39 protein-coding genes, 1 pseudogene and 2 riboswitches (1 of these 42 only partly in view) are annotated in these 41305 nt (G+C 60.2%); of the genes and pseudogenes, 21 read left to right on the top strand and 19 right to left on the bottom strand.

Annotated features, from left to right (window positions below):
- Positions 1-127, top strand: a pseudogene (locus IB248_RS16500) (IS481 family transposase); the annotation flags it as partial.
- Here the strand turns inward: IB248_RS16500 and IB248_RS16495 are convergent.
- From IB248_RS16495 to IB248_RS16485, 3 genes are all read right to left on the bottom strand, one after another.
- Positions 124-1113, bottom strand: a complete 990-nt coding sequence (locus IB248_RS16495; RefSeq protein WP_192241238.1) for an Ldh family oxidoreductase — start codon at positions 1111-1113, stop codon at positions 124-126. The pseudogene IB248_RS16500 and the gene IB248_RS16495 overlap by 4 nt on opposite strands.
- A gap of 71 nt (positions 1114-1184) precedes the next feature.
- Positions 1185-2723, bottom strand: coding sequence for an aldehyde dehydrogenase family protein (locus IB248_RS16490; RefSeq protein ID WP_192241237.1), 1539 nt, complete (start codon positions 2721-2723; stop codon positions 1185-1187).
- A 17-nt stretch (positions 2724-2740) separates the two neighbouring features.
- Positions 2741-4024, bottom strand: coding sequence for an FAD-binding oxidoreductase (locus tag IB248_RS16485; protein WP_062374004.1), 1284 nt, complete (start codon positions 4022-4024; stop codon positions 2741-2743).
- 218 nt (positions 4025-4242) lie between these two features.
- Between IB248_RS16485 and IB248_RS16480 the strand changes: the two genes are divergently transcribed.
- Together IB248_RS16480 and IB248_RS16475 are read left to right on the top strand one after the other, a co-directional pair.
- The gene (locus IB248_RS16480) at positions 4243-5133 is read left to right on the top strand and encodes a LysR family transcriptional regulator (protein ID WP_018855872.1); all 891 of its coding nucleotides are present in this window, start codon (positions 4243-4245) and stop codon (positions 5131-5133) included.
- A 67-nt stretch (positions 5134-5200) separates the two neighbouring features.
- Complete coding sequence (locus IB248_RS16475; protein ID WP_007794587.1) at positions 5201-5437, top strand: Lrp/AsnC ligand binding domain-containing protein; 237 nt, start codon at positions 5201-5203, stop codon at positions 5435-5437.
- A 42-nt stretch (positions 5438-5479) separates the two neighbouring features.
- Here IB248_RS16475 and IB248_RS16470 read toward each other — a convergent pair whose 3' ends face one another.
- The 7 genes from IB248_RS16470 to epmA form a co-directional block, all read right to left on the bottom strand.
- Positions 5480-7954 (bottom strand): glycoside hydrolase family 2 protein, encoded by a 2475-nt coding sequence (locus IB248_RS16470; RefSeq protein ID WP_192241236.1) that lies wholly within the window; start codon positions 7952-7954, stop codon positions 5480-5482.
- A gap of 16 nt (positions 7955-7970) precedes the next feature.
- Positions 7971-8933 carry a DUF1839 family protein gene (locus IB248_RS16465; protein WP_192241235.1) on the bottom strand — a complete coding sequence of 321 codons (963 nt, stop codon included), beginning with the start codon at positions 8931-8933 and terminating at the stop codon, positions 7971-7973.
- Between the two features lie 8 nt (positions 8934-8941).
- The gene (locus IB248_RS16460) at positions 8942-9850 is read right to left on the bottom strand and encodes an amino acid--[acyl-carrier-protein] ligase (RefSeq protein ID WP_192241234.1); all 909 of its coding nucleotides are present in this window, start codon (positions 9848-9850) and stop codon (positions 8942-8944) included.
- Between the two features lie 4 nt (positions 9851-9854).
- Positions 9855-11036, bottom strand: coding sequence for an acyl-CoA dehydrogenase family protein (locus IB248_RS16455; protein ID WP_169683183.1), 1182 nt, complete (start codon positions 11034-11036; stop codon positions 9855-9857).
- Complete coding sequence (locus IB248_RS16450) at positions 11037-11288, bottom strand: acyl carrier protein (protein ID WP_018855877.1); 252 nt, start codon at positions 11286-11288, stop codon at positions 11037-11039. It abuts the gene before it with no gap.
- Between the two features lie 261 nt (positions 11289-11549).
- The gene (locus IB248_RS16445) at positions 11550-12602 is read right to left on the bottom strand and encodes a lysine-2,3-aminomutase-like protein (protein WP_169683185.1); all 1053 of its coding nucleotides are present in this window, start codon (positions 12600-12602) and stop codon (positions 11550-11552) included.
- Positions 12599-13666, bottom strand: coding sequence for an EF-P lysine aminoacylase EpmA (epmA, locus tag IB248_RS16440; protein ID WP_192241233.1), 1068 nt, complete (start codon positions 13664-13666; stop codon positions 12599-12601). Before epmA ends, IB248_RS16445 begins: the two co-directional genes overlap by 4 nt.
- A 150-nt stretch (positions 13667-13816) precedes the next feature.
- On the opposite strand from epmA, the gene efp reads away from it, so the two are divergent.
- Entirely contained in the window at positions 13817-14386 is a 570-nt protein-coding gene (gene efp / locus IB248_RS16435) for an elongation factor P (protein WP_018855880.1), read from the top strand.
- A gap of 150 nt (positions 14387-14536) precedes the next feature.
- On the opposite strand, the gene IB248_RS16430 is transcribed toward efp, so the two are convergent.
- Both IB248_RS16430 and IB248_RS16425 read right to left on the bottom strand, forming a co-directional pair.
- Positions 14537-14800: a YMGG-like glycine zipper-containing protein gene (locus IB248_RS16430; protein WP_018855881.1), complete on the bottom strand. Its 264-nt coding sequence runs from the start codon at positions 14798-14800 to the stop codon at positions 14537-14539.
- A gap of 26 nt (positions 14801-14826) precedes the next feature.
- The gene (locus IB248_RS16425) at positions 14827-14982 is read right to left on the bottom strand and encodes a DUF3309 family protein (RefSeq protein ID WP_018855882.1); all 156 of its coding nucleotides are present in this window, start codon (positions 14980-14982) and stop codon (positions 14827-14829) included.
- Between the two features lie 512 nt (positions 14983-15494).
- Between IB248_RS16425 and IB248_RS16420 the strand changes: the two genes are divergently transcribed.
- The 5 genes from IB248_RS16420 (at position 15495) to IB248_RS16400 (ending at position 21686) form a co-directional block, all read left to right on the top strand.
- Complete coding sequence (locus IB248_RS16420; protein WP_113469703.1) at positions 15495-18533, top strand: helicase-related protein; 3039 nt, start codon at positions 15495-15497, stop codon at positions 18531-18533.
- Between the two features lie 4 nt (positions 18534-18537).
- Complete coding sequence (locus IB248_RS16415) at positions 18538-18942, top strand: RNA-binding S4 domain-containing protein (RefSeq protein WP_018855884.1); 405 nt, start codon at positions 18538-18540, stop codon at positions 18940-18942.
- Positions 18943-19136: 194 nt separating this feature from the next.
- Positions 19137-19475: a ferredoxin FdxA gene (fdxA, locus tag IB248_RS16410; RefSeq protein ID WP_025658085.1), complete on the top strand. Its 339-nt coding sequence runs from the start codon at positions 19137-19139 to the stop codon at positions 19473-19475.
- Between the two features lie 397 nt (positions 19476-19872).
- Entirely contained in the window at positions 19873-20445 is a 573-nt protein-coding gene (locus IB248_RS16405) for a CarD family transcriptional regulator (RefSeq protein WP_007528356.1), read from the top strand.
- Positions 20446-20822: 377 nt separating this feature from the next.
- Positions 20823-21686 carry an RNA polymerase factor sigma-32 gene (locus IB248_RS16400; RefSeq protein WP_018855886.1) on the top strand — a complete coding sequence of 288 codons (864 nt, stop codon included), beginning with the start codon at positions 20823-20825 and terminating at the stop codon, positions 21684-21686.
- Between the two features lie 53 nt (positions 21687-21739).
- On the opposite strand, the gene IB248_RS16395 is transcribed toward IB248_RS16400, so the two are convergent.
- The 5 genes from IB248_RS16395 to IB248_RS16375 form a co-directional block, all read right to left on the bottom strand.
- A complete protein-coding gene (locus tag IB248_RS16395; RefSeq protein WP_026371606.1) occupies positions 21740-23284 on the bottom strand; it encodes a M48 family metalloprotease in 1545 nt (514 codons plus the stop codon).
- 246 nt (positions 23285-23530) lie between these two features.
- Positions 23531-24247, bottom strand: a complete 717-nt coding sequence (locus tag IB248_RS16390) for an ATP-binding cassette domain-containing protein (RefSeq protein ID WP_018855888.1) — start codon at positions 24245-24247, stop codon at positions 23531-23533.
- Positions 24240-25874, bottom strand: a complete 1635-nt coding sequence (gene thiP / locus IB248_RS16385) for a thiamine/thiamine pyrophosphate ABC transporter permease ThiP (RefSeq protein ID WP_192241240.1) — start codon at positions 25872-25874, stop codon at positions 24240-24242. The genes IB248_RS16390 and thiP overlap by 8 nt, the downstream gene beginning before the upstream one ends.
- Positions 25874-26902: a thiamine ABC transporter substrate binding subunit gene (thiB, locus tag IB248_RS16380; RefSeq protein ID WP_113469699.1), complete on the bottom strand. Its 1029-nt coding sequence runs from the start codon at positions 26900-26902 to the stop codon at positions 25874-25876. The genes thiP and thiB overlap by 1 nt, the downstream gene beginning before the upstream one ends.
- A gap of 44 nt (positions 26903-26946) precedes the next feature.
- Positions 26947-27057, bottom strand: a riboswitch (TPP riboswitch).
- 59 nt (positions 27058-27116) lie between these two features.
- On the bottom strand, positions 27117-28649 hold the full coding sequence (locus IB248_RS16375; RefSeq protein WP_192241232.1) for an MDR family MFS transporter: 1533 nt from the start codon (positions 28647-28649) through the stop codon (positions 27117-27119).
- A gap of 118 nt (positions 28650-28767) precedes the next feature.
- Between IB248_RS16375 and IB248_RS16370 the strand changes: the two genes are divergently transcribed.
- From IB248_RS16370 to IB248_RS16355, 4 genes are all read left to right on the top strand, one after another.
- Positions 28768-29298: a MarR family transcriptional regulator gene (locus tag IB248_RS16370; RefSeq protein WP_018855892.1), complete on the top strand. Its 531-nt coding sequence runs from the start codon at positions 28768-28770 to the stop codon at positions 29296-29298.
- 48 nt (positions 29299-29346) lie between these two features.
- Entirely contained in the window at positions 29347-29997 is a 651-nt protein-coding gene (locus tag IB248_RS16365) for a thiamine diphosphokinase (protein WP_113469696.1), read from the top strand.
- Positions 29998-30000: 3 nt separating this feature from the next.
- Positions 30001-31827 carry an ABC-F family ATP-binding cassette domain-containing protein gene (locus IB248_RS16360; RefSeq protein WP_192241231.1) on the top strand — a complete coding sequence of 609 codons (1827 nt, stop codon included), beginning with the start codon at positions 30001-30003 and terminating at the stop codon, positions 31825-31827.
- Between the two features lie 194 nt (positions 31828-32021).
- Positions 32022-32582, top strand: coding sequence for a DUF5666 domain-containing protein (locus tag IB248_RS16355; protein ID WP_245267918.1), 561 nt, complete (start codon positions 32022-32024; stop codon positions 32580-32582).
- 4 nt (positions 32583-32586) lie between these two features.
- Here the strand turns inward: IB248_RS16355 and IB248_RS16350 are convergent, their stop codons facing one another.
- On the bottom strand, positions 32587-34413 hold the full coding sequence (locus IB248_RS16350; protein WP_026371607.1) for an ABC transporter ATP-binding protein/permease: 1827 nt from the start codon (positions 34411-34413) through the stop codon (positions 32587-32589).
- A 150-nt stretch (positions 34414-34563) separates the two neighbouring features.
- Positions 34564-34641: riboswitch (SAM riboswitch) on the top strand.
- Positions 34642-34676: 35 nt separating this feature from the next.
- Here IB248_RS16350 and metA point away from each other — a divergent pair.
- The 8 genes from metA to IB248_RS16310 all read left to right on the top strand — a co-directional run bounded on the left by metA (position 34677) and on the right by IB248_RS16310 (position 41085).
- Positions 34677-35600: a homoserine O-succinyltransferase gene (gene metA / locus IB248_RS16345; RefSeq protein ID WP_018855897.1), complete on the top strand. Its 924-nt coding sequence runs from the start codon at positions 34677-34679 to the stop codon at positions 35598-35600.
- 125 nt (positions 35601-35725) lie between these two features.
- Complete coding sequence (locus IB248_RS16340) at positions 35726-36748, top strand: aldose epimerase family protein (protein ID WP_018855898.1); 1023 nt, start codon at positions 35726-35728, stop codon at positions 36746-36748.
- 112 nt (positions 36749-36860) lie between these two features.
- On the top strand, positions 36861-37634 hold the full coding sequence (locus tag IB248_RS16335; protein WP_018855899.1) for a GntR family transcriptional regulator: 774 nt from the start codon (positions 36861-36863) through the stop codon (positions 37632-37634).
- On the top strand, positions 37631-38662 hold the full coding sequence (locus IB248_RS16330) for an SIS domain-containing protein (RefSeq protein WP_026371608.1): 1032 nt from the start codon (positions 37631-37633) through the stop codon (positions 38660-38662). Before IB248_RS16335 ends, IB248_RS16330 begins: the two co-directional genes overlap by 4 nt.
- Positions 38662-39813: an N-acetylglucosamine-6-phosphate deacetylase gene (gene nagA / locus IB248_RS16325; RefSeq protein WP_113469693.1), complete on the top strand. Its 1152-nt coding sequence runs from the start codon at positions 38662-38664 to the stop codon at positions 39811-39813. Before IB248_RS16330 ends, nagA begins: the two co-directional genes overlap by 1 nt.
- Before the next feature lie 14 nt (positions 39814-39827).
- Positions 39828-40556: an SIS domain-containing protein gene (locus tag IB248_RS16320; RefSeq protein WP_018855902.1), complete on the top strand. Its 729-nt coding sequence runs from the start codon at positions 39828-39830 to the stop codon at positions 40554-40556.
- A 141-nt stretch (positions 40557-40697) separates the two neighbouring features.
- A complete protein-coding gene (locus IB248_RS16315) occupies positions 40698-40844 on the top strand; it encodes a hypothetical protein (RefSeq protein ID WP_018855903.1) in 147 nt (48 codons plus the stop codon).
- 88 nt (positions 40845-40932) lie between these two features.
- Positions 40933-41085, top strand: coding sequence for a hypothetical protein (locus IB248_RS16310; RefSeq protein WP_167354919.1), 153 nt, complete (start codon positions 40933-40935; stop codon positions 41083-41085).
- Here IB248_RS16310 and IB248_RS16305 read toward each other — a convergent pair.
- A protein-coding gene (locus IB248_RS16305) for a beta-ketoacyl-ACP reductase (RefSeq protein ID WP_018855905.1) crosses the window boundary here: on the bottom strand, positions 41082-41305 show its 3' portion. 502 nt of this gene lie beyond the right edge of the window; the window shows 224 of its 726 coding nt (coding positions 503-726); the start codon falls outside the window, past its right edge; its stop codon occupies positions 41082-41084. The two genes, IB248_RS16310 and IB248_RS16305, sit on opposite strands and share 4 nt — an antisense overlap.

Here is a 41305-nt window from a genome sequence, read left to right as displayed (position 1 = left end):
CCTCGCCAAACACCTCAAGGCGCTCCGATGGCGAACGCCCTATCAAGCAATCTGCAACGCCTGGACAAGGGACCCGTCAATCTTCAAAATCAATCCGCACCATCTCATTCCGGGACCACACACCTAGAGCTCGCAGATCGTCGCAATCACTTCGTCCTCGACATCGATGCCATGCTCCAGCGCCTGGCGTCGGGCAGTCTGGCCGCGACGCCCCGGAAGCCGCACTCCGGGGTCGGATGAAATCTCGTCCACCAGCCTGGCCAGCCGTTCCGCCACGCCCTTTCCACCGCTGGCGACAGGGTCGATCACGACAAGCATCTGCCCGAGGCCGGGCGCCGAACCCTTGTCGTCAAAAAGCGAGGACGACTCGAAAGAGAAATTGGCCCCGGTCAGTGCGCCGGCGAGGAATTCGACGATCATCGCCAGCGCTGCCCCCTTGGCTTCGCCGGATGGGGCCATCGTCCCCTCGAGTGCCGCAACCGCATCCGTCGTCGGCTGGCCATTGCGGTCAAAGGCCCAATCCGCAGGGATAGCGACGCCTTTCTGGCGCGCAGCCATCACCTTGCCGCGGGCGACGCGCGAAAGCGCCAGGTCAATAACGAGCGGGTCGGCTGCCGGGATCGGCGCGGCGAACGCGATCGGATTCGTTCCAAAGACGGGTTTGCGCCCGCCCCAGGCGGCCATGGACGCCGTGGCGTTGGCAACCATCAGAGCGACAAACCCCATGTCCGCAAAGCGCTCGACGGTCAAGGCAAGCACGCCGGCGTGGTGCGAACGATGAACCGCTGCCAAGGCGATACCCTGCTCCCTGACGATCTCCGGAAGCGCCGCAGCGGCAAGATCAAAGGCTGGATAGGCGTAGCCATGGCAGGCATCGATGCGCACGACGGCGGGAAACTGCCGTTCGAGTTGCGGCCTGGCAAATCCGTCGACCTTGCCTGCCTTCGCCTGCTTTGCGTAGGCCTCGACCCGGCGCAGGCCATGACCGCCTTGTCCGGCAGCTTCGGCGGCAACGAGTGCCCTGGCGACCGAGCGCGCATTGGCCTCGTCCACACGATTGCGCGTCAAGGCATCGACAACGAGCGTTTCCGCCGCAGCTAGGGTGAAATGCATGGCAACCTGCAAAACGAAATAGGGTGATGACGTGTTATGTCATCACCCTTTCGGCTGCAATGCAGCAATGATTATTCGACGTCGAACTTGACGCCCTGGGCAAGCGGCAGCGTCTTGCCGTAGTTGACCGTGTTCGTCGCCCTGCGCATGTAGGCTTTCCAGGCATCCGAACCAGATTCGCGACCGCCGCCAGTTTCCTTTTCACCGCCGAAGGCACCACCAATTTCGGCCCCGGACGGACCGAGGTTGACGTTGGCAATACCGCAGTCCGAACCGCGAGCAGAAACGAAGGTCTCGGCCTCCCGCATATCGTTCGTGAAGATCGAAGAAGACAATCCCTGCGGCACCGCGTTATGGAGTTCCAGAGCCTCATCGAAATCCGTGTACTTCATCACGTAGAGGATCGGCGCAAATGTCTCATGCTCGACGGGGCCGGCCTGAACAGGCATTTCAACGAGCGCCGGCCGGACGTAGAAGGCGTCTCCCGCACCGTTCTCGACGCGCTCGCCACCGGTAACCTTGCCACCGGCAGCCTTCGCTTGCTCAAGAGCCCACTGCATGTTCGTAAAGGCCTGCCTGTCGATCAGAGGCCCGACAAGCGTCCCCGTTTCCAGTGGGTTGCCGATCGACACCGAGCCATAGGCCTTCTGCAGGCGTGGAACGAGCTTGTCATAGACGCTCTCGTGCACGAACAGGCGACGCAGCGTCGTGCAGCGTTGACCGGCCGTGCCCATGGCCGAAAAGGCAACGCCACGCAGCGTCAGGTCAAGATCGGCCGTTGGGCAGATGATCGCTGCATTGTTGCCGCCGAGTTCGAGGATCGATCGCGCAAAGCGCTGTGACAGGCGGGGACCGACAACGCGGCCCATGGCCGTCGAACCGGTCGCCGAGACGAGCGGCACCTTGGGATGGTCGACGAGCACTTCCCCGACATCGCGGCCACCAATGAGCAACGTCGACAGGTTCGAAGGTGCTACGCCCCCTTCGGCAACGAACCGCTTCAATGCCTTCTCAAACAGTGCCTGAACGGCAAGCGCTGTCAGCGGCGTCTTCTCAGAAGGCTTCCAGACTGTCGAGTTACCGCAAACCAACGCCAGGGCAGCATTCCAGGACCAGACGGCGACCGGGAAATTGAAGGCCGAGATGATGCCGACCACGCCCAAGGGGTGCCAGCTTTCCATCATCCGATGCTCTGAGCGTTCGGTGGCAATGGTCAGACCGTAGAGCTGACGCGACAAGCCGACGGCAAAGTCGCAGATGTCGATCATTTCCTGGACTTCGCCGAGCCCCTCGGAGGCGATCTTGCCAACCTCGATCGAGACCAGGCGGCCGAGTGCGGTTTTTGCCGCGCGGAGTTCTTCGCCGAGCAGGCGGACGAGTTCGCCGCGCTTCGGAGCCGGGACAGCCCGCCATTCGAGGAATGCCTTGTGTGCCGCCTCTATGGCGTCCTTTGCTTCCGAGGCAGAATGCTCCTTCAGCGCACCGATCTCCTTGCCGGTTACCGGCGAGGTAACGCGAAGGGTGCCGCCGGTATAGCGGTCGGCGCGGACGCCCAGTTCCGTGAGCAGTTTTTTCGTCTCAGTGGCGAGATCAAGTGCAGAGATGGTCATGGGGTCAACCTCGGTTCTCAAAATCGGGCGTCTGCGAAATGGGCCACTTGGGCGCCGGCTTCGTACCACATTTCCTTCACCGCGCGGAAGCTAGGTTCGGACGGTGCTGTAAGGGGCAGTGGCAAGTCCGCTTCCGTCGTCTGCCCCAGGATGAGCTGGGCGAGCGTGCGGCCAAACACTGTGCCGGGCGCGATCCCGCGACCGTTGTAGCCGGAGAAGCCCACAACATTCGGCGCAAACCTGTGGAAGCGGGGCAGCGCATTGTCGGTCATCCCGATCTTGCCGTACCACTCGCATTCGAACTCGACATCGCCAAGCTGCGGAAAGAGCTTTTTCAAGGACCGTTTGGCCCAGGCCGTGTGGATTTGAAGCCCGGTGTTGCGCAGCGCACCGACGCTGCCGAAGACCAAGCGTCCCGCCTGGTCCATGCGGTAGGAGGAGAGGATTTCCTTCGTATCCCAAACGCCTTCGCGCCCGGCAAGGATCGAGCGGCGCAAATTGTCGCTGAGCGGCCGGGTTGCAAGATTGAAATAGGGCAGATGGACCTGCTCGTTGCGTACCGCTTCCCAAGGGCCGGTGCTGTAGGCGTCCGTCGCCACGATGATCCAGTCGGCCGTAACCTCTCCCTTTGCGGTCCTCACGGTCCAGCGATTGCCCTTCCGCTCAGTTCCGATGACCGGGCTCGACGTGTGGATTGAAACGCCAGCCTTGACGGCCGCATGCGCAAGCCCGCGGGCGTAGGCGAGCGGCTGCAGCGTGCCTGCGCGCATGTCGAGCAACGACCCGGTATAGGCGCTGCTGCCGACACGCTTGGCCGTCTCCGCCGCGTCCAGCAGCGTCACCGGAGCGCCGCGTGCCGCCCATTGCCGCGCGCGATCCTCGATTTCCTTCAAGCCACTTTCGCCAACGGCGACGTGAAGCGTGCCGTTTCGTTCAAGCTCGCATGCGATGCCGTGCTTGTCTATCAACTCCATCACGAGCCGCGGCGCGTTGCCCAACAGGTCTAACAACCGCTCGCCATAGACCGGGCCGAGAACACCGGGAAGGTCATCAGGCATGACCCACATGCCGGCATTGATGAGGCCGACATTGCGGCCCGCACCGCCGAAGCCGATTTCCTTGGCTTCCAGCAACACGACCTTCGAGCCCGCTTCCGCCAGATGGAGACTTGAGGAAAGGCCTGTATAGCCTCCGCCCACGACTACGACGTCGGCGTTCACAGCGCCTGCGAGCGCCGGTGTCACGGGCGGCTGAGGAGCGGTTTTTTCCCAGAGGCCGTGGGAGCGGGGATCGTTCAGCATCGATCAAAATCCATCCATTAAGCAGGCGGCATTCTAGCGCCGTGCGATTGCTTGTTAAACCGCTGATCAGGTTGCCGATCGTAGCCAGGAGTGCGTAACAGGCAGTTCGATCGTATTTTCAGTTCATTCCGATTCTGTCAGATGGATGACTTTACAAAGCCGAATAAGGCGTAAATATCGACATTTAGGAAATAGCTTATTCTGAAATGGAATGATTGATGCTGCCATCACGACGTTTTCTTCCGTCGACATCCCTGCTTATCGCCTTCGAGGCTGTATCCCGCACCGGCAGCGTGACGGCCGCCGCGCGCGAACTCGACCTTACTCAGAGCGCTGTCAGCCGCCAGATCAAGGCATTGGAAGAGCAGCTCGGGGTCGAACTCTTCGTGCGCGAGCGCCAAACCGTGCGGTTGACGCTGGCCGGCGACGGCTATGCCCGCGAGATACGCGAGGCGCTGCGGCGCATTTCGAGCGCATCACTCAATCTTCGTGCCAATCCGCATGGTGGTACGCTCAACCTGGCGATTCTTCCCACCTTCGGGACGCGCTGGCTGGCACCCCGGCTGGGAGGTTTCCTTGCCGCCAATCCGGGAGTGACGATCAATCTTGTCACCCGGCTGTCACCCTTCGACTTCCGGCTCGATTCGATCGACGCGGCCATTCACTTCGGCCACGCTCATTGGCCGGGCGCGGAGCTGACATTTCTAATGTCGGAGAAGACCATTCCGGCCTGCAGCCCCGAATTCCGCAGCCGACATGCGATCAACGCGGCACAGGATTTACTCGAAGCCCCGCTGCTGCACCTGACAACGCGCCCGGATGCATGGGAGCGCTGGTTTGCGGACAACGGCGTGAGCTTTCAAACCGTGCACGGCATGCTCTTCGATCAGTTCGCGACGGCAGCCCAAGCAGCGATGGCCGGTCTCGGCGTTGCGCTGCTGCCGACGTTCCTGATTCAAGATGAATTGAAACGCGGCGACCTTGTTGCAGCCGTTGATCGCGAAACGGAAAGCAGCGAGCACTACTATCTTGCCTATCCGCCAGAACGGGCCGACTACGCGCCGCTGGATGCATTTCGCGACTGGATCGTTCGAGAAGCCGCGATCTGAAGCCTTGCGCCGACATGGCGCTTTCGATCATTATGCGCCGAACCAGAATATGATGCAGGAAACTCCGATGAAGCCAATTTTCGTTCAGCTCCAGTGCGCGCCAGGCAAGACCTACGAAGTCGCCGATGCCATCTACCAGACCGAGCGCGCTTCGGAGCTCTATTCGACGAGCGGCGACTATGATCTCCTGCTCAAGGTCTACATCGAAGAGGGGCAGGACATTGGCAAGTTCATCAACGATAACATCGCCAACATCCCCGGCATCGTGCGTTCCCTGACGACACTGACCTTCAAGGCCTTCTGAACTGCCGTTCCAGTCCGCTCAACAAGGAGCAGGCTGGAGGTGTCAAAAGGAAAGCGCCCGCGTGCCGCCAAGGCTTGTGACCTCACCCGAGGGTGCCTCTCCGTCTGTCCTTCCAGCCGTCGGAAGCAGACTGACGCGTTTGCTAGCGCCAGGCGCAAGATGAAACCAATCATCCTCCGGCCGATAGCCATCGACGTTGAGGTGGACCGACTGGGCGAACCTGTCGGCTGCGAGATCGACGACCCACCCTTCGTCCTGTGGCGCCACCGACACTTGGATTTCGGCGTCGTGGAGGGCCTTGGAGCGCCCCAACGGAAAATGAAAGGCATCGGCGACCACAGGACCTCCGTCCGGCAGACGCAAGCGCGCGACGGTGACGTCGTGAGACGGCGGGCCGAAGCGGAAGGCGTAAGTCGTGTCAAAAAAGGCGCCAAAGAGATCAGTGGCGGCAAAGGTCTCACAGCTTCTCGGCGCCAAGGTCAGAATGCGGCCGCCGCTGACGGCGTGCTGCCTGCCATGCCGCAAGCAAACCAGCTCGAGATCAAGCTGGAGAGCATGCTCGGTCTCATTCAGGACGTGAACGTCGAGGCCATTTGTGCCCTCGTCGGTCACGACGACCTGCACAGGCCGGAAAGCGCGGCGCAGGGCATACCACACCGGCTTGGGCTCGCCGGTTGAATCGATCACACCCCAACCAGCTCCGGGCATTAGATCCTGCAGGGTCCAGACCAGCGCGCCGTTGCAGCTCGACCCCTTCCGGCGCCATTCGGCAAACGTCGCTTCCGCAACTTCACCGGTGACGACGCGGGAGAGATCGAGGTATCGATCACGATCCTCACGACGGAGACGCGCCGGATCCTCGCCATAGAGTTCCGCCAGATAGAAATCCCTGACGTCCTCGAAATCCCACGATGCGCCGCGATCGCGGGGGACACGTGATTTCCATAGCGGACTATGGACCGGCGGTACATCCAGATGGCGTTGCAGCGTTCGCTGCTGTGGAACATGGGCGAAAGCCAGGCTCTCGGCCGCGAAGCGAACGTTGGCACGGCGCGCGTCGTCAAGCGGGCGCATATAAGCGCCGACCCCGTAATAGTGGGTGACTCCCGCATTCGGAGAAAACGGCATCGCGCCGCCCGAAGGCGAATTCGGCACATAGGGGACGTCGGGGCGCATACGCCCGGCGATCGCCGGAATAATCTCCTCCGTGATCGGACCCGACCAATAGTCCTGCGGCAATCCCAGCATCGCGGCCTGCTGATAGATCTCGCTGCCGCCGCAAACCACCGCCAACGACGGGCACCCCTGAACGGCATGCAACAATTCCTCGACTTCCGCGTGGACTTGCGCAGTGAGAGCCTTGTCGTTCTTCGGATAGTCGAAATTGGCAAACATGAAGTCCTGCCAGACGAGCAGACCAAGCTCGTCGCAGAGCTCAAAGAACTCCCGCGTTTCGTAGGCCATCGTGCCGCCAATGCGGAGCATGTTCATGCCTGCCTGCGCGGCAAGGCGCAGGAACGGCTCATAGTCGGCCTTGCCACCCGGCAGCCGGACGATATCCGCCGTGGTCCAGACCGCACCGCGGCAAAAGATGCGCTCGCCGTTGATCAACAACGCAAAACCCTCTCCGTCTTTTCCGCGGTCGACGTCGATGCGCCGAAAGCCGATTCGGCTGGCGTGATGCTCAACGCCGTCGACGAGGATCGAGAAATCATAGAGGCACTGTGCGCCGTGAGTATGGGGCCACCAGAGATCGACGTTCTCCAGCCTGACGATTGCCGAATAGTGATTCTCGCCGATCTTCTCGAATGTCTGCTGAACGCCTCCGCACCGGAGCACTAGATCCGGATTGTTGACATTTGCATGAAGCGAAACGCTCAGTCGCCCGGTGTTATCCGCCTCGAGCACGGCGCGGACAGAGACGTTGTCAATCGAAACGACATCGCGCCGGACAAGCGTGATGGGGCGCCACGGACCGACAGCATGAACTTCCGGACACCAACCCGGCATGCGCCCGAGCAGCGTTGTTCGAATATTCTTCAAGCCTTGCGGCGTGATCATCTGCGGCCGCCAACGAGCGCGCGGGCCGGGCTCGGCAAGCCGCGGTGCCAGCGCCCGGAAGCAAAGCGCCAGTTCGTCGCCACCGGAAAGCGTCACCGGTATCTCGTGCATGGTGAACATGCTTCCCGATGACAGGATCTCCTGCCCATTGAGGAAAACATGACACAGCGTCGCCAAGCCCTCGAAGCGAAGAAGCGCGTCGCCGGGTTGTACGTCAAAAAGTCGGCAAAGATACCACGCATCGCGCGTGTCGAGCGGCTCCGGGTTTTCACGATCGAAGTGCCCGGCCTTCTCCAATGCCGCGGCAACGGTCCCCGGCACCTCGGCGGCGATAAACTGCGCGGACAACGGAATGTCATGCGGCGTCGCACAAGCGCCCGGTTCCGTCAGAACCAGATTCCAACCTTCGGCGAGCAGAGTTTCCTCCGCACCGACACTCGCCAACCGTCCCCGCATGCTTAGACTCCCGGCTTCACAAGCGCTCCTTGAGAGAAGCTATCATGGAATCCCACGCATCGGCTGCCGGATCAAGCGCCGTGCGTAATGGCTCGTATTTCTTCCGGGTGACCGCCCGGGCGAGCTGAAACTGCACGGACTTCGCGACTTCGGAAATTCGGCACGCGTCTTCAATTGCGGACGCGAATTCGCTCGCAGAAAGCCAAGCCAGGTGATCTCCGGCAAGCTCGAAATTGGCACCGAACTGGCGCAGCGTATTGAATGCGTACTTGTGAAAGAAGCCAAACGGCCGCTCTGCGACTGCTTCCACCTGCTGCGGAAACACTTCGGCAAAGGCGCGAATCGGATTCGAGACTGGGCGGCGACCGAAGTGAGTTCCTAGTAGCCTGCGTGCCATAGTGCTGACATGCGCCGTATCCGGCATGCGAACCGGAAATTTCGCGAACTCGGTGTAGGGAAGGAACGACGGATCGTCCGCCGTCAGTTGCAGCTGGAACAGCCCCTCGAAGTCTTCACCCTCAAGCTGGAAATAGCCGCCATTGTGGAAATACTCCACGCGCTTGCCGGTGAGATCGAGCCTGTTGATCGCCACGGTGGTCTTGCCATGCTCGGTCCGATAGGCGGTACCCTGAGTATCGGGCATATAGAACGAGTCCATCTCGATCAGGCAAAGGCGCCCGCGTGCGATCTGCACCTCGATATGCCGTTCGACGCGGTCGAAAATGGCAAGCTCAGTGACGCGGATGTCATAGAGTGACTCGAGATCCTCGAGCGGCACCTTGAAGAAGGTGAACTGATCGCCCTCGAAGTCCTGCGTAAGCGTAAAGCCAAGCATCGCCTCCGGTACTGCACCGCAGCCGCTCAGCACTTCGATCCAGAGGTCGACATAGCAATTGGTTTCAGGCCACATGCGCTCGCCGGAATGGAGCGGATGCGGTTGATAGCCGTCCGGGCGGACCCGCGGAAAGACGGCTCTCATCGTTTCATTCAGCCCCACAGCGCTTGACGCACCTTGGAAGGCCAATGCTTGACCTCGAGCCCGTGGTGATGAAACAGCGCGAGCGCGATGCGCTCAAGCCCGAAGCCGACGCAAGCGGTGTGCGCAACGCTCTCGTCTTCGAGGTACAGGCCCCATTTCGCACCAAATGCGTCCTGGTGGTAGTTGAAGCTCATGCAGGCCGTCGGCTTGGCAACCGAGGTGATCGGGATAAGCAGCTCGAACTTCAGGTTCTGATCGCGCTGATTATTGGCCAGCATCTTGCCGGCACGGCCGAAGAACGGGTCGTTCGCGACATCAATGGTCATGCCCAGACCGACCGCCTGCATCATTTCGACGCCGCGATCCATCCAGCGTTGACGGAAATCCGTGACGTGCTGCTCGGTCCCCATGCAAATATATTCGCGCATGCGGAAAAGCTGCTGCCTCGCAGGATCCTGCGAAGGCTCGTGGCGGAAGCAATAGGATTGCAGATCGAAGAGGCCGCCGCTCATCGGCAATTTGCCGCGCCGAGCGACAGTCGGATAAAGCGGATAGCAGGCCGCAGGCGTCAACACGATGTCGGTTGCCTGTTGATCCTTGGTCCAATCATCGCCCACTTCCATGCATTGAAGGAGGCTGATGTGGTCGAGTTCGCTGCCGCAGAAACTGTGAACGGTGCCGGCAAGCTGCGGGAAGCTCTTCATGTAACCGCTCTTCTCGAAGAAGGCGCGGTTCATCCCGGGCGGAAAGCGCATCGCTTCCGCACCATCGGCGCCGCCGAACCTGTCGATCAGGCGCTCGAAGGCGGCGATCACGTCTTCGAATTGTCCGCTGCGCCCGTAAAGACCGTCAACGCCCGTATCGATCAAGAGACCCGATTCGAAGAGCCTGTCCAGAAACGTTGTCTGCACGTCCATATCGTCACCCCAGTAAGCTAGTGTCCTGCTTGTGAACAAGAAGCATGCTCGACGTATTGCCGAGGATGCGGTCGTTCGAGATCATGAGTTGCGCCGAGTGGGCATCGCGCAGATGGCGGCCGACGCTGAATGGCGTGCCGTTCTTGTAGCCCATGATCCCGCAAATCAGCATCACGTGATTGACGATCTCGAGGATCGTCTCAGATGAGGCAATCTTTACGTTGTTCATCGTGACGGCGAAGCCCATGGAAGAAAGCTTGTCGGCGTCGCTCCTGACGTCCTCGTAGGCCTTCAGACCGGCGACAACGTTCGATCGAACCATCTGCAGCAAGTTTGACACCTCGGCGAGCCTCAAGGCTCCGGGCGGTGGCGTACCCGGCGACTTGCGCGCTGCGGCGCGCACGAACGCCTGTGCACGGCCAACCGCGTCGACCGCGATGCCATACCACACGCTGCTCCAAAGAAGGTGCGACGATGCCAGCATCGATTGCGCCGCGATCTCTGCGAAAGGCTTCGGCAGGATCTGTTCGGCCGCAGCCTCGCCCTTGAAGAGGAAACCATCCGAGCAGGTACCGCGCATGCCGAGCGTGTCCCACGTATGCGTTTTTTCCAACGTGTACTGCTCCTTCAAAAAGACGGTCAGCACCTGATCGGAAGAGGCGGCAGTTGCGTGGGCACGCGAGGTAACCATGATCGCATCGGCGTGGGAGCCGTAGGATATGACGGTCGCATCTTTCTCCAGACGGCAAATGTCACGATCCACCTCGATCGCGCAGATGCTATTCCTGAGATTGCCGCCGATCCCGCCTTCCGTCGTTGCCGACGCGACCAGCAATTGCTCGGCAGCAACACGTAGCATGAAGGCCCGATGCCACTCGCTCTCGCCGCCGTGCTCAACAAGGCTGCAAAGCTTGATGTGATGCATGGCGAAGACCATGGCAGCCGCAGCACAAGCCTGACCAAGCATCGAGCATAACTCGGCGATCTGTGCGATCGTCGCGCCTTCGCCACCGAAATGGCGTGGGATCTGAACGCCTAGCAAGCGCTCGGCCCTCATTGCCTCCACGGCTTCGTGCGGGAACCTCCCTTCAAAATCGACGGAGTCTGCATGCTTTGCCGCAATCGCTGACACGCGCGCGGCTCTGGCGGCAAGATCCTCTTGCGCGATTTTGACCGGAAAGTTCATTCAGGCGACCTTCCGGCTATCTTTGATCTGGTCAACGGTCCTTGCGATCGCCGCGATGCTGGCGAAAGACTTGCGATTCAAGAGATTGTCGGGAAACTCGATATCAAAGGCTTCTTCGATGCCAAGCATAAGCTGCACGGAAGCGAAAGACGTTAGGCCGACCGCATAGAGGTCGGCATCATCGGCGACCTGGTCGACAGAGACAGGGAGCTTTCCAAATTTGACCAGGAGCTCACGGATCGTAGTATTCATTATGACTTCTCCAAGATGATCATATCTCGAGTGGCGAAACCGCCTTGTTCTCGGAGTACGCGTAGTCTGGAAAAGACAAAATTGTCCTAAATGACGTAGTTAAAGTCAGCTAAGCTTCTCAGCTAAATTCCTACGAAAGAAACGGGGAAGAGGGGGGCTTGTGTTAGATTTCAACATCTTGCTCGAGAGCTGTATTTTTGGGTGACCAACGGATCTTGTGACACATTGTCCAATAACAACACTTCTTTCGCCCATTTTTGACTAGGCGACCGGCGGATACAGGTGCTCGCCGCCGCGATAATCCGAAACCGAATAGCAGCCTTCGCCCATCTCACTGATCGACTGAGGAGCGATCACTGCTTTGCCATGGCCACCGGGTATGTCGAGTATGTAGGTGGGCTGGCAAAGACCTGAAATCCGGCCACGCAATGCGGCGACGATCTTCTGCCCCTCTTCGATCGTCAGCCGAAAATGGCTCGTGCCGGGCGCCAGATCGGGATGATGCAAATAGTACGGCTTCACACGCGTCTCGACGAAGGCCTTCATCAACTCCGTCAGCACCGCCGGATCATCATTGACGCCCTTCAGAAGCACCGATTGGCTGACCAACACCATGCCGGCATCGATCAGGCGAGCGCATGCTGCGCGCGCCTCGGCGGTCAGTTCGCGAGGATGATTGGCGTGCAGCGCCACGTAGACGGTCTTGCCACTCGCTCTCAGGGCCGCAATCAGGGCCGCATCCACCCTCGATGGATCAACCACGGGAACCCGGGTATGGAACCGCACGATCTTGACGTGGTCGATCGATGCCAGTTCGCGAAGAATTTCTTCCAGCCGTCGCGGCGACAACACGAGCGGATCGCCGCCCGTCAGGATCACTTCCCAGATTTCCTTATGGTCACGGATATAGGCAAAGGCCGCAGACATTGCCTTGGGGTCAAGCGTGCCCAAGCCTTGCGGACCAACCATCTCGCGGCGAAAGCAGAAGCGACAGTAGACGGGGCAGACATGCACGGCCTTCAACAGCACCCGGTCGGGATAGCGATGAACGATCCCCTGCACGGGACTATGGGCTTCGTCGCCGATGGGGTCGGCGCGCTCTTCGGGCGCAACGATCAGCTCGGCTGCGTCAGGCACGAATTGCCGGGCAATCGGGTCCGAGCCATCGGCGCGGTCGATCAAACCTGCAACGGTCGGAGTCAATGCAACGGCGTAGCGTGCGGCGACATCAGCCAGCGCGTCCCGGTCTCTCTGACCCAGCAGCCCTGCGCGTTCCAGCCCTTCGACGGTCTTGATAGGCCCGATACTGTTCATCTGCCGTACTCCGCGACCGGCGCCCACATTACCTGATCGATCCGCGACGCACCGGTTGCCAGCATCACCAACCGATCGAAGCCGAGAGCGATGCCACTTGCCTCGGGCATGATGGCAAGCGCTTCCAGAAAATCCTCGTCCAGGGGATAGCTCTCGCCGTAGATGCGAGCTTTTTCAGACATCTCGATCTCGAAGCGACGGCGCTGTTCCGCCGGATTGGTGAGCTCGCCGAAGCCGTTTGCAAGCTCGACGCCGCAGGCATAGACCTCGAAACGTTCCGCAACACGGGGATCAAGCGCCGATGGGCGCGCCAGTGCCGCTTCCGACACCGGATATTCGTCAAGAATGGTCACACGGTCGAAACCCAGATGAGGCTCGACCTTTTCGACAAGCACGCGGCTGAACAAATCCGCCCAGCCATCGTCGTCTGCAACGCGCATGCCGATCCGCTTCACTTGGTCAGCGAGATGCGCCCGGTCCGTCGCACCATCGGCGGAAACGGATGCCAACAAATCAATGCCGGCATAGCGCTCGAAAGCCGCGGCGACACTGATCCGGTCCGGTCCGGCAAACGGATCGCAATCCCGGCCCTTATAGGTGAGCCGCGTCGTCTTCATGGTTTCCGCAGCAAGCGCCAGGATCCGAACGCAGTCCATCATCAGGCTCTCATAGCTTTCGCCCACGCGATACCACTCGAGCATGGTGAATTCCGGGTGGTGCAAGGGGCCGCGCTCGCGGTTGCGATAGACGTGGGCGAAACAGGTGATGCGCTGTTCGCCGGCCGAAAGCAGCTTCTTGCAGGCGAACTCAGGCGAGGTATGCAGGTAAAGCGGCGCCGCCGTCTGGCCATCCGTCGTCAAGGCTTCGGTGGCAAATGCATGGAGATGCGCCTCGTTGCCGGGCGAAACCTGCAGCGTCGCGGTGTCGACCTCCAGAAAATCCTCATTCAGGAAGTAGCCGCGCAGCGCGGACTGGATCGCATTGCGCCCGATCAGGACCGGACGGCGGTCCAAATGCACGCTCGGCGTCCACCACGGCGATACTTTGGCGATCGAGGGATTCATTGGCATCGTCCTGACCGGCCTTCCAACGCTAGGGCTGGCTATTTGCCGGATTTTAGGTTAGTTGCGCCCCCAAAGAACAATCAATCGCGTCTTCGGGGCAGTATCGACAGTCCTCTACGACGCCAAAAGCCGAGTTACAAGGAAGTCTTAATGGTCAAGGTCATCGCCTCTTCCGTCCGCAAGGGCAACGTTCTCGACGTGGACGGCAAGCTCTACGTCGTTCTGACGGCCCAGAACTTTCATCCGGGCAAGGGCACGCCGGTTACGCAGGTCGACATGCGTCGTATCGTCGATGGCGTCAAGGTCTCCGAGCGCTGGCGTACGACCGAACAGGTCGAGCGCGCCTTCGTCGAAGACGTGAACTTCCAGTATCTCTACGAAGATGGCGAAGGCTTCCACTTCATGAACCCGGCGACCTACGACCAGGTGGTCGTGAACGATGAAACGATGGGCGATCAGAAGGCCTATCTGCAGGAAGGCATGACCTGCATCCTGTCGATCCATGAAGGCGTTCCGCTGGCTCTCGAGCTGCCGCGCCACGTGACCCTCGAAATCACGGAAACCGAACCGGTCGTTAAGGGCCAGACGGCTTCGTCCTCTTACAAGCCGGCAATGCTGTCGAACGGCGTGCGCACTATGGTGCCGCCGCACATCAACGCCGGCACGCGCGTCGTGATCGCCACGGAAGACAATTCCTACGTCGAGCGCGCGAAGGACTGATCGTCCACCGCATGCACTGAGAAAATTATGCCGCTTCGGAAACGAGGCGGCTTTTTTGTTGTCGGCAGTTACGCTGATCCGGCGGGTGTTCAAACAAAAAGCGCCGGTCGGGCCGGCGCTTTCGATCTCAAAAATAGTAATCCTATCGCCTTAGTAGCGCGGGCAACGTGCCTCGTAGCGGCGGCCGTAGCGGTCTCTGTAGACACAGTAGCCGCGACGTTCAACGGACTGGCCGATCAGTGCGCCAGCGAGACCGCCGGCAACAGCACCGATTGCAGCACCGCCCCAGCTATGGCTGACGGCACCGCCGATAATAGCGCCGGAACCCGCGCCGATTGCGGTTCCCTGTTCCGTCGCCGTGCAGGAAGCAAGTGCGCCGACGAGGGCGCCAATGAGCACAATCTTCTTCATCATGACATAACTCCCAGTTTTTTCGTCGCTTAGATGCGACCCATTAGCACAAGAATAACAATAATCAGGAGAACTAGCCCTAAACCGCCGGAAGGTCCATAGCCCCATCCGCGGCTATAGCCCCAATTTGGTAAGGCGCCGATCAAAAGCAGAATAAGGATAATGAGCAGTATGGTGCCAAGCATGGTTCAAGTCCTCGAGGTCATTACACCTGGAATGGACGAGAAACACACCTCACCGATTTTTGTTCCATCTGTATCAAATGTTTGGATTTAAGGGCAAAACGATCTCATCGTGCGCCGTTTTCCGTCCCGCCGCGTAATATTAACCCATGACAAAAGATACGGCAGATGTCGCTCGTCTTTTTCGGGCAAAACGACATTGACAGCCTGGACATAGATCGCGTTGCACGTATGCCGCGAATTTCGCGATTCAGCATCTTGTGGGAAAAAGTGATTCAAAATCAATACTTAGCCGTGAACAAACACTGAATCATGCGGAGTCTGCGATTCGTCTCCGATTCGTTCTCAAGCTGTTCCGAATCGCAAAACGAGCAATCTGCAAGCTATTCGCGCAACAGAAAACTGCAGAGTAAATTCAAATCGGCCCTTGCGTTTGAGACAACGGCTGTCCATGTGTGTGCTGCTCGGAGAGGAGCTGACTTGACCTGGGGCACCCTCGCCTCATCTGCAGGACCATGACACTGACATCGCAGCCGATGATACTGAGTGGGCGCGGAGTAACCGCGGTGCTCGGACCAACCAATACCGGCAAGACGCATTATGCCATTGAGCGCATGGTTGCCCATGGCACCGGCGTGATCGGGCTGCCGCTGCGGCTGCTGGCGCGCGAGGTCTATACACGCGTCGCCGAAAAGGTCGGAATTCAAAACGTTGCGCTGGTAACGGGCGAAGAGAAAATATCGCCTCCCAACGCCCGCTTTTCGGTCTGCACCGTCGAGGCAATGCCACGCGAGACGAAGGCGGCGTTCGTCGCCATTGACGAGGTTCAACTCGCCGGCGACCTCGAGCGAGGGCACATCTTTACGGACCGGATCCTTCATCTGCGCGGCCGCGACGAGACGCTGTTGCTCGGCGCCGGTACAATGCGTCCGATCCTGCAGCAACTGCTCCCTGGAATTACCATCGTCGAGCGTCCCCGGCTTTCCCACCTGTTCTATGCCGGACAGAAGAAGATTACCCGCCTCCCGCAGCGCTCGGCGATCGTCGCCTTCTCTGCCGACGAAGTCTATGCGATTGCCGAGTTGATCCGCAGGCAGCGCGGCGGGGCCGCCGTCGTTCTCGGGGCCCTCAGTCCGCGCACCCGCAATGCGCAGGTGGCACTCTACCAAGCCGGCGATGTGGAATATCTGGTCGCCACGGATGCGATCGGCATGGGCCTCAATCTCGACGTCGACCACGTCGCCTTCGCGCAGGATCGCAAATTCGACGGCTATCAGTTTCGTAACCTCAACCCCGCCGAACTTGGGCAGATTGCCGGCCGTGCCGGTCGACATGTTCGCGACGGGACGTTTGGCGTCACCGGTCAGGTCGATCCCTTTGATGAGGAATTGGTTGAACGCATCGAAGGCCACGAGTTCGACAATGTGAAAGTGCTGCAGTGGCGCACGAAGAACCTCGACTTCAGCTCCCTGCATGCGCTCCGCGTGAGCCTTGAGACCGGCCCTACGGTTTCTGGCCTGACACGCGCGCTCCCCGCCGTCGACCAGCAAGCGCTGGAACAGCTGTCGCGCTACCCCGAGATCATCGACCTTGCGAACAATCCGGCGCGCGTCGAGAAACTGTGGGAAGCCTGCGCGCTTCCTGACTATCGCCGCATTACACCGGCCCAACACGCCGATCTGATCTCCACCCTCTTTTCCGATCTCGTCCGCTATGGCACGGTAAACGAGGACTTCCTTGCCGAGCAGGTATATCGCGCGGATCGAACAGACGGTGAGATTGACACGCTTTCGGCGCGAATCGCGCAGATAAGGACTTGGACCTATGTATCGAATCGGCCCAATTGGCTTGCCGATCCGACACACTGGCAGGAAAAGACGCGGGAAATCGAAGATCGATTGTCCGATGCGTTACATGAAAGGTTGACGAAACGCTTTGTTGATCGCAGGACATCTGTGCTCATGAAGCGCCTGAGAGAGAATGCGATGCTGGAAGCTGAAATCAGTGTAAATGGCGATGTCTTCGTAGAAGGACATCATGTGGGGCAACTGTCGGGATTCCGGTTCACGCCCATTTCGGGAGCGGAGGGACCGGACGCTAAGGCTGTCCAGTCTGCTTCGCAGAAGGCGCTCGCTCTGGAATTCGAGGCACGTGCGGCTCGCCTCCATGCGGCCGGCAATGGCGATCTCGCGATCAGCTCCGACGGTTCGATCCGTTGGTTGGGCGACCCGGTGGCGCGCCTGGCAGGCAGCGATCATGTCATGCGCCCGCGTGTCATCATTCTCGCCGACGAGCAGTTGACCGGCAATGCCCGCGACCACGTGGCCGCTCGGATCGAGCGCTTCGTAAATCATCACATCAGCACCGTTCTGAAGCCGCTTGACGATCTGTCCCGCGCAGAGGACCTGCAGGGCCTTGCAAAGGGCCTGGCATTCCAGCTTGTCGAGAACCTCGGCGTACTGTTCCGGCGCGACGTGACCGAAGAAGTGAAGTCGCTGGATCAGGATGCGCGGGCCTCAATGCGCCGCTACGGTGTCCGCTTCGGCGCCTACCACATCTTCGTTCCGGCACTTCTCAAGCCCGCCCCGGCAGAGCTCATCACGCTCCTCTGGGCGTTGAAGAATGATGGCCTCGACAAGCCAGGTTATGGCGATCTCATTCCCGTGCTGGCGGCAGGCCGTACCTCGGTCGTTACCGATCCGGGCTTCGAGCGCACCTTCTACAAGCTGGCCGGCTTCCGGTTCCTTGGCAAACGCGCGGTCCGTATCGACATTCTGGAGCGCCTGGCCGACATTATTCGCCCGCTCCTTCAGTGGAAGCCGGGCCAGGCCAATCGTCCCGAAGGCGCTTATGACGGTCGCCGTTTCACGACGACAACCGCCATGCTTTCGATCCTCGGCGCAACGCTGGAGGACATGGAAGAGATCCTGAAGGGGCTCGGCTATCGCGCCGATGCCGTCAAGGCGGAAGAGGCAGCTGCCCATCTGTCGGCTCAGGACGCTGCCGCAGCGCCGGCGACCGAGACGGCGGTTGAGGATAATGCAGAGAAGGCAGATCACGACGATGCCGACAGCGCATCGGAGGAAGCCCCTTCCGAAGCCCCAGCTGCTGTTGAAGCAGTGGCAGCCGAACAGCCGGTCATCGCAAATTCCGAAGAAGCCGAGGAGCCGAAGCCGGTCCTTCTCTGGCGCCTTGGTGGCCGTACGGACAACCAGCGTCAGGCTCGCAGCCCGGGCGAACGCCGTGGCGGCAACAATCGCGGCCAGGACCGGGGGTCCGAACATCGCCGCCAGGGTGCTGCGAATGGCGAGGGCCGCGACGGCAACCGCCAGCATCGCGGCAAGGATGGCGGCAAGCCACAGCAGGGACGCGGTGACCGCAACGAACAGCGTGGCGACCGTCAGGACCGTGGCGACCGCAAGGATCGCAACAACAACCGTGGCGGACCACAGCCGTTGCGCTTCGAGGCAAAGCCACCGCGCAAGGAAAAGCCGATCGATCCGGATTCTCCTTTCGCCAAGCTCGCTGCCTTGAAGGAGCAGATGAAGAAGTAAGCGGATGAGCAGTGAGACACAGCCAGGAAGCGGTTCGCGGCAGCGCATCGACAAGTGGCTGTTCTTCACGCGCATGGTAAAATCGCGCTCGCTGGCACAAAGCCACATTCAATCCGGGCATGTGCGGATCAATGGCGAGCGCGCCCTTCAACCGAGCCAGATGGTCAAGACGGGCGACAGGGTCGAGCTGGCGCTGGAGCGCCGCGATGTTGTCCTCATCGTCAAATCGGGCGGCGAGCGACGTGGTCCCTACGAGGAAGCCCGACTGCTCTATGAGGACCTGACTCCGCCACCCGACGAGGCAAAGCGCCTGACACCTTACGAACAGGCGATGCGCGCTACGGGCACGGGCAGACCCACGAAAAAGGACCGCCGTGCAATCGACAAGCTGATGTCGGACGACGATTAGAAAACTCTGTCCGAACAGCCGGGTTTTGCGACGTCTTTATTCTTGAAATCCGCAGACAAAGCCGATACGTCACAATCAACTTGCCGGATAGCGTAAATGCCTCCCCCGCATTTCACTGCTTCCTTTCCGGTTAGGGGAAAGGCGCGACGTTCCAGGTTGCCCGGCCCCATTGTGTGGAAGTCCTGGAGTTCTTCATGACCTATGTCGTGACCGACAATTGCATTCGTTGCAAATATACCGATTGCGTGGAAGTCTGCCCCGTCGACTGTTTCTATGAAGGCGAGAACTTCCTCGTCATTCATCCTGACGAATGCATCGACTGCGGCGTTTGCGAGCCGGAATGTCCTGCCGAAGCCATCAAGCCGGATACGGAGCCGGGCCTCGACAAGTGGCTCAAGGTCAACGCCGAATATGCGAGCATTTGGCCGAACATCACGATCAAGAAGGATGCCATGCCGGAAGCCAAGGAAATGGACGGCGAAACCGGCAAGTTCGAGAAGTACTTCTCGGAGAAGCCCGGAGCGGGCGACTGATCTTCCGGCCCCAAACCTCGGCCTGAAACCGGGTTCAGTGACGTAGAAAATGCCTGAAGCGTGCCTGCAGCATATGGGTGTCATGTGTTGCGCGCATGACTCAGGTGCAGCAAATTATTGATTTCGTCATATTTTTGTGATAGCTTGCCGACACTGATCCATTTGCGGCATGAAGTATGCCCAAACCACCACGAAAGCAAAACAAATCCAAAAACGCGGTTTCCGTGACATATCAACGCCTTGAGCTGTGAGGCTCTAAGCTTGTGCGCATGGAGATGTTTGTTTTTGTCCGGTGGGACCAGAAGTAAGTCACCCGACGGATCCGACCGTCTCATCCGGGCTTGACTGACCCGGCTCCGGCTGCAGCCGGGAGCGTAACAGGGAGTGTTTGAATAGAATGACGACCCAGCAGAAAAAACCTTCTTCCGCACGTCACGGCTTCAAGACCGGTGAATCGATCGTGTACCCCGCACATGGCGTCGGTACCATCAGCGCCATCGAAGAGCAAGAAGTAGCAGGCATGAAGCTTGAACTTTTCGTTATCGATTTCGAGAAGGACAAGATGCGCCTGAAAGTGCCGGTCGCCAAGGCCATGAGCATCGGCATGCGTAAGCTCTCCGAAACCGATTTCGTCGAGCGTGCATTGAAGGTTGTGCAGGGCAAGGCGCGCGTCAAGCGTACCATGTGGTCCCGTCGCGCCCAGGAATATGATGCGAAGATCAATTCCGGCGACCTCATTTCCATTGCTGAAGTTGTCCGCGATCTCTATCGCGCCGAGAACCAGCCGGAACAGTCCTATTCCGAACGCCAGCTGTATGAAGCTGCACTTGATCGCATGGCACGCGAAATCGCTGCCGTGAACAAGATGTCGGAAACCGAAGCCGTTCGCCTCGTCGAGACCAACCTCAACAAGGGTCCGAAGCGCGGCAAGGCAATCGAGGAAGACGAATCTCAGGATGAAGCTGCATAAGCTCTCCTTGTTTTTCCTGCAAAAAAACCCGGCCTTGTGCCGGGTTTTTTATTGGAACTTTTTCCGACGTGGCGCGTTTTAAAGATGTAGCTGCGGACCGCGTCGGGAACTGACATTACCCTCCTCGAACGCTCGCATCCTGGAAACGATCGATGAGGAGCGGATCATGCCTTCCACGTTCTGCCTATCCGGCAACTTGAAGAAACTGGTCCTACCCGGCCGTATTACCGGCGCATAACCCTAAGCTAGGGCCCCATCTGGAAACGTCCAGAGTTCGGGGCCTTTATACGTTCAAGACATGAATTTGATCTGGGCAGCCAATGTCCGGAAGCAAGATTTCTTTGCCCTTTTTTGGCGTCACGCCTCAGGAGACCGATATGAAGAACATGTCAGCAGACCGGCGCATGATCAAAATCGCCATGGCGGCTCCCTACCTTGCTCGCGAAGAGGAACACGATCTCGCAATCCGCTGGAAGAACAATGATGATCGTGGTGCCCGCAACCAGATCGCCATGGCCCATATGCGTCTCGTTATCTCCATGGCCGGGAAATTTCGCAATTTCGGCCTGCCCATGAGCGACCTTGTCCAGGAAGGATACGTCGGTCTGCTGGAGGCCGCGGCCCGTTTCGAGCCCGAGCGCGATGTCCGCTTCTCCACCTATGCAAGCTGGTGGATCCGCGCCTCTATCCAGGACTACATCCTTCGCAATTGGTCGATTGTTCGCGGCGGTACGAGTTCTGCCCAGAAGGCCCTGTTCTTCAATCTTCGCCGTCTGCGCGCCAAGCTTGCCAGGGGCGACACGCAGCTCACGCTCCAGTCCATCCACCAGGAAATCGCGGCAGCCCTCGGCGTCAGCCTTTCAGACGTCCAGACAATGGACGCCAGGCTCTCGAGCAATGACGCCTCGCTCCAGGCGCCCTCAGTCTCGGGTGATGCCGACAGCGCCGAGAAGATGGATTTCCTCGTGAGCGACGATCCTCTGCCTGACGAGCAGGTATCGAACATGATCGACGGCGAGCGCCGTCGCAATTGGCTCGCTTCGGCCCTGAAGCACCTCAATGAGCGGGAAATGAAGATCATCAGCGCCCGCAGGCTCGCCGAAGATGGCGCTACGCTTGAGGAACTCGGTGCAGATCTCGGCATTTCCAAGGAGCGCGTCCGGCAGATCGAAAGCCGGGCGATGGAAAAACTCCGCAGCGCTCTCGTGAGTGCTGACCCGTATATGGCCGCATCGGCCTGAAAGAGCTTACTCCCCCAGTGATGCAATTGGCCCGGTGAAAACCGGGCCTCTTTTTATTCTGCAATAATCTTGACGCGGTCGCCGGGAGAGACAGCGGCGCCGGTCGGCAGGGCATTGATAAGCTTGAAGAGATCGAGCTTTCGATCCGTGCCCATCATCCGCGAAGCAAGCGTCGTGATGTTCTCGCCCGGCCGTACCTTGACGACCCGGACCCGCAGAGGCTTCAGGGAAGCCGTTTCATCCGGGGTCATGCGGCGGAAGCTTGCCCGCAAGACGTCGGCCGTCTGCTGCAAGACCGGGCTTCCCTTCGGGACGGCCGTCAGGAACCGGAAAATCTGCGCATTGTTGCGGATCACCGTGACGTCGAAATCCCAACGATCTGCACTCGCGCGTGCCGTTGCGGCCTCCATACCGTTGACCGTGATCTGCTGAATGGTCGACGGATCGAGACCGGTAACCCAGCCGCTCGAGATATAGTTGGTCAGGCTTTGGTTCTGGTTATCGGCAACACCATCGAAGCGGATTGCGATGTCGCCCGGACCGGTCGCCATAACCGCCTCGACCTTGTTGTCGATCTTGAAATCGGGAGGTACGTCGAAGCGAATGCCAAGCCCGCCATGCAGGAAGGTCTGGCCGCGGACATAGCCTTCCTCCGGGCTGTCGCCGTAGAGCAGGCCATCGATCCCATCGAGATAATAGTCCCTGCCCGTATCGCCAACTTTGCCTTCCTGGCCGAAGGCACGTGCATGATCGCGCGCGAGTTCGATGCGCTGCGCAGAGTTCGGGTGGCTGGAGAGGAAGTCGAGGCTCTGATCCGCCTCAGGATCGACCGACATGAAACGACTATAGGCGGCCATGGAGTCCAGGAACCGCGCAGCGGCATAGGGATCATAGCCTGCTTCACCAAGCATACGGACGCCGATCACGTCGGCCTGCAATTCCTGCTGCCGCGAGAAAGCAGCCAATCGGAGCTTGCCGCGCGCCAGAGCCTGCTTGCCGGCAATATCGCTCGACAGCACCTCGGCAACGACGCGGCTGGCGATGACTTCCGCCTCCTCGCGCTTCTGCCGTTCGATGCCGTGGTTTGCCGTAACGTGGCCCATCTCATGCGAGAGAACGGCAGCGACCTCGGATGCATCGTTGGCGAGCGCCAGCAGACCGCGTGTCACATAGAGATAACCGCCCGGCAGAGCGAATGCGTTGATAGCCGGGGAGTTCAGGATGGTGATGCGATAGGACTGGCTCGGGTTCTCGGAGACGGCTGTCAGCGCGCCCGTGATCCGGGCGACCAGGCGCTCGGTCTTTGCGTCCTTGTACTCGCCTCCATAGCTCGCAACGATGCGCGGATGTTCGCGCGCACCCATGGCCGCGCGCGGATCGTTCTTCTGGACTTCATCGACGATCTGCGGATTGGAGGACGGCGCAACGCTTGGCTGATAGGACTGCTCGAGAATGGACTGACAACCGTACAGCGCCATGCTCGTCGCACAGACGACCGAGGCTCGTCGCACCAGACGGCACGCAGACGAGAGCACATCACTGGAAGGCGCGGGGAATTTCCACGTCGGCATACTGTCCAGTCTGGCTCTCCAAGTCATCTTGCGTGTCAACCGGTCCGCTTCCGCGACCCGGCCGGTCTCATCGTGATTCAACAGGCGTCCGTCCCCGCTCTTGCACTGCACAATCGGGGACACAAGTCTTTGCTGTAACTGATTTCCGCATCGGTTGCATAGCGAGACTCTAAGTAAATGTGGCGCCGTTGTATTTTAGCAAGCCTAACGTGCTTTGAGTTTCCTCGGTCGCCTCAAATTATGGCGAAAGTGCCGTTGCGACTGCCAGATTCGTCAACTGCGGAGAAATTGCGTCAATCCTGGATGGTCCGCTCGGCCCAGAAATTCGTCAATTGGAGCCGCCACGACAATCCTGCCGTCTTCAAGGAAAAGACCGAAGTCTGCGATGCGTTTGACCTCGTCCGGATCGTGCGAGACGACGACGACGGTATTGCCGGTTTCACGATGCATGTCGAGCAGCAGCGCCGCCATTCCGTTTCGCAGACCGGGGTCGAGGGCCGCGAAGGGCTCGTCCAGCAGCAGCACCGGCCGGTTGCGAACAAGCGCGCGTGCAAAGGCTACCCGCTGCCGTTCCCCGCCGGAGAGCGTCCCTGGCATCCGCCGCTCGAAACCGGCGAGCCCCACCTTTTCAAGCGAAGACGAGATGGTTCGGCAATCTGCGGTCGTGAGTTTCAACGACGGGCTAATGCCAAGGCCGATGTTGGTAAAGATATCGAGGTGCGCGAACAGATTGTTGTCCTGGAAGACCAGGGAGACCGGCCGCTGCGCCGGGTAAACCTCGGTCACATCTTTTCCGGCGATCAGGATCCGCCCCTTGAGAGCCGTGTCGAAGCCGGCAAGCAGATTGAGGAAGGTTGACTTGCCGGCCCCGGACGTCCCCGTCACGGCAATCACGGCACCGGTGGGAAGCCGGCAATCAAACTGAAAATTCTGATTGCCGAGCTGAAGACCGACCTGCTGCATCTCGATCGCGAACTCAGGATCAACCATGGACGGCAACCTCTCGGCGCGCTGGGCCCATCGTACCGGCGATCGTGAGCAACAGGCAGACGACACCAAGGATCAACGCCAGCCCATCGGCATCGTTCGTCCGATAGCTGCCCATGCGGCTATAGACGAGCCATGGCAGGGTGACGAAGCTGTCCGAACCGAACAGCGCAACCGCGCCCAGATCGCCGAGCGACAGCGCCATCGCGAACGAAAATGCCGTAAGCATCGGCTTGAACAGTGCCGGCGTGTCGATGAGGCGCAGCCGTGCCCAACCTGTGACACCGAGGCTCGCCGCAAGCTTCTGCGTCCGATGCTTGTGGACGATGAAAGCCGGTTCAAGGACGCGCATCACAAAGGGCAGCGACATCAACGCGTTGATGGCGACAATCAGCACCGGAGCGACGGCGCTCACATTACCGAGATTTCTCAAGGCAAGGAACCAGCCAGTCGCAAGGACGATTGGCGGCACGAGCAACACCAGCGACGACGCGCCGCCCAAGGCGGCAAAAAGAAACCTCCTGCCGAAGGCTCCTGAACCCTGGAGAAGCGCCGCGCGGCGCGCGCTCACCAATGTCATCGAAATCAGCAAAGCGAGAGCAGCCGCCGAAATCGAAATAACCAGACTGGTCGCAGCCGATTGCCAGAAGATGGGCTCGCGCAAGAGCTTCATCAGATCGGACCGCAGGCCGGCCAGGACCACGGACATTAAAGGGAGCGCTAGAAACAGCGTGGCAAGCAGCAGGACGCCACCATCCACAAGCCGCGCGCCCGGCAGTCGCCCATCCGGACGCCTGACAGGCTTGCCAACTGTCATGCCCTCATCCTCCGGAGCGGGAAGAAGCGACAGCGCCCCGAGGATCATTGATGTAAGTACGATCTGAAGCAGGGAAAGCGTAACGGCCCGGCCAGGGTCGAAATCGAAGCGCAGGGACTGATAGATGGCAACCTCGACCGTCGTTGCCGCAGGGCCACCACCCAACATCAGCACAAGCGTGAAGCTCGTGGCGCACAGCATGAAAATCAGGCCGGCGATACCGGGGACGACCGAGCGCAGGACCGGCCATTCGATGAAGCGAAAAGTCGAGCCGGAGCGCATGCCCAAGCCACTCGCCATCAGCCAATATTCCGATGGCACACGGTCCAGTGCGGCCAGCATCAGGCGGGCCGCCAGTGGCATGTTGAAGAAGACATGCGCCAGCAGGATCCCCGAGAGCCCGTATATGCTGACCGGTTCCGCCAGGCCGAACTCAAGCAGCGCCGAGTTCATGATGCCCTGCCGCCCCCAGATACCAATCAATCCGAGCGCCCCAATCAGAACAGGAAGCCCCATCGGCACGGCCATCAGCCTGATAATCCAGATACGGCCGGGGAAATGCCGTTGACGCGCCAGGGCTTGCGCGACCGGAATGGCAAAAACGATGGAGAGCGCGGTGGAGAGCACGGCCTGCAACAGCGTGAAACACAATATCCGCAGGATGTACGGTTCAAACACGGTCGCAAGAATCGACGAACCGCCGCTCGAGAGAAGCAAAGCAAGGACCGCAAGGCCGACGAAAGCGATAATGCCGGCGAGGCTCGCGGCCCCGCCGAGCATCGCCCGTCGCATCTCGGCCTTGGTCAAAAGCATCAGTTCATGCTCATGGCAGCCAGCCACTCGTCGATCCAGGCTTTGCGATTCTCGGCAACTTCGTCCGAGCTCATCAGAAAGGTCTTTGACGGATTCACGAGCTTGCCGAACGCATCCGGCAGTGGTTGCGATGTCGCGGAAACCGGCATCATCCAGTTGTTGGTCGGAATGGTGTCCTGGAAGCCCGGGGTCACCATGAATTTCAGGAAATCGCGCGCAAGTTCCTTGTCAGGCGCATTCTTCAGCAGTCCGGCCACTTCGATCTGTATGTAATGGCCCTCTGAAAATGCAGCCGCCTGGTAGCGGTCCGTATTCTCCGCGACCATGTGATAGGCAGGCGACGTCGTGTAGGAAAGCACCATCGGTGCTTCCCCCTTGGTGAACAGCCCATAGGCCTCTGACCAACCGGGCGTTACCGTCAACACCCGCTTCTTGAGTTTTGCCCAGGCCTCCGGCGCCTTGTCGCCGTAGACGGATTTTACCCATAACAGGAGACCGAGCCCGGGCGTCGAGGTGCGTGGGTCCTCGATGACGATCTTCTGCGAAGGGTCGCCTTCGACCAGATCCTTCATGCTTTGCGGAGGGTTCTTGATCGTCTGCGTGTCGTAGATGACAGCGAAGTGGCCATAGTCGTACGGCACGAATACATCGTCCTTGTAGCCGCCCGGCACCTTGAGCCCGCCGACATCGATGCCGCTCGCATCGAACAGGCCGGTCGCCTTCGCTTCCGTGGTCAGGTTGGTGTCCAGGCCAAGCACGACATCTGCCTTCGTGCCGGCGCCTTCGAGCTTAAGACGCGACAGCAGTGCCACACCATCCGCCACGCTGACGAAACTGACGTTGCAGCCGCAGGTCTTCTCGAACGCTTCCTTGACCTTCGGCCCCGGACCCCATTCGGATGTGAAGCTTTCATAGGTGTAGACGGTAAGCGTCTTGCCTGCCGCCTGTGCACCGGCGCCGGCCAGGCCGGTAGTCGCGATGAAGATCGTGGCAAGCAACGAACGGCTCGGGAATTTGAATTTGAACATGGCACCTCTCCTCTGGTTTGCTTGAAGGGGAAAAGGGCGGTGCCAGATGTCACGCGTCTAATCCCTCCGCCGGTGTTAGCCGGATCAGGTTCCGCGGGTTGGCTTTCAGCCTCTCAGCCGCGCGCCTTATGGCACGGGCACCCCGTTAGAGCGCTTGAGATGTATCGCCACGCTTGGCGTCTTGCAAGAGGCGGCCTTAGGCCGCCATCGGCATTTACTCGGCGGCTTCGGCCCTTGCCGCCGGCCGCACCTCTACCACGCGGGGCAACTGCGTCGGTTTCAGCATCAAGGCGGCACAAAGGCCGATGAGAGCGATCGCGCAGGATGCCATGAAAAGCGGCGTGAACGCGCTGGCATAGGCGTCGGCGACGGCTTGACGCGCCTGTTCCGGCAACGCCGCCAGCATCCTTGGCGTCAGTTGCTCGATATCGGTCACGCCGGGAATTGAGAGTCCGGTCTTGCCGAGCTGCGAGCCGATGATCGCGCCATAAATGGAGATGGCGATCGATGCGCCGCCCATGCGCGACAGCGTCACCGATCCCGTTGCGGCGCCGACGTCGCGCGCCGGAGCGGCATTCTGGACGCCGATGACCGGGACCTGCTGTGCAAGGCCGACGCCGAAGCCGTGGAGAGCCATCACCGCCCCGATCACCATGACCGGTGTTCCGACATGAACCTGAGTGAGCAGCGCAAACGCGATGGCACTGCAGGTCAGGCTTGCGATCGCGAAGGGCTTGTAGCGCCCGGTGATGGAGATGATGCGACCGGCCGACAGCGACCCGCAGACGATGCCGCCGGTCAGAAGAATGAAGAACGCTCCGGCCGCCGATGGCGAGAGGCCGGTCGTCGTCTGCAGGAACAACGCGAAATAATTGACCATGCCGATGCCGATCGCGCCGCTCATGATCGACATGATGAGCAACAGGCTGAATGTCGAATTGCGAAACAGTGACAGGGGAACGATCGGCTCGGCGGCGCGTCGCTCGACGAAGATCCAACCGATGGCCGCCGCTACACCGAGCGCCATGATCGCCAGGCTTTGAGGAGCAACAAGCGAGCCGAAAACCTGAGAGCCATCGGCGGCAAGAACGATGCTAGCCGTCGTCAAGGCGAGCAGCAGGGCGCCGGCGTAATCGACCTTCGGACGGCGGTTGGGCTTCCGGTAGGGCAGCATCAAGGCCAGACCGACAAGGACGACGAAACCGATCGGAACATTGACGAGGAAGATCGAGCGCCAGCCGAAGAGATCGCTCATTGCCCCGCCAAGGACGGGTCCGATAGCGCCCGACGCCATCAGAACGAGGCTGGAATAGCTCTGGTAACGCGCCCGTTCGCGCGGTTCGAAGAGGTCGGCGTTGACGGCGAAGATCGACACCATGATGCCGCCGCCGCCAAGCCCCTGCAGCACGCGGGCCGCAATCAGCGTGTTCATGGATACCGCCAGTCCGCAAACGGCGGAACCGACCGTGAAGATCATGATCGCGGCCATCATCACATACTTGCGGCCGAAGAGGTCACCGAGCTTGCCGTAAAGCGGCATCACCGCGCTCACGGCGAGAAGATAGGCGGAGCCGACCCAGCTGAACCGCTCGAGGTGGCCGAACTCGCCGACGATCGTCGGCAAAGCCGTTGCGACGATCTGGTTGTCGAGTGTCGCCATGAACATGGCTGCCATCAGGAAAAGGAAGAGGATGAACCGCCGGCGGTGATCCGTCACAAGCGGCGCTGCGGCAATTTGAGTATCCATGAAGCGTCGTTCCAAATTGGAGAGTGGCCATTTATGTGCTGTTAGCATATATTTGTCAACGTCACTTGATTGACATTGGCATATTCTCAATTGACGCCTGAGATGCTATGTTACCGCAATGAACGAGAGCTTGACGAATCCGACCGAGACTGACGCCGAGACGCATGAGCCGGACATCCTGCGCATTGGGCAAAGCATGACCCGTATGCGTCTCATGACCGGGCGGAGACTGATCGGTCGGCTCGCGATCCAAAGTGTCGCACCGGGCCTCGAGCTGTCACACCTCGACGTGCTGGACGCTGTGCGGCGTGCACAAGAGGCTGGCGACGTAACGGTTGGGACGATTGCCGAGATGATGCGGATCGACCCCTCGCGCGCAAGCCGCATCGTCGCGGAAATGGTGGGGCGGAATATTCTGCGGCGAAAGGCATCTCAGGCGGATGCGCGGCGGATCATCGTCGTGATGACGCCGCTCGGGCAGAGGTTGCTGTCGGAAATACGCGCGCAGAAGCTCGCATTCGTTTCCGAAGTGGTCAAAGACTGGAAGCCGGAAGAGATCGAGGCGTTCGGAGAGCTATTCGAGAAGTTCATTTCCGGCTTCGAAAGTGTTTTTGAGGCTCGCGTCAAGGATATCGCTGACGAAGCCTGAGCGGCGGCCCTTTCCCTTCCCCCCTGGTTTGCGCTATGGGCAGTGCCCATGAGCCAATCCACCTTCACCATTCTGCTTGGCGGCGAGTTGCAGATAACCGACCGCCTGCGACATGCCATGTCGGGCAGCCGTTTCATAGCCGCCGATGGTGGCATGCGTCATGCGGCAGCGCTCGGCGTCGTTCCGGAATTGTGGGTCGGCGATTTCGATTCCACGCCGGCGGATCTCGAAGCCGCTTTTCCTGACGTCCCCAGGCAACCTTATCCCGCTGCCAAGGCCTCAACCGACGGCGAGATTGCGGTTGCGGAAGCGGTCGCCCGCGGCGCGAAACGCCTCGTCTTGGCCGGCGCCCTTGCAGGCGAACGTTCCGATCATGCCATCCAGCACCTGCTCTATGCCGTCAGCCTGGCGGAGCAGGGTTATGACGTACTGCTCACGTCTGGCAGCGAAGAGGCTGTGCCGCTGATTTCAGGCGCAATCGAACTGGACCTGCCACCAGGCAGTCTCTTTTCGGTGCCTGGCTTCAGCGAACTTCGCGGCCTGACAATCGAAAACGCGCGCTACCCGCTTGCCGACTTCCATTTGCCCTTCGGCTCGTCACGCACCATTTCCAATGTCGCGAAAGGCAAAGTGCGCTTTTCGCTCGAGAGCGGCCGCGCCATTGTGCTCGCCCGCCCCTATGATCTTTCCGGAGTCTGATCTTTGGCGCCTCCCATTCTGAAACTCGACGACGTCTTTCTCAGCTTCGGCGGCACGCCATTGCTTGCCGGCGCCGCCCTGCAGGTGGAGCCCGGAGACAAGATCTGTCTCGTCGGCCGCAACGGCTCCGGGAAGTCGACGTTGCTGAAGATTGCTGCCGGTCTCGTCGAAGCACAGTCGGGAGAGGTCTTCCGCCACCCCTCCTCGACCGTGCGTTATCTCGAACAGGCTCCCGATTTCACCGGATTCAAGACGGTGCAGGCCTATGCCGAAGCCGGCCTCGGCCCGGGTGACGATCATTATCGCGTCACCTATCTCCTCTCGCATCTCGGCCTCACCGGTGAGGAAGATCCACAAAACCTCTCGGGCGGAGAAGCCCGCCGCGCTGCCCTCGCCCGCGTACTCGCGCCAGAACCCGACATCCTGCTGCTCGATGAGCCGACCAACCATCTCGACCTGCCGACCATCGAATGGCTGGAAGGCGAACTGCAGAAGAGCCGCAGTGCGCTCGTCCTGATCTCCCACGACCGCCGTTTCCTGGAGAAGGTTTCAACGGCAACAGTCTGGCTCGACCGCGGCGCATCGCGGCGGCTCGACAGGGGTTTTGCCCATTTCGAAGCCTGGCGTGACCAGGTTCTGGAGGCGGAAGAGCTCGAGCAGCACAAGCTCGGCAAGGCGATCGAGCGCGAAGAGCATTGGCTGCGCTACGGCGTCACGGCCCGGCGCAAGCGCAACATGCGCCGGCTTGGCGAACTGCAGACCATGCGTACTCAGTATCGCGGCCACAAAGGTCCGCAGGGCACCGTGCAGGCAACGGTTTCCGATGCGCAGGAGTCCGGCAAGCTCGTCATCGAGGCCGAGAAGATCACGAAGACCTTCGGCGACCGGCCGATCGTCGCTCCCTTTTCCATCCGCGTGCATCGCGGTGATTGCATCGGTCTCGTCGGCCCGAACGGCGCCGGCAAAACCACGCTGTTGAAGATGCTGACCGGGCAGCTCTTGCCGGACAGCGGCACGGTCAAGCTCGGGACCAATCTGGAAATCGCGACGCTGGATCAGAAGCGCGAAGACCTCAATCCGGAAGAGACGCTCGCCCATTACCTGACCGATGGCCGCGGCGAGAACCTCCTCGTCAACGGCGAGCAGCGGCACGTGACCGGCTATATGAAGGAGTTCCTGTTCCAGCCCGAGCAGGCACGCACGCCGATCAGGAACCTTTCAGGCGGCGAGCGCGCACGGCTGATGCTGGCCCGCATCATGTCGCGCCCGGCGAATCTGTTGATCCTCGACGAGCCGACCAACGACCTTGATATCGAGACGCTGGATCTGCTGCAGGAAATCGTCGCCGGCTTCCCCGGCACCGTGATTCTCGTCAGCCACGACCGCGATTTCCTCGACCGCACGGTGACGTCGACAATCGCGCCGGCTGTGCCGGATGCACCTGACGGTCGCTGGATCGAGTATGCCGGCGGCTATTCGGACATGCTGGCACAACGAAAGGGCGCTATCGACGAGCGACGGAAGGCCGAGAAGGCGGCGGAACGAGCGAAGCCGCAGGAGGCAGCCGCTTCCGCCGGAACGGCAAAAGGAAAAGGCAAGCTTTCCTACAAGCAGAAGTTCGCGCTCGAAAATCTTCCGAAGGAAATGGCCAAGGCGGAAGCCGAAATCGCCAAGCGCGAAGAGCGGATGGCAGATCCCAGCCTGTTCAGCAAAGACCCCACCACGTTCAATCGCCTAGCGGCCGAGATGGAGAAATTCCGCGACAGCCTGACGAAGATGGAGGAGGAATGGCTGGAGCTTGAGATGCTGCGGGAGGAGTTGGAGGGCTGAGACAGCACACCCTCCCATTCCGCCCCATCTGTTGCTGGGCAATCTGGCTTCACTTTTCATTGATTCGTCAGCCTTCGACCGGCGGGACTAAGCTGCGCCCCGTTGCCGCAGTTCGTACGACGGCAAGGATGCAGATCATGCCACACAATCTCAACGCATTGACCGGGCTCGTCTGGGCCGCGGGTTTCCTCACTATGGCGTCACACGGCGCGCTTGCCCAGGAGGCGCAACGCGTGCGCGGTGCGATCGAAAGCCTGAACGGCAACACGCTGGTGGTGAAAACGCGAGAGGGCACCGAGCAGACGGTAAAATTGAAGCCGGATTGGAAGGTCCGCGGCATCAGGAAGGCTTCCGTGGAAGACATCAAGCCAGGGGATTTCGTTGGCGTCGCCTCGTTGCCGAAAGCCGATGGCGGCGATGGTGCTCTAGAAGTGCTGATCTTTCCAGCAGCCATGAAAGGCACCGGAGAAGGCAGTCGCCCCTGGGACCTGAAGCCGAACAGCACGATGACCAACGCAACCGTGGCTAAGGCCGTCAAGGCAGTCGACGGCCACACCATCACGCTCACCTACCAGGGCAAGGAAAAGACGATATCCATTGCCGACGATACACCCATCGTTACCATCGCGCCTGCGGGAAAGAAGGATCTTGTCGCAGGAGCGCGCGTGATCGTAATGGGTGAAAAAGCTGCGGACGGCACTGTGTCCTCGGCGAATGTCACGGTCGGCACAAACGGCGCCGTACCGCCGATGTAAGTGATCAGAGTGCTGGTGCCGGCGCGTTCGGCGCCTTTGCCACGACCTTCATCTCAGGCTTCGCGTGCAGCGCTTCAAGATGCAGAACGCGTGGCTTGAAAGTCTCGACGTATGTGTCTGACCGACCGATGTAGATCATCGTTGCCTCAGGCATGGAAGCGAGGACCTGCATCATCGTCGATTGCCATTCCGGCTCCATGCCCTCCAGCACTTCGTCGAATACAATCCATTTCGGCCGCACGAGAAGCAGGCGAGCGAAACCGATCGCCCGCTGCTCGTCTGAGTCAAGCAGCTTGTCCCAGCGGGCTCGGGTATCAAGCCGGGAAACCAGATTTTGGAGACCTGCCTTTTCCAGCGCCGTAACGACATCGGCATTCTGATAGGCGTCCACGGGTTCCGGAAACGCCAATGCTTCGCGAAGGGTACCACCCGGAATGTAGGCCGATTGCGGGACGAAAAGCATGTCGTCCGTGGGCGGCAAGCCGATCTTGCCGCCGCCGCACGGCCAAAGCTCGGAAAGCGCAAGGAAGAGCAATTTGCGATTCACGTTGTGGTCGCCGTTGATCATGACCTTTTCGCCGGCCTTGATCGTCACCGCGCCTTCGTGCATGCGGAAACCACCGCACTGGTCGATGTCCTCACCGATCTTGGCGGCGATCCGGACATGCTCCAGCGTCAGGTTTCCGGAAGGGTTCCGTTCGTACTTGATCGTTCCCTTCATATTGATCTCGTCATTCATGCTGGTGAGCGCCTGCCGGAAATCGGTGACGCGCATCAGGGTGGCGCGCCATTCGGCGATGGGACCGAAATTCGCGACATACCAGCGAAGGGCGGTGTTGACCTGGTTGAAGGCGCCCACGGACACCATCAGCTGGCCAAACGTCAGGCCGCCGGAGAAGTAGGCGGGTGCGGCAACAATGATCGGGATGACAACGACGAGCCAACCGTAGCCGGCCGATACCCAGGTGAGGTTGACGTTGGCCATCGCCACCCGCTTGATGACGGCAAGCACCGCACTGATGTCGGTGTCGATACGTTTCTGCTCATTCTCCTCGCCGCGTGCCACGGTAATCGCCGGCATGTTCTCGTTGGCATGCATCAGCGCGAAGCGAAGCTCTGCTTCCTTCGAGAAACGATCCGCATTGAGCTTTACAAGCTTGCGGCCCACCAGTTGGCTGAGAATCGATGCGGACGCCGCATAAAAGATCGCAGCCCAAACCATATAGCCCGGAATGGAAAAGGAATGCGTGCCGAAACGGAAGATAAAGCCGCTTGAGAGATCCCACAGAACGCCGATGAAACTGATCAGCAGGATCGTCGCCTGCACCAGCCCGATCATCAGGCTCGTGGTGCTTTCCGCGAGGTTGCGGGCGTCTTCGTGCAAGCGCTGATCGGGATTGACGCCGATGAGGCCGCTGGCCGAAAGCCGAAGCGCACGCTTGCGCTGAAGCCACTGGTTGACAAGATCACGCGTCAGGCCTTCGCGCATGTAGACCGCGGTCATCTGATTGAGCCAGGCCTGCACGACGTTGAGCAGCAGCAGCATGCCGGCGATCAACGCGAAGACCTTCAACTGATGGAAGAAGCCGGGCAGATCACGCCGCGCGATGCTGTCGTAAAATGGCGCGTTCCACTGGTTGAGAATGACGGTGGCATAGGCGGTCGCAAGAATGATGGCGATCAGCGCAGTAGCGATCACCAAGACCCTTCCCCGCACGGGCGAATGCCAGAAAGCCGAGAACATGACCCTCAAGCGATAGCCCAGGCTTAGGTCGTATCCTACTCTGTCCTGCCCTTGAATGCTTGGCCTGCCTTTGAGGTCATCTGCCATTACGCGTCCCTAGTCGTCATTCTACTTCAATAAACGTGGTGATTCGCTGTGTCCACCAACAGATTCTAGCAACCTTTAACGTGTGAGTGACTTCGCATCGACCCCACTCTTCGTATGAGCAATTGATTCGCAGCCCGACTGGCGCTATTTAAGGCACTCCGTGGTGATTTGGCCGGCCGGCTTGCAGCCACGTTAAAGAAGTTGCTAAAGGGCCGCGTGCGGACCGATAGCGATATATTCGTTTCTTTGATCGAGTGACCGCAATGCCCATCAAGATCCCCGATACCTTGCCTGCGTTTGAAACCCTGGTTCAGGAAGGCGTACGCGTGATGACCGAGACGGCGGCAATCCGTCAGGACATCCGGCCGCTGCAGATCGGGCTTCTCAACCTCATGCCCAACAAGATCAAGACGGAATTGCAGATGGCCCGCCTGGTCGGCGCTTCGCCGCTGCAGGTGGAGCTTTCGCTCATCCGCGTGGGCAACCATAAAGCAAAGAACACCTCGGAAGACCATCTTCTCGCCTTCTACCAGACGTGGGAGGAAGTGAAGGACCGCAAGTTCGACGGCTTCATCACAACAGGCGCGCCGATCGAGACACTGCCCTACGAGGACGTGAACTATTGGGGTGAAATGCAGCAGATTTTCGACTGGACGGAAACCAACGTCCATTCGTCGATGAACGTCTGCTGGGGCGCGATGGCCGCGATCTATCATTTCCACGGCGTTCCGAAGTACGAACTCAAGGAGAAGGCCTTCGGTGTCTACCGACACCGGAATCTGAAGCCGTCGTCGGTCTACCTGAACGGTTTCTCCGACAATTTCGAAGTGCCCGTGTCGCGCTGGACCGAGGTTCGCCGCAGCGACATCGAAAAGTCACCAGACCTGGAGATCCTGATGGAATCCAGCGAAATGGGCGTCTGCCTGGTGCATGAACGCAAGGGCAAGCGGCTCTATATGTTCAATCATGTGGAGTACGATTCAACGTCGCTCTCGGACGAGTACTTCCGCGACGTGAATGCCGGCGTGCCGATCAAGATGCCGCACAACTATTTCCCGCACAACGATCCGTCGCTGGCGCCGCAAAATCGCTGGCGCAGCCACGCGCACCTGTTGTTCGGCAACTGGATCAACGAGATCTACCAGACGACACCTTACGATCTCAACGACATCGGCAAGGGCAACTGACAGAAGCCGATGCTAAGCGGCCGCGCCTAGTCTGACCGTGCTTCTTTTTTACGACACCCGTTGCGGTTTGCGGCAAATGGGGGCAGGTTCCCTGCCTCAATTAAAGATATATCTGGATGGTCGCTATGGCGGAAATGTTGAAACGGGAAGTTTTTGGGCAAACCCAGTCGGGCGAGACTGTCTTTCGTGTCGAGATCAAGGGTGGCGGGCTGACCGCCAAGATCATCACCTGGGGCGCCGTCATTCAGGATCTCCGCCTTGACGGTCACGATGCGCCGCTGCTGCTTGGCTTCGACGATTTTGACAGCTACCCCGCCCACTCCTCTTATTTTGGAGCGACGCCTGGGCGCTGCGCAAACCGCATCGGCGGCGGCAAGTTCACCTTGGATGGCAAGAACTATCAACTCGACCTCAACGAGAAGGGCGTTACCCATCTTCACGGCGGCAAGGACAACATCGCCAAGCGGAACTGGACAATCGTCGAGCATGATGCCGACCGCGTCGTGTTGAAGATCGTCGATCCCGACGGTCGCGGCGGCTATCCGGGCAACTGCACCATCCAGGCGACGTACCGGGTACACGGCAACGGCGAATTTTCCGTGACCTACGAATCGACGAGCGATCAACCGACGATCGCTAACGTCTGCCAGCATGCCTATTTCAACCTCGACGGCCGCGACGATGCGCTCGGCCACGACATCATGATTGCGGCCGACGGCTACCTCGTGACGAATGAGTTGCAGATCCCGACCGGAGAGGTACGGCCCGTCGCCGGAACGGTTTTCGACTTCCGCGAGATGTCGCCCATGAAGCGGTTCGACGGTAGCGAACAGGCGCTCTACGATCACAATTTCTGCCTCTCCACCGAACGCACCGCAAAGCGCTCCGTCGCGCTTGCCCGCAGCCTGAACTCAGGCGTTTCGCTGGAAGTTCGCACCACGGAGCCCGGCGTACAGTTCTACGCCGGCTTCAAACTCGACGTGCCTGTGCCAGGCCTCGATGGACGCAAGTATGGTCCCTTCGCCGGCTTCTGCCTGGAAACACAGATCTGGCCGGATGCGATCAACCACGAGGGCTTCCCCGATGCCGTTTTGCGCCCGGGTGAAGTGTTGCGTCAGGAAACGGATTACATTTTCTCGAAGAGCTAACGCTCTCGCCTTGTTCTCGAATGAGCCAACCCTCGCAGGCTTCCTGCGGGGGTTTTTTCTGCGCGTCATTTCTTGCTTGCGATTGGTTCTAAATAGGTTCTATTATTGCGAGATGGATAGAACCAGTCTGATAGCGGAACTGAACAGCCGTGGCCTGCGCGACGAGGCGTTGACCGGGCCGCTTTACAAGCGGCTGGCACAGGCGCTGACCGGTTTGATCCAGGAAGGGTTGCTGAAGCCCGGAACGGCGCTCCCCGGCGAGCGCGATCTGGCCGAAGCCTTGAAGGTCGGGCGTGTCACCGTTCGGACCGCCTATCGCGACCTGATGAATTCAGGCACGCTCGAGTCGCGGCACGGAAGCGGCACCTTCGTTTCCGCCAAGGTCGAGCGAATGGAACAGTCGCTGTGGCGGCTCTCGTCGTTTTCTGCCGACATGCGCTCGCGCGGCCGCGCTCCGGCCGCAAGGATCTTGTCTCGGACGGTCAACACGCCATCTCCGGAAGAGGCGTTCCTGCTTGGCCTTGGGCTTGATGAACCGGTTCTTCGCCTCGATCGTCTGCGCCTTGCCGACGGGCTGCCGCTTGCCATCGAACGCGCTGTCGTGCCGATAAAGTTTCTCGGCGAAGGCGGTGGCGGCGAGGGATCTCTTTATGAAGCGCTCGCGGCGAACGGCCACCGCCCGGTCCGAGCGCTGCAGAGATTGACGGCGGTCACACTCGATCCGTCGTCGGCCGCTGCGCTTAACGTGAATGCCGGCGCGCCCGCACTGCTGATCGAACGTGTGTCGCGTCTGGAGGACCAGCGTGTCGTTGAATACACCCGCTCCCACTATCGTGGTGATGCATATGATTTTGTTGCGGAATTGAGAATCGGAGATGACCTATGAGTGAAAGCCCGTCGCTAATGTTGCAGGAAGCCGGCCAGTCGCCGGAGGTCGTCGCAACGCTGCTGCAGAAAGAAAGGCCCGTCCTCGACGAAATTGCAAAGCTGTTTGCATCGGGCGCTCCGAGCGTCGTGACGACCGCGGCGCGCGGCTCTTCGGACCACGCCGCGACCTTCTTCAAATACCTGTTCGAGATCACCTGTGGCGTGCCAGTCGCATCGGTTGGCCCTTCGATCGCCTCGGTCTACAGCGCATCGCTGCATCTGAAGGGTGGCATCCACTTCACAGTGTCGCAATCCGGCGCGAGCCCCGACATCGTTGCCTTGCAGGATGCGGCAAAACGCGGCGGCGCAACGACGATCGCTGTCGTCAACGTCACCGATAGTCCGCTTGCCAAGCAGGCCGACATCGTTCTCGGGCTCAATGCGGGCGCCGAAAAGAGCGTAGCTGCGACCAAGTCCTTCATTGCCTCGGTCGCCGCGCTTTCCGGTGTCACGGCCGCCATCAGCGGCAAGCGCGATCTGCATGCCTCCCTGGAAAAGCTGCCCGATGCCCTCCAGGCAACCAGCGGCATCGATACGAAGGCCGCAGAGGACGTCCTATTCAACGCCAGCTCACTCTACACCGCTGGTCGCGGTCCTGCCTTCGCCATCGCCCTTGAGGCAGCCTTGAAAGCCAAGGAGACGGCAGGCCTGCATGCAGAAGCCTTCTCCCTTGCCGAGCTGATGCATGGTCCGATGCGCCTTGTTCAGCCAGGCTTCCCGATCGTCGCCTTCACGCCGGATGATCCGGCCTTCGGCAATAACGTGCAGGCTCTGGAGCGACTGCAAAAGCTGGGCGCCACCACCGTGCCGTTCTCGGCCAAGCCGGTTTCCGGCATCAATGTCCAGGTGCCCACGACCGGCAGCGGATTGCTCGATCCCCTTGTTTCGCTGCTCGTCTACTACCGCCTGATCGAGTCGGTCACCCGTCGGAAAGGATTCGACCCCGACAAGCCGGCCAACCTGCTCAAGGTCACGGAGACGATGTGATGGTTCGCAAGATCTTCTCCGGCGCGCGGATCTTCGACGGTCAGCGCTTCCACGACGACAAGGCGCTCATTGTCTCGAACGGCCGTGTCGAGGCGATTGCGGCGGCAGGCGACCTTCCTGACGGTGAGCACACGCGCTTTGAAGGCGGCGTGCTTTCCGCAGGTTTCATCGATGCGCAAGTGAACGGCGGTGGCGGCCGGATGCTCAACGACGAGCCGTCGCCAGCCTCCATGTACATGATTGCTGAAGGTCATCGCCCTTACGGAACGACTGCATTGCTGCCGACGCTGATCACCGATACCGCGGACGCGACAGCAGCAGCAATCGAGGCAGCCAAGGAAGCCGTCAAGTCGAACCGCGGCGTGGCGGGTCTGCACCTCGAGGGCCCGCATCTGGCGCCTGCCCGCAAGGGAGCACACCTTGCCGAGCTCATGCGCCCGGTCGAAGACAGGGACGTGAAGGCGTTCATTGTGGCCAAGGAGGCGATCGGCACGCTGCTGGTAACGATGGCGGCCGAACAGGTCACGTCGAAACAGGTGCGCGAACTCAGCGAAGCCGGCGTCACCGTCAGCATCGGTCATTCCGATTGCTCCAGTGAGGCGGCAGAGGTACGGTTCGATGCCGGCGCACGTGGCGTCACCCATCTTTTCAACGCCATGAGCCAGCTTGGCCACCGGGCGCCCGGTCTGGTCGGTGCGGCCATCGATCACCCCTCGGTCTGGTGCGGCATCATCGCCGACGGCCATCATGTCGATCCGAAGGCGCTTCGAACCGCGCTTCGTGCCAAGCGGGGCGAGGGCAAGCTCTTTTTCGTCACCGACGCGATGTCGCTGGTTGGATCGGAGCAAGACTCTTTCACGTTGAACGGTCGTACGGTTCGGCGCGAAAGGGGCGGGTTCTGCTCGAAGCTGGTTCTTTCGGACGGCACGCTCGCGGGCTCCGATGTCGATATGGCGTCCACCATCCGCTACGGGATTACCTATCTGGAACTGACTCTCGCCGAGGCCCTTCGCATGGCGACGCTCTACCCGGCGCGCTTCCTGCGCCTTGACGACCGCGGCCACCTGTCACCGGGCGCCCGGGCCGACCTGGTGCATCTCACCGACGCCCTGGAGGTCACACGGACCTTCATCAGCGGTGAAGCCGCCTAGAAAGCGAGGATGTGATGACCGCGATCACCGATGCTTATTTCTCCAATCTGATTGGCCGGCTCGAGGCCTTGAAGACGGAACTCGCCGAGCCCATGGCTTTGGCGGCCAGAGCGATCCTGGAAGCCGCCCACAACGACAAGCGGGTCTATGTGTTCGGCACCGGGCACTCGCATATGCTGGCGGAAGAGCTCCACTATCGAGCAGGCGGCCTCGCCTTGACGATCCCGGTCCTCGTCGGCTCCGCAATGCTGCACGAAGGCGCCGTAATCAGTTCCGTTTACGAGCGTACGCAAGGATTGGTGCGGCCGGTACTGGAGCGCTATGGGATGCAGCCCGGCGACGTCATCATCATCGCATCGAACTCCGGCGTGAATGCAGCGCCGATCGAAGCTGCCGATTATGGCCACGAAATCGGCGCCAAGGTGATCGCCATCACGTCGGTCTCCTATTCGAGTGCGATTGCAAACGGCCGGCGGCGGCTGGCCGACATCGCCGATATCGTACTGGACAACGGTCTTCCCCCTGGCGATGCCGTGATAGCGCTCCCGGGCACGGAGCTAAAAGTCGGGCCGGTTTCCACGGCGATCGGTGCAACGGTCCTCAACGCGATCTTCGCAGAGGTTGCTTCGGAGCTGGCGAAGAGCGGCGACGCACCGATCTATCTCAGCGCCAACATGCCGGGCGCGGCAGCGGTGAACCAGCGGCTGGTGTCAAAATACCGACCGCGCAATCCGCACCTCTAGGAGAGCGCGGCGCCCGATTGTCAACGCCACGCCGACAGTCGGTCGCCAAAGTTCAATCTACCGGACCGTGCGAGTGAGGCGCATATTTCTTTCAAGAACAGCGGCAAGCTACGTCCTGCCGACTTGGAAAGGAACGGTCCCATGACACAGATTATCTTGAATTCCGCGGTCGCCATCCTGATTGCGGCTGCATTCGTGACAACGGCCGCTGCCGCTCTTCGCGGCGAAGATCGCGCAATGCAAAAGGTGCCGGTCAGGGCTAAGGCAAGACGTCACCCAAAGGGCTGAAAGACAGCCTAATAATTCCTCAAATCCGCCCCAATATCGACACCGGTTTGAACGACCAATGGGCCGTGGGGAATTCGGAGTGCAGGGCATGACCAGAATTATCGGCGCAGCCGCAATATTGACGATCGCCATGGCGACCTATGCGGCATACTTGAATCCGTACGATACGCGCAGCCAGCAAGGCCGCTATTCGCAGCAGATCGAGAGCCACGATAACGGCCTTACAGCCTCCATCCGCTAAACGAACAACTGGCCGCCATTGGCGCTGAGCGTCGATCCGGTAATGAAACCCGCATCATCGGAAACCAGGAAGACGACGCAGCGGGCAACCTCTTCAGGCTCGCCCAAGCGGCCGACCGGAATCTGCGGAATAATCCGTTCATTGAGGACTTTCTCGGGAACTGCGAGAACCATTTCCGTCCCGATATAGCCCGGGCAGATCGCATTCACGGTGATGTTCT

It is taken from the genome of Rhizobium sp. RHZ01 (genome assembly GCF_014851595.1).
Classification (GTDB): domain Bacteria; phylum Pseudomonadota; class Alphaproteobacteria; order Rhizobiales; family Rhizobiaceae; genus Rhizobium; species Rhizobium altiplani.
The sequence above is the reverse complement of the archived record's forward strand: the minus strand, read 5'-3'. Positions and strand labels throughout refer to the sequence as shown.

Coding starts and splice junctions, on each gene's coding strand:
- IB248_RS16495 (WP_192241238.1), bottom strand. CDS start 1,113: ATGCATTTCACCCTAGCTGCGGCGGAAACGCTCGTTGTCGATGCCTTG.
- IB248_RS16490 (WP_192241237.1), bottom strand. CDS start 2,723: ATGACCATCTCTGCACTTGATCTCGCCACTGAGACGAAAAAACTGCTC.
- IB248_RS16485 (WP_062374004.1), bottom strand. CDS start 4,024: ATGCTGAACGATCCCCGCTCCCACGGCCTCTGGGAAAAAACCGCTCCT.
- IB248_RS16480 (WP_018855872.1), top strand. CDS start 4,243: ATGCTGCCATCACGACGTTTTCTTCCGTCGACATCCCTGCTTATCGCC.
- IB248_RS16475 (WP_007794587.1), top strand. CDS start 5,201: ATGAAGCCAATTTTCGTTCAGCTCCAGTGCGCGCCAGGCAAGACCTAC.
- IB248_RS16470 (WP_192241236.1), bottom strand. CDS start 7,954: ATGCGGGGACGGTTGGCGAGTGTCGGTGCGGAGGAAACTCTGCTCGCC.
- IB248_RS16465 (WP_192241235.1), bottom strand. CDS start 8,933: ATGAGAGCCGTCTTTCCGCGGGTCCGCCCGGACGGCTATCAACCGCAT.
- IB248_RS16460 (WP_192241234.1), bottom strand. CDS start 9,850: ATGGACGTGCAGACAACGTTTCTGGACAGGCTCTTCGAATCGGGTCTC.
- IB248_RS16455 (WP_169683183.1), bottom strand. CDS start 11,036: ATGAACTTTCCGGTCAAAATCGCGCAAGAGGATCTTGCCGCCAGAGCC.
- IB248_RS16450 (WP_018855877.1), bottom strand. CDS start 11,288: ATGAATACTACGATCCGTGAGCTCCTGGTCAAATTTGGAAAGCTCCCT.
- IB248_RS16445 (WP_169683185.1), bottom strand. CDS start 12,602: ATGAACAGTATCGGGCCTATCAAGACCGTCGAAGGGCTGGAACGCGCA.
- epmA (WP_192241233.1), bottom strand. CDS start 13,666: ATGAATCCCTCGATCGCCAAAGTATCGCCGTGGTGGACGCCGAGCGTG.
- efp (WP_018855880.1), top strand. CDS start 13,817: ATGGTCAAGGTCATCGCCTCTTCCGTCCGCAAGGGCAACGTTCTCGAC.
- IB248_RS16430 (WP_018855881.1), bottom strand. CDS start 14,800: ATGATGAAGAAGATTGTGCTCATTGGCGCCCTCGTCGGCGCACTTGCT.
- IB248_RS16425 (WP_018855882.1), bottom strand. CDS start 14,982: ATGCTTGGCACCATACTGCTCATTATCCTTATTCTGCTTTTGATCGGC.
- IB248_RS16420 (WP_113469703.1), top strand. CDS start 15,495: ATGACACTGACATCGCAGCCGATGATACTGAGTGGGCGCGGAGTAACC.
- IB248_RS16415 (WP_018855884.1), top strand. CDS start 18,538: ATGAGCAGTGAGACACAGCCAGGAAGCGGTTCGCGGCAGCGCATCGAC.
- fdxA (WP_025658085.1), top strand. CDS start 19,137: ATGACCTATGTCGTGACCGACAATTGCATTCGTTGCAAATATACCGAT.
- IB248_RS16405 (WP_007528356.1), top strand. CDS start 19,873: ATGACGACCCAGCAGAAAAAACCTTCTTCCGCACGTCACGGCTTCAAG.
- IB248_RS16400 (WP_018855886.1), top strand. CDS start 20,823: ATGAAGAACATGTCAGCAGACCGGCGCATGATCAAAATCGCCATGGCG.
- IB248_RS16395 (WP_026371606.1), bottom strand. CDS start 23,284: ATGACTTGGAGAGCCAGACTGGACAGTATGCCGACGTGGAAATTCCCC.
- IB248_RS16390 (WP_018855888.1), bottom strand. CDS start 24,247: ATGGTTGATCCTGAGTTCGCGATCGAGATGCAGCAGGTCGGTCTTCAG.
- thiP (WP_192241240.1), bottom strand. CDS start 25,874: ATGCTTTTGACCAAGGCCGAGATGCGACGGGCGATGCTCGGCGGGGCC.
- thiB (WP_113469699.1), bottom strand. CDS start 26,902: ATGTTCAAATTCAAATTCCCGAGCCGTTCGTTGCTTGCCACGATCTTC.
- IB248_RS16375 (WP_192241232.1), bottom strand. CDS start 28,649: ATGGATACTCAAATTGCCGCAGCGCCGCTTGTGACGGATCACCGCCGG.
- IB248_RS16370 (WP_018855892.1), top strand. CDS start 28,768: ATGAACGAGAGCTTGACGAATCCGACCGAGACTGACGCCGAGACGCAT.
- IB248_RS16365 (WP_113469696.1), top strand. CDS start 29,347: ATGAGCCAATCCACCTTCACCATTCTGCTTGGCGGCGAGTTGCAGATA.
- IB248_RS16355 (WP_245267918.1), top strand. CDS start 32,022: ATGGCGTCACACGGCGCGCTTGCCCAGGAGGCGCAACGCGTGCGCGGT.
- IB248_RS16350 (WP_026371607.1), bottom strand. CDS start 34,413: ATGGCAGATGACCTCAAAGGCAGGCCAAGCATTCAAGGGCAGGACAGA.
- metA (WP_018855897.1), top strand. CDS start 34,677: ATGCCCATCAAGATCCCCGATACCTTGCCTGCGTTTGAAACCCTGGTT.
- IB248_RS16340 (WP_018855898.1), top strand. CDS start 35,726: ATGGCGGAAATGTTGAAACGGGAAGTTTTTGGGCAAACCCAGTCGGGC.
- IB248_RS16335 (WP_018855899.1), top strand. CDS start 36,861: ATGGATAGAACCAGTCTGATAGCGGAACTGAACAGCCGTGGCCTGCGC.
- IB248_RS16330 (WP_026371608.1), top strand. CDS start 37,631: ATGAGTGAAAGCCCGTCGCTAATGTTGCAGGAAGCCGGCCAGTCGCCG.
- nagA (WP_113469693.1), top strand. CDS start 38,662: ATGGTTCGCAAGATCTTCTCCGGCGCGCGGATCTTCGACGGTCAGCGC.
- IB248_RS16320 (WP_018855902.1), top strand. CDS start 39,828: ATGACCGCGATCACCGATGCTTATTTCTCCAATCTGATTGGCCGGCTC.
- IB248_RS16315 (WP_018855903.1), top strand. CDS start 40,698: ATGACACAGATTATCTTGAATTCCGCGGTCGCCATCCTGATTGCGGCT.
- IB248_RS16310 (WP_167354919.1), top strand. CDS start 40,933: ATGACCAGAATTATCGGCGCAGCCGCAATATTGACGATCGCCATGGCG.